This window comes from Blautia sp. DFI.9.10, from assembly GCF_024461705.1.
Taxonomy (GTDB): Bacteria; Bacillota; Clostridia; order Lachnospirales; family Lachnospiraceae; genus Blautia_A; species Blautia_A fusiformis.
Genome location: NZ_JANGAA010000016.1, coordinates 1 through 57,036 on the forward strand (window position 1 = coordinate 1; position 57,036 = coordinate 57,036).

The window sequence follows — 57,036 nt, forward strand, 5'->3', positions numbered from 1 at the left end:
GTAGAGCATGCGGCTGTTAACCGCAGTGTCGTTGGTTCGAGTCCAACAGGGGGAGCATGGTGCCATAGCCAAGTGGTAAGGCAAAGGTCTGCAACACCTCTATCCCCGGTTCAAATCCGGGTGGCACCTCTTAGAAAGCCCTGGAGAGATGAATTTCCAGGGCTTATTTTTCCTATAAAAATGTACTTGCTGAAGACAGACTTCTGGAAGATCGGACAGCATCCTTTCCTGATGCTGTCCGACAGATCAGGAATTTTTTTCCGTAAGCAGGATTCGTTTACGATTATAAACCAGATGAAGATACATGGCATCCTGAGCACGCAAAGCGTCATGCTCTGCAATGGCAGCTGCGATTTCGCGATGTGTTTCAATTGTCTCTTCGTGTAGAGCACCACTGGTTGATTCGACAAATAATGGAATAGAGCTGTTAATTACGGGAATCAGCCGCGGAACAACAACATTTTTGCTGCTCAGCGCGATCGCTGTATGAAATTCAATGTCTTTCTGGGTATGATCCACATGTTTTTTTAATAATGCTTCAACCTCATCACAAAGTGTGGTGATTTTTTTTATATCTTTTTTATTGGCACGGGTGGCAGCCATTGCTGCAATAGAGGGTTCAAGCAGAAAACGGACTTCAAGAAGGTCATGGATCAGCTTCTGCTTGTTGCCGATAAAGGTTAATCCCAGCGGATCCTCCACCATTCCCGGAGATGATGCAATATAGGTTCCGGATCCCTGACGGATCGTCACGATATTTCTGGAAGCAAGAAGCTTCATTGCCTCGCGGACAGAGCTTCTTCCGGCATTCAGACGTTCGGACAGAACCGTTTCATTAGGCAGCTTGTCTCCAGGCTGCAGATTTTCCTTTAAAATAAATGCGATGATGTCTTCCGATAATTTTTGCGGAAGACTTTTTTCTTCTGATGACGAAATCATCATATGAGTTTCTCCATTTCTATTCGTTATTTCTTTTTATATTTTCCTTATATCTATAATAATTCCTTTAAACTATAATGTCAAAACGACAAAATGTACAAAAAATAATACGATAATTTAGATAAAATTACCGTATTGCGTTTTTGCAAGAATGAATATATTATAAATACATCAGATGAATTGAAACGAAAATAAAGAAAATCAGCACAATTCAAAAGAAAAAACAACAGAAAGATCAGATGTATTTAACGAAAAGTAAAACATCGGATGAATTAAGGAGGCAAAAGCAGAAAAAATGGAAGAAACAACATTTACAGCAGATCCAATGAGATTGATGCTTGCTGCGGCAGTGGGAATTGTGATCCTGCTGGTGCTGATCATCAAATTTAAACTACATCCGGTTCTGTCAATGATGATTTCAGCGATCATCATCGGTGCAGGTGCCGGAATGCCACTGGAAATGATCGCAGACACAGTAGAAAAAGGTGTTGGAAAGACATTACAGGGAATCGCACTTCTGGTAGGACTGGGTTCCATGTTCGGCGGAATACTGGAAGTGAGCGGAGGCGCTCAGAGAATAGCGGAAACACTGATCGACAAATTCGGTCAGAAAAAAGCCGGTTGGGCACTGGGACTTACCGGACTGGTGATCGGTACAACCGTATTTTTTGAAGCAGGTGTTGTAGTACTGATCCCACTGGTATTCAGTGTTGCAAAGCAGACAAAAAAATCCACACTGTATTATGCAATCCCACTTCTTTCAGGTCTTGCCAGCGGATATGCTTTTGTACCGCCTTCTGCGGGATCTGTACTGGTTGCCAATGCACTTGGCGTAAACCTGGGAACTATGATCATGGTTGGAGTTCCAACTGCACTGATCTGTATGCTGGTTTCAGGAATTATCTGGGGAAATCTGGTTGGAAACAAAATTTTCACTGAACTTCCGGCCAATGTGGAAGAGATCAAAGATGATGGAAAAGAGTTGCCGCCATTTGGTCTGGTGCTTGGCGTGATACTGATCCCGCTTGTTCTGATCCTTCTCAGTACTGTATCTAAATACATGCCAATTCCGACAGGAATACAGAGTTTTCTCGGATTTATCGGAAAACCGTTTCTGGCACTGACTATCGCAACGCTTGCAGCAATGTATTTTCTTGGAATCCGTCGTGGCTTTACCGGTGCACAGTTAAAGAAAATACTGGATCATTCACTGAGACCGGTTGGAATGATCCTTCTGGTCATCGCCAGCGGCGGAGTGATCCGATGGATGCTTCAGGATTCCGGCCTTGGAAATATTATCGGACCGGCCCTGGAAAAAAGCGGTCTTCCGCTGATCCTGATCGCGTTTCTGATCGCAATCCTGGTAAGGGCATCTGTGGGAAGCTCCATTGTGGCAATGACCATGGCATCAGGAATCATGGCGACTATGCCGGCAGTAATGGATACAAGCATGCTTTACAGAGCTGCTATGTGCTGTGCGATCTGCGGTGGTGCAACTGCACTGAGTCATGTAAATGATGCCGGATTCTGGCTGGTAAGTACTTTCCTTGAGATTGACGAAAAAACGACATTAAAATCCTGGACGATCATGGAAACACTGATCGGTGTTACAGCACTTGTTGTAGGCTTTGTTATTTCAATTTTTGCATAGGAGGCAGAGCATAATGATAAAGATACCGGTTTATTTAAGAGACATGTATGATGCAAAGCATCTTGTACAGGCTGCATCCGGCTGCCGGAAGGATGTGGAACTGATCTGCGGAAGATATATCGTAGATGCAAAGTCCATTCTGGGAGTATTCAGCCTTCCTACATTTGATAATGTGGAAATCGGAGCAGAAGAAGAGGATGTAAAGGAACTTAGAGAAAAGCTGGAAAATCTGAATCTGATCAGAGAATAGGAAATGGAGGAAAAAATCATGAAGTTAGTAAGTCAGGAAATGAGAAAGCTTGCACCGGAGCTTGATCCGCTGCGCCTTGGAACAGGATGGAAAAAAGAAGATCTGGGAAAGGTTCAGGTCATGGTGGAAAGCACTTATGGTGACAGCCATCCGGGAAGCGGACACCTGAACATCCTTGTGGAAGAAGTTCGTAAAGGAATCGCAGAAGAAGGTGGTTTTGGTGCACGCTATAACTGTACCGATATCTGTGATGGTGAAAGCCAGGGAACAGACGGAATCAACTACAGCCTGGCAAGCCGTGAAATGATCGCAAACATGATCGAGATCCATGCAAATGCAACACCATTTGATGCCGGTGTATATCTTTCAAGCTGTGACAAGGGTGTACCTGGAAATCTGATCGGACTTGCAAGAGTAAATATCCCTTCCGTATTTGTTCCGGGCGGAACCATGAATGCGGGACCTGAGATGTTGACCCTTGAGCAGCTGGGAATGTACAGTGCAAAGTTTGAGCGTGGAGAGATCAACGAAGAGAAGCTTGACTGGGCAAAATGCAATGCTTGCCCAAGCTGTGGAGCCTGCTCCTTTATCGGAACAGCTTCAACAATGCAGATTATGGCAGAGGCACTTGGACTTACACTTCCTGGTACAGCTCTGATGCCGTCAACAAGCCCGGATCTTCTTGCTTTCGCAAGAGAGGCAGGAAGACAGGCAGTAAGGATCGCACAGATGGAAAATATGCGTCCTTCTGATATCGTAACTATGGACAGCTTTGAGAATGCGATCCTTGTACACGCTGCAATCTCCGGAAGTACAAACTGTCTGCTTCACATTCCGGCGATCGCACATGAGTTTGGCATTGAGATCACAGGTGATACCTTTGACAGACTGCACAGAAATGCAAGATATCTTCTGGATGTACGTCCTGCAGGACGCTGGCCTGCTGAGTGCTTCTATTATGCAGGTGGTGTACCGGCGATCATGGAGGAGATCAAGGAACATCTCCATCTGGATGTTATGACAGTTACAGGAAAGACTCTAGGAGAAAACCTTGAGGAGCTGAAGAACAACGGATTTTATGAGAAATGCGACAAATGGCTTCAGGAATTTAACAAACGTTACAATGTAAACCTTACAAAGGAAGATATCATCCGTCCATATGACAAGGCAATCGGAACCGACGGAAGCATCGCTGTTCTCCGTGGAAACCTTGCACCTGAGGGAGCTGTGATCAAACACACCGCATGCCCGAAGGAAATGTTTAAATCCGTTCTCCGCGCAAGACCGTTCGACAGTGAAGAGGAGTGTCTGGATGCAGTTCTGAAGCATAAGGTTCAGAAAGGTGATGCAGTATTCATCCGTTACGAGGGACCAAAGGGAAGTGGAATGCCGGAGATGTTCTACACATCTGAGGCGATCAGCAGTGATAAAGAGCTTGGAAAGAGCATCGCACTGATCACAGACGGACGTTTTTCCGGAGCATCTACAGGCCCTGTTATCGGACACTGCAGCCCTGAGGCTGTTGACGGTGGCCCAATCGCACTTGTTGAGGAAGGCGACCTTATTGAAATCGACGTTATGGAAAGAAAGCTGAACATCATCGGGATCGCGGGCGAAAGAAAGTCTATGGAAGAGATCGACCAGATCCTTGCCGAGAGACGTAAAAACTGGAAGCCAAGAGAACCAAAATACAAAAAAGGCGTGCTGAGACTTTTCAGTGAGCATGCTGCAAGCCCAATGAAGGGAGCCTATCTGGAGTATTGATCATGAAACATAAATTTATTACTCTCGGCGAGATTATGCTGCGTCTGACACCGCCGGATTATGAAAAAATCAGAACAGCAACAACCTTTGAGGCGAGATACGGGGGAAGCGAGGCGAATGTAGCCCTTTCCCTGGCAAATCTTGGAATAGATGCTTCGTTTTTTACGGTAGTTCCGGACAACAGTCTTGGAAAAAGTTCTGTACGTATGATGAGAAGCAATGATGTGAACTGTGACAGTGTGGTTTATTCCACAGCGGAAGAAACTCCGACACACCGTCTTGGAACCTATTATCTGGAGACCGGCTACGGGATCCGCCCCAGCAAGGTAGTTTACGACAGAAAACACAGCGCTTTTTCCGAGTATGATTTCAGCAAAACAGATGTGAAAAAAATGCTGGAAGGATATACATGGCTGCATCTGAGCGGAATCACACCTGCTCTTGGAACAAAATGCAGGGATCTGATCTTAAACTGCCTGAAGGAAGCAAAAGAAATGAACATGACCGTAAGCTTTGACGGAAATTTCAGAAGTACGCTGTGGACCTGGGAAGAGGCCAGAGATTTCTGTACACTTTGTCTTCCATATGTAAATGTCCTTTTCGGGATCGAGCCGTACCATATCTGGAAAAATGAAGAAGACCACAGTGCAGGGGATGTAAAGGATGGAATCCCGTTTCAGCCGGATTTTGAACAGCAGGAAAAAGTGTTCCGGGCATTTGCGGACAGATATCCGAATATAAAATGCATTGCAAGACATGTCCGTTTTGCACATAGCTGCAGTGAAAACAGTCTTATGGCATATCTCTGGTTAAACGGAAAGACTTACGAAAGCAAGCGCCTGACCTTCCACATTCTTGATCGTGTCGGTGGCGGAGATGCATTTGTAAGTGGGATCATCTATGGCCTTATGAATGAGTATACACCGGAAGATACCGTGAATTTCGGTGTTGCTGCCAGTGCTGTGAAGCATACGATCCATGGTGATGGAAACATTACCGATGATGTATCTATGATCAGACATGTGATGGAAATGAACTTTGATATAAAAAGATAAAAAGGAAGGGAAATTCAGATGAAAGAGATAGCAGAAAAATTTCAGAAATTTGGTGTGGTTCCGGTTGTAGTGCTGGAAGATACAAAAGATGCAGTACCGCTGGCAAAGGCTCTGGTTGAGGGCGGCCTTCCATGTGCAGAGGTGACATTCCGCACAGAAGCAGCAGAAGAGTCTATCCGTCTCATGGCAGAGCAGTTCCCGGAAATGCTTGTGGGAGCAGGTACCGTACTTACAACAGAACAGGTAGACGCGGCTGTTGGCGCCGGAGCAAAATTTATCGTAAGCCCGGGCTTTGATCCTAAGATCGTAGACTATTGTCTGGAAAAAGACATTCCTGTTTTCCCGGGATGTATCACACCATCTGAGGTTGCACAGGCAGTGAAAAGAGGTCTTAAGGTAGTAAAATTCTTCCCGGCAGAACCGGCAGGCGGAATTTCAATGATCAAGGCTATGGCAGCTCCTTATACAGGAATCCGGTTTATGCCTACCGGCGGGATCAATGCGAAAAACCTTGAGGACTATCTTTCCTGTGACAAAATCCTCTGCTGCGGCGGAAGCTGGATGGTAAAAGGAGATCTTGTGAAGGCAGGAGAATTTGACAAAATAAGAGAACTGACAGCAGAAGTAAAAAAGCTTGCGGATTCCATAAGAAAGTAATCAAACTTAATACACATATTCAATAAAAAAAGCAGAACCCTGCACAACCAGGCAGAGTTCTGCTTTTTTGTCAATTATTGTGAAAATAGATCAATGAAGCAGGATCGGCAGAAGCTTTTTCCGCTTCAGCTGCCAGATCAGCTGCAGGACCCGCAGAAGGTTTCCGAAGATCCATTCGGTAAAGATAAAAGATCCCACCGAAGAAACCGGGAATTAGTCCGGCGTATCCACCGGCACATAAGATCACAGTCAGCTTCACCATCAGTTCTGTCTGAAGTTCCAGACAAACAAGTAATCCTGCAAGAATTCCGGCTGCACTCCATCCAGCTGTCAAAAGTGCAAGAAAAACAGCTGGCGCAGGGGCCTTTTTTAAATTTTGATCTAAGTGATTCCACAGTACTTTATACATAATCCATCCTCCTGTTTTGCTGGAATTATACTTCTGCTGTTGTCAGCAACAGTCAGCCATAATATTGATTTCCTTTATCTGTCTGTATTATAGAAAAGAAATGTAAAATACAAATGCGCAGGAATGAAAAATCTTTGTAAAATATAAGTAGAAATTGCATTTTGAATTAAGAACCGATATACTTATAAATATAGTTATTGATAATATTCGATCATAGCCGAAAACATTTTTCTACAGCTGTGATACGTGAGTGAGAGAATTAAAAGGGGGCAGATAAAAGCCCCCTGAAATCATATAGAGAGTAAAGAGGAGGGGTGGAAATGGAGCATACGGAAGAATATGTGAAGCTGGAGAATGTATCCAAAATCTATGGCTCAAAAGAAGTGAAGATCATAGCTGTGGATGAGATCAGCTTCCGGATAAAAAAAGGAGAATTTGTGGTTGTGGTAGGACCAAGCGGTGCCGGAAAGACAACGGTGCTGAATATCCTGGGCGGAATGGATAAGGCCACATCCGGCAATGTCTGGATCGATGGAAAAAATATTGCAAAATATACAGACCGGCAGCTGACCGGATACCGGCGGGAGGATATTGGATTTGTATTCCAGTTTTATAATCTGGTGCCAAATCTGACTGCATTGGAGAATGTGGAGCTTGCGCTTCAGATCTGTAAGGATCCTCTGGATGCCAAGACAGTTCTGGAGGAAGTAGGGCTGAGGGAGAGACTGACCAATTTTCCGGCACAGTTATCCGGCGGTGAGCAGCAGAGAGTTTCCATAGCCAGAGCGCTGGCGAAGAATCCAAAGCTTCTGCTCTGTGATGAACCTACAGGAGCGTTGGATTATCAGACCGGCAAGGCAATCCTGAAGCTCCTTCAGGATACCTGCAGGGAACGGGGCATGACGGTTATTGTCATTACTCACAACTCTGCATTGACACCTATGGCCGACCGTGTGATCAAGATCAAAAACGGCAAGGTTTCCAGGATGACTGAAAATGCACATCCCACACCAGTGGAAGAGATTGAATGGTAGGTGACGGAATGAAAGCATTACACAAAGATTTCTGGATGGAGATCCGGAAAAGTAAAGCACGTTTTATCTCGATCTTTCTGATCGTGGCACTGGGTGTTGCATTTTTTTCCGGGATCCAGGCGTCTTCTCCGGATATGAGATATTCCGGAGATGCCTATTATGAAGCGGCAAAGCTGATGGATCTGAAAATCCAGGGAACGCTGGGACTGACACAGCGTGATGTAAAAGCAGTATCGGACATTGACGGTGTGGAACTGGCTGAGGGCGGTTACTCTATGGATGTTATGAGTGGAGAGGACGATGCCAGGAAGGTTCTTCATCTGGAATCTATCAGCAGCAATTTTAATCTACTTACAGCAGATGAAGGAAGGATACCGAAAAAAAGCGGTGAGATTTTTCTGGACAAGCCATTTGCAAAGAATCGGGGGTATAAAATCGGGGATACCATATCTGTCAGTGAGGATGGAGACAGTGAGCTTCTGAAAAAAACAACCTATACAGTTGTGGGAATCGGAAGCAGCCCTCTTTATATTTCATTTAACAGAGGAAATACGACTCTTGGATCCGGTGAGGTCAGCGGCTTCGGATACATTCTTCCTGAGGATTTTGAACAGGAAGCTTTTACCCAGATCTATATTATGGTCCATGAATCCGGGGATGTGATCAGCTATACCGATGCTTACGACAATCTTATCAGGAAAATACAGAAGCGTGTGGAAGGCATCGAAAAAGAACAGTGCAGCCTGCGCTACGATGAGATCGTCGCAGAAGCCAATGAAAAACTGGATGATGCCAGAAAAGAGCTTGAGGACGGAAAGAAGGAATCAGAGGAAAAACTTGGCGACGCGAAGAAAAAGCTGGATGATGGGCAGAAGAAGTATGAGGATGGAAAAAAAGAGTACGAAGATGGAAAACAGCAGCTCAGTGATGCAAAAAAGGAGCTGACCGATGGAAAACAGCAGCTTGCTGACGGAAGAAAGCAGATTGAAGATGGATGGTCTCAGCTTAACAGCGCAAAACAGCAGGTGGAAGACGGTCTGTCCCAGTTAAATGCTGCCAGATCCCAGCTTGCCGACTCCGAAGCCCAGATAAATGAGAAGCAGGCAGAGCTGACTGCCGGATATGAACAGCTGACTGCCGCAAAACAGCAGGTAAGTGACGGTGAGGCCCAGCTCCGTGAAGCGGAAAAAACACTGGAAAGCAAACAGGCTGAGCTTGACAGTGGAAGAGAACAGTTGGAAACGGGAAAGAATACGATCAAAGAAACAAAGACTGCTCTCACCGGTCAGAAAGAACAGTGTGAGGCAGGACTTGTACAGGTTTCCGAGGGCGAATCCCAGATCAGTTCCAGTGAAGAAGCCCTTTCCGGGCAGCAGGCACAGCTGGATGAATTGACCAGCCAGAAAGAGGCATTAAGCAGTCAGGCGGCGGAGCTGCAGGCGCAGTATGACGCCGGTGTGGAAGCAGGAAAAACCGAGGAAGAGCTGGCGGAGCTTTCCACGCAGATCCAGACTTTAAATGGTCAGATCAGTGCAATGGAAGAACAGATAAATGCCGGTCAGGCCCAGATCAACGGGGCGCAGGCAGAGCTTACTGCAAAAAAATCAGAGCTGGCCCAGACAAGAGCTGAACTGGAGAGCAGCCTAGGTCAGATCAATGAGGGCTTCAGCCAGATTAAAGAACAGGAAGAGACACTTTCCAGGACAGAGGCACAGCTGAACGAAGGCCAGGAAGAACTGGATAAAGGGAAAAAAGAACTGGAAACAAAGAAAGCAGAGCTTTCCGCGGCAAAAGAAGAAATTGCGGCAAACCAGGCAACTCTGGATGATGGCCAGAGCCAGCTGGATTCGGCCAGAGCCCAGCTCAGCTCAGGGCGGCAGCAGCTGGAGGAAAAACAGGCCCAGTTAAATGCCGGTCAGGCAGAGATCCAGGCCAATACAGAAAAGCTTACCAGCAGTCAGGCAGAACTGGATGCAAATGAACAGAAGCTCCTGGATGGTGAAAAAGAGATCCGGGAAAATGAACAGAAATTAAAAGACGCCAAAAAAGACCTGGAGGACGCCAAAAAGAAGCTTTCCGATGGAAAGAAAGAATATCAGGACGGCAAAAAAGAAGCCGATGACAAAATTGCGGAAGCCCAGCAGAAGATCGAGGATGCCCAGAAAGAGGTGGATGATATTGAAACACCGGAATGGATCATCTCAGACCGCAATGACCTTCCGGAATATTCGGATTTTGGTGATAACGCAGAGCGACTGAAAAACATCGGAAAGGTTTTCCCGATGATATTCTTCCTTGTAGCGGCTCTGATCAGTCTTACCACGATGACACGAATGGTGGAGGAACAGCGAACCCAGATCGGAACCATGAAAGCGCTAGGATACGGAAAAGCATCCATTGCATCAAAGTATCTCAGCTACGCATTTCTGGCTACAGTAGGCGGAAGTATCGCAGGAGTACTTTTCGGAGAAAAGGTTCTTCCGTATATCATTATCCAAGCCTATGGGATCATGTACTGGAATATTGGCGATCACATGCAGCTGGATTATGAGTTACAATATGCACTGATCGCTTCCGGAGCAGCAGTGATCTGTACTATGGGTGCCACACTTTTTTCCAGTGCAAAAACCCTGGCAGAAACACCGGCATCTCTGATGCGTCCGCCTGCACCGAAAGAAGGAAAACGGATCCTTATTGAACGGATCAGCTTTATCTGGAAGCATCTGAGCTTTTCCTGGAAATCGTCCATGCGAAATCTTTTCCGTTATAAAAAGCGTCTTTTTATGACCATTTTCGGAATTGCAGGAAGCATGGGACTGATGCTTGTAGGATTCGGACTTTATGATTCCATTATGGATATTGCAATTCTCCAATATGACCAGATCCAGCACTATGATGCCATGGTGATTAATGATGAGGATGCCACAGACAGTCAGGAAAAGGATCTTCTGAAATTTCTGGACGGAAACAGCGAGATCGATCACTATACCCGTGTGCAGCTCACCAAGATGACGGCTCCAAAAGAAAAGGGAAGTGTCAGTATCTATGTGTATGTTCCGGAAAATACGGAAAATTTTAAAGAGGATGTAACATTACGTGACAGAAAGTCCCACGAGCAGTATGAGCTTACCGATGATGGAGCGGTGATCTGTGAAAAAACGGCTTCTCTTATCGGTGTGAAAGCAGGAGACAAGATCATCCTGGAGAAAGACAACAGAAAGTATAAAGTAAAGATCACTGCTGTCACAGAGAACTATATGGGACATTACGTTTACATGACTCCATCCTGCTATGAAAAAACATTCGGGGAGAAACCGAAGTATTCAAGTACAGTATATACTATGAAAGAGGATGCGGAGAGTGATCTGGAAACTCTTGGAAATGCGATCCTGAAATATCCGGCAGCTTTAAGTATCAGCTATACAAGCAGCACAGCAGGTCAGGTAGAGCGAATGCTGGGATCCCTCGGAGCGGTGATCTGGGTCCTGATCATTTCTGCCGGAATGCTGGCATTTGTGGTACTGTATAATCTGAACAACATCAATATCACAGAGCGGCAGAGAGAGCTTGCAACATTGAAGGTCCTGGGATTTTATGATGGCGAAGTTTCCCAGTATGTATTCCGGGAAAATATCCTGCTGTCCTTCATAGGGATTCTGGCAGGCGCAGTGTTCGGAATCTTCCTCCACCGGTATGTGATCACAACCGTTGAGGTAGATGCGGTGATGTTCGGAAGAAATATCAAGCCAATAAGCTTTGTTTACAGTGGGATCATTACCTTTGGATTCTCCATGTTTGTAAATATGGTAATGCATTTTAAGCTGAAAAAGATCAATATGGTAGAGTCACTGAAGAGCGTGGAATAAAATAATGAAATGATAAGACTGTCTGCATACAGGAATTTTACATATTTCCCTGTATGCAGGCAGTTTTGTAATGAATATCCTGAAAGACTGGGATGACCATGATCTGCCTGAAGCTAATTTTGTAAGTATTTCACAATTGAAATGTAAACGTTTTCCTGTAAGATGTAACCATAGAATTCTTCCGGAGGAATTTTAAATATGGCAAATATAGATATTAAATTTATCGCGAAAAAAAGCGGGTGTTCGATCGCTACAGTTTCCCGTGTTATCAACCGTTCCAAACCAGTCAGCGAGAAGCTGCAGAAAAGAGTGGTAGATACCATCAGAAAGTACAATTATAATCCCAGCGTTCACGCACAGTATCTGGCTGGTAAGAAGTCAAAACTGTTCGGCTTTATAATGACAAACTACATTAATCAGTATCAGCTTCTGTTGTTTCGGTATCTGAATGAGTTTGCATGTAAGATGGGATATGGCTGTATTATCCGTTATTGCAATTCAGGATTTGAGGAAAAACTGGAAGCATTAAGAGAACTGGAGATCAGAGGAATCGAAGTCTGCTTTAGCCTTTTTCTGCTCTCACGGGAAGAGGAAGCGTATATAAAAGAACATTTTAGGATTAAAGTCTGTCATATGCAGTCACCGGAAATGCGTTTGAATATCATGGAAAAAAATGAAAGCTCTGTCTATGAGACCATATGCTATCTTGCCCAGCTTGGCCACAGAAGGATAGGGGGCATCTTTTGCATTGACGAAATGGACGACAGCTTCCTTATTGCAAGGAAACGGGGATTTTTAAGAGCTGTAAAGCAGATGCAGCTGGATCAAGAAGAGTCCCTGATCGGTCAGATCCATGGAGACTATGAAAAAAGCAGTCTGATTTCTGTGATAGAGAAGATATTTGTACCTCAGAAGCTGCCAACGGCATTGTTTTGTTTTAGCGATGAAGTTGCGATAGAGGTAATGTCCTGGATCATGAAGCATGGTTACAGAATTCCGGAGGACGTATCTGTAGTTTCGTTTGACGGTATTCCGTTTTCGGAACGCATAACGCCCTCACTGTCTACGATCAGTCAGCCGGTAGAATATCAGGCAAAAAGTATCATAAACGGCATGCTGTATCTACAGGATGGAGTCGAGAGACCATGTGATGAAAAGGAAAATGAATATCTGCTGCAGATCCGTGACAGTGTGGGGATTCCTGGTCATTATGAAAAATAGGAGGAAAAATATGAAAGCGAAAAAATTAATTGCCGCTGGTATTGCGGCATCAATGTCACTGCTGACTCTTGCAGGATGCGGAACAGCCGGAAATACTGGCAATTCCGGAGGAGACACCGCCAAAGAAGATACCGTCAAGGAAGATACAGCCAAAAAAGATACAGACGAAGAAGATACAGGCTCTGTATATTTCCTGAATTTTAAATCTGAGCTTTCCGCTGAATGGGAAGAAGTAGCAGGAAGCTTTACAAAAGAAACCGGAATCAATATGAAAGTAGTTACGGCAGGAAGCGGAACCTATGAGCAGACATTAAAATCCGAGCTTTCCAAAAAAGAAATGCCGACACTTTTCAATGTTAACGGACCGATCGGCTATCAGACCTGGAAAGATTACTGTGCTGATCTGAAGGATTCCCAGATTTATGAATGGCTGACTGACAAAGATATGGCGATCACAGACGGAGATGGCGTATATGCTATACCGTATGCGGTAGAAGGATATGGAATCATCTACAATGATGCAATTATGAAGAAGTATTTTGCACTTCCGGATAAAGCCGTTGATATTTCAGATACAAAAGAGATCAAAAATTTCGACACACTTAAAACTGTAGTAGAGGATATGACAAAGCATAAAGATGATCTTGGAATCCAGGGAGTTTTCGGATCTACTTCATTTGCTCCTGGAGAAGACTGGCGCTGGCAGACACATCTTATGAATCTTCCGATCTACTATGAGTATAAAGATGATGACGTAGATAATCTGGATGAGATCAAATTTACATACAATAAGAATTTCAAAAATATTTTTGATCTTTATCTGAACAATTCATGTACAGAGCCAACTATGGTCGGTGCTAAAAATGTTGAGGAATCCATGGCAGAATTTGCAATGGGCGATGTGGCTATGATCCAGAATGGAAACTGGGGATGGGCAATGATCTATGACCTGGATGGAAACGTAGTCAAAGAGGATGATATTAAGTTCCTTCCAATCTACACAGGAGTAGAGGGAGAAGAAAAACAGGGACTCTGTGTTGGAACAGAAAACTATATCTGTGTAAACAGCAAGGCTAATGAAGCTGACCAGAAAGCTTCTCAGAAGTTCCTTGAGTGGCTGTTCAACAGTGACAGCGGAAAAGCATACTGTAATGGAATCCTTGGAATGATTCCTCCGTTTACCACATTTGGAGAGGATGAAAGACCGGATAACCCGCTTGTACAGGATATGCTGACTTATATGAACGATGATTCTTTATACACGGTCAACTGGGATTTTGCAACATTCCCGAGCCAGGAATTTAAAAACCAGCTTGGAAGCTATCTTCTTGAGTATGCACAGGGAAGTATGGAATGGGATGATGTAGTGAAGAAGACAATCGACTGCTGGGCATCGGAGAAAGCTCTGATCGCACAATAGTAGAAGAGCATGGGCAGAGACAGAAATGTTTCTGCCCTGTGTAATAAAAGAGAGGGTTTGTAAAAGATGGAAAAAGCTTTTAAAAAGAGATTTGTGATATTGGTACTGCCAACACTGATCGCATTTACAGTTGCATTTATTATTCCATTTATACTGGGAATTTATCTTTCATTTACTAAATTTACGACTGTGGCAGATGCACAGTGGGTTGGACTGAGCAATTATATAGTTGCATTCCAGGATAAGGATTTCCTGGCTTCTCTCTGGTTTACCGTTAAATTTGTGCTTGTAAATCTTGTGACTATCAATCTGATCGCTTTTGCACTGGCCTATGTGCTGTCGAGAAAGCTCCGTGGAACAAATATTTTTCGAACAGTTATATTTATGCCAAATCTCCTGGGCGGAATCGTACTTGGTTATATCTGGCAGCTGATCATCAATGGTGTTCTTGCTTTTTTCAAAACAACGCTTACTGTGAAGGCCTCATATGGATTCTGGGGAATGGTGATCGCCATGAACTGGCAGATGATCGGATATATGATGGTTATTTACATTGCGGCTATCCAGAATATTTCAGAGGATGTAAAGGAAGCGGCTCTTATCGATGGAGTAAACCGGAGACAGATGGTTACAAAGATCATCCTGCCTCTGATCATGCCTGCAATTACGATCTGTCTGTTTATGACAACGACAAATGCATTTAAAATGTTCGACTTAAACCTTGCTCTGACAGCAGGACTTCCGGGAAAATCAACTTCGCTGGTTGCACTGGACATCTATAATTCATTCTACAACAGGATGGGATATGAGGGAATAGGACAGGCAAAAGCGGTGCTGTTCTTGCTGATCGTAGCTGCAATCTCAGTAACGCAGCTTGTTGTCACACGGCGTAAGGAGGTTGAAAGCTGATGAAAAACAAGAAAAGCGAAATAGCAATGATCGTAATTCTTACAGTGATCTCGGTTTTATTTATTGCCCCGATCATTATTGTATTTATGAATTCCTTTAAGAGCAAGCTGTATATCAACAGTACACCGTTTGCACTTCCTAATGCTGACTCCTTTGTAAAAATGGCGAATTATGGAGAGGGTCTGATCAAGACTGGTTTTATACAGGCATTTTTTATTACTTTATTTATAACTGTAGCATCTGTGGTCCTTATTGTTCTGCTGACTTCGATGACAGCATGGTATCTGGTACGTGTAAAAAGTCATTTTACAAAGGTACTGTATTATCTGTTCGCTTTTGCAATGATCGTACCGTTCCAGATGGTTATGTTTACTCTTGTTAAAGTGTCAAATATGTTTAAGCTGGACAATCTGATCGGCATTGTGTTTATCTATGTAGGATTTGGCGCCGGCTTGTCAGTGTTTATGTTTACAGGTTTTATCAAATCAATCCCGGTTTCTTTGGAAGAAGCGGCAATGATCGATGGTTGTTCTATTATGAAAATCTACTTTAATGTCGTGCTTCCTGTGATACGTCCTACCGTCATGACAGTTGCGATCCTGAATGCCATGTGGATCTGGAACGACTATCTGCTTCCATATCTTGTAATTGGCTCTGAATACAAAACGATCTCTGTAGCGATCCAGTATCTTAGAGGAGGATATGGCTCTATCGATCTGGGACTTATGATGGCTATGCTGGTGTTGGCGATCATACCAATCGTTATTTTCTATATGGTCTGCCAGAAATGGATCATACAGGGAGTAATTGCCGGAGCGGTAAAAGGATAAGGAGGAGACGAGCATGAAAAAAGTATTATACGAGGAATTACTTCCGGAAGAATGTGTACAGAGGATAAAGGAGATGCCGGTTGCCTATCTGCCACTTGGCACACTGGAATGGCATGGTCCGCATATGCCTCTTGGAGCTGACGGGATCCAGTCAAAAGAACTGTTTGTCCGGGTGGCGGAAAAGGTCGGTGGTGTAGTGCTTCCGATGCTGTTCATGGGACCTGACCGTTTATTTGATGATCGGGGAACTGTATTTTATGGAATGGATATCAATACAGAGGGCGCACTGAATACTTATTGTGCCCAGCAGATGAAAGGCAGTGCTTACTGGATGGAAAAGGGACTGTTTCAGGATCTGCTGCGCAGTATTTTTGCACAGCTTTCCAGAGCAGGAGTCCGCATCGTTGTGGGACATGGACACGGTCCGTCAACAAATGCATTTCAGGAAATGAAGGAAGAGGCAGAAGAAAAATACGGACTGTGCATTATGACAGCATGGACCTATGCGGATGATGAGAGACTGAAATATCAGAATGATCATGCCGGAGCAAATGAGACCTCTATTGTAATGGCTGTTCGGCCGGAACTGGTTGACTTTGGACAGGTAAAAGAAGATGAGAGTAATCTGATCGGTATTGCAGGACGTCATCCGGTCCGAGAATCATCGGAAGCATTCGGAAATGAAATTCTGGAATATACAATGAAAACACTGATCGCAGGCATTGAGAAGGAGTACAAAACAATAAAAGAAAGATAGATAAAAAAATATCTCCATTGGAAAAAATAACCGGTGGAGATATTCTTTTTTATTTTGATTTTTACTTTTGAAATAAGGTCTCTGTCTTGACAAAAAAAGAAAATTTCATTATAGTAGGAACATGGCAAAGGCGTTGAATAAGAGGAGTATGCAGATCTACGCTGACAGAGAGAAATGCACAGACGCAAGAGAAGCGCAGGCTGAAAGGCATTTTCAGATGGAGGACTGCAGAAGGTAGCTTAGGAGCCGGGAAACTGAAAGCAGAAATGCAGAACAGATGCAGATGCTGCTGTGTAGGTTTTCACGTACCCCGCGTTAAGGGACAAGAGATAGACGGGAATAACAGATGTTTTTTCCGGATAATGAAGGTGGTACCGCGAGAATGATCGCCCTTCGCACATTAGTTATTGGCTTTTGTGTGGAGGGCGTGTTTTTTCTTGCAGAGAACAGGAGCATTTTAAGGTTCCTATAATCAGAAAGATTCAGGAGGAAAACATGAGTAAAGAACTTGCAAAGACTTATGATCCCAAGGGTATTGAGGATCGTCTGTACAAAAAATGGATGGATAACGGATACTTCCATGCAAAAGTTAATCCGGACAAAAAACCTTTTACAATTGTAATGCCGCCGCCCAATGTAACCGGACAGCTGCATATGGGACATGCACTGGATGAGACCATGCAGGATATCCTGATCCGTTTCAAAAGAATGCAGGGCTATGAGGCTCTCTGGCAGCCGGGAACTGACCATGCAGCCATCGCTACAGAGGTTAAGGTAACAGAGAAACTTCGTAAGGAAGGGATTGATAAGAACGAGATCGGCCGTGACGAATTTATGAAACATGCCTGGGCATGGAAAGAGGAGTACGGCGGAAAGATCATCAACCAGCTGAAAAAGCTGGGAGCATCTGCAGACTGGGAGCGTGAGCGCTTTACCATGGATGAGGGCTGCTCCAAGGCTGTTCAGGAAGTATTTATCCGCCTTTATGAGAAAGGCTATATCTACAAAGGCTCCAGGATCATCAACTGGTGTCCGGTATGCCAGACCTCTATTTCTGATGCAGAGGTTGTACATGAGGACCAGGACGGATTTTTCTGGCACATCAATTATCCCATCGTAGGTGAGGAAGGACGTTTTGTTGAGATCGCGACCACTCGTCCGGAGACACTTCTCGGCGATACAGCAGTTGCTGTAAACCCGGAGGATGAAAGATATAAAGACCTTGTAGGAAAGATGCTGAAGCTTCCTCTTACAGACAGAGAGATCCCGGTTATTGCCGATGAGTATGTTGACAAGGAATTCGGAACAGGCTGCGTTAAGATCACACCGGCACACGACCCCAACGACTTTGAGGTTGGACGCCGTCATAACCTTGAGGAGATCAACATCTTAAATGATGATGCCACCATCAACAGTCTTGGCGGAAAATATGCAGGTATGGACCGTTACGAGGCACGTAAGGCCATGGTAGAGGACCTGAAGGAGCAGGGACTTCTTGTAAAGGTTGTTCCGCACAGCCACAGTGTTGGTACCCATGACCGCTGCGGTACAACGGTAGAGCCGATGATCAAACCACAGTGGTTTGTAAAAATGGACGAAATGGCAAAAGCTGCTATCAAAACTCTGGACGACGGAAACCTTCAGTTTGTTCCGGCACGTTTTGACAAGACTTACCTGCACTGGCTGGAGAATATCCGTGACTGGTGTATTTCCCGTCAGCTTTGGTGGGGACACAGGATCCCGGCTTATTACTGCGATGAGTGCGGTGAGATGGTGGTTGGAAGAGAGATGCCGGAGAAATGCCCGAAATGCGGATGCACACATATGCATCAGGATGAGGACACTCTGGATACCTGGTTCAGTTCCGCACTGTGGCCGTTCTCCACACTTGGATGGCCGGATAAGACACCGGAGCTTGAGTATTTCTATCCTACAGATGTTCTGGTAACCGGATATGATATCATCTTCTTCTGGGTTATCCGTATGGTATTTTCCGCACTGGAGCAGACCGGTGAGACTCCGTTCCACCATGTACTGATCCACGGCCTGGTACGTGACTCCCAAGGACGTAAGATGAGTAAATCCCTTGGAAACGGTATCGATCCGCTGGAAGTTATCGATAAATACGGTGCAGATGCCCTTCGTCTGACTCTGATGACAGGTAATGCACCTGGAAATGACATGCGTTTCTACTGGGAGCGTGTAGAGTCCAGCCGTAACTTTGCAAACAAGATCTGGAATGCATCCCGTTTCATTATGATGAACCTGGAAGGAAAGACCGTAACAGAGCCGGAAGACCTGAACGCTCTTTGCAACGAGGATAAATGGATCCTTTCCAGACTGAACATCGTGATCCGCGATGTTACCGAGAACATGGATAAATATGAGCTTGGAATCGCTGTACAGAAAGTTTATGACTTCCTGTGGGATGAGCTCTGTGACTGGTATATCGAGATGGCCAAAGTAAGACTGTGGAAAGCAGAGGAGAACCCGGCAGCAGCAAACGATGCACTGTGGACACTTCGCACTGCACTGACACAGGGACTGAAGCTTCTTCATCCGTTCATGCCGTTTATCACAGAGGAGATCTACTGCACACTGCTTCCTGAGGAAGAGTCCATTATGATCTCTGACTGGCCGGTATACAAAGATGAGATGAACTTTGCAGATGCTGAGAAAGCAGTTGCAAGCTTCCAGGAAGTTGTACGTGGAATCCGTAACACCAGAAACGAGATGAACGTACCGCAGAACAGAAAGACCAATATCTACATCGTAGGCAAGGATGCAGAGTGCTGTGCACGTTTTGAGTCCTGCAAGAAATCCTTTACAAACCTTGCGTTTGCAAAAGAGATCCACGTACAGCAGGATAAGAACGGAATCGGTGAGGATGCGGTATCCATCGTTGTGGCAGACGGTGTGGTTTATCTGCCGCTGGAGGATCTGATCGACCGTGAAAAAGAGATCGAACGTCTCACAAAAGAGCAGGAGCGACTTACAAAGGAGATCGCACGTTGCGAGGGAATGCTGAACAATCCGAATTTTGTGAACAAGGCACCTGCAGCCAAGGTAGAGGCAGAGAAGGAGAAACTTGAGAAATACAAAGAGATGAAAGAGAAAGTGAACCTGCAGTTAACACAGATGGTGAAATAACGAAGGAGTGTTTTAATGAAGTGGTGTAACTTTTTCAATAAGATTTCGCTGATACTTCAGGCTCTGGGCTGTGCAGTCCTGTACTTTGTGATCGAGGCCATATGCAGGCACTCGTTCACAGAGGCGTGGACCTACATGACCACAAGGCCGCTTGTATTTGCTTATAATGCAGCGTTTATCTTTACGACGATGCTGATTGTTTATCTCTTCCGAAAGAGAATTTTCTGGCGTATCTTTGTGGGCAGCTTATGGCTGTTTCTGGGAATCGTAAACGGTGTGCTTCTTCTCAACCGTGTCACACCGTTTACAGGACCGGATGTGAAGAATCTGACAGATGGTCTCAGTATTGCAAAAAAATATCTGACCCATACCCAGATGACCATAGGTGCAGTTCTTCTGGGAATTGCGGTTCTGATCCTTCTGATCATCCTGATAAGGTCGCCGAAGTACAGAGGCAAGCTGAAATACAAGGTGAATATTCCGCTGGTCCTGGTCGGGGTCCTTGCCTTTGGAGGAATTACACAGCTTGCTCTGGAAAAAAGAGTTCTTTCCAATTATTTTGGAAACATTGCCATAGCTTATGAGGATTACGGATATCCTTACTGTCTGGCAACGACGATCTTTAATACCGGAATCAGTGCCCCGAGAGACTATTCCAAAAGCGAGATCAAAAGGATCGAGAAGTCGGAAGAAAATCTTCCGGAAACGAAAGAAGGCAGTCATCCGAATATTCTGTTTTTACAGCTGGAGTCCTTTTTTGATCCTACGCTGGTAAATTATCTGGAGCTGTCAGAAGATCCTATCCCGAATTTCAGAAAGCTGATGAAGGAGTATTCCTCCGGATATTATAAGGTACCTTCCGTAGGAGCCGGAACCGCAAATACTGAGTTTGAATCCATTACCGGAATGAGCCTTCATTATTTTGGACCGGGAGAGTATCCTTACAAGAGTATCCTTAAGGAAACTACCTGTGAGAGCGCACCGTATGTTCTGAAGAATCTGGGCTATACTGCTCATGCAGTACATAATAATGAGGCGAATTTCTACGGAAGAAGAAGTATTTTTCCGAATCTGGGATTTGATACCTTCACTTCGGCAGAGTATATGAAGGATGAAAACCAGAAGAACCCGTTGGGCTGGACCAAGGACAGTGTCCTCACCGATGAGATCGTCAAGTGTCTGGATTCTACAGAAGGGCCTGATTATGTATATACTATTTCCGTACAGGGACATGGAGATTATCCTTCAGAACCGGTACTGGAAAATCCGGAGATCACAGTTTCCGGGGCACCTACTGACGAGCTGAATAATAAGTGGGAGTATTATGTAAATCAGATCCATGAGATGGATAATTTTGTCAAAGAGCTGACTGACAGGCTGGCAGATTACCCGGAGGATGTGGTACTGGTCATGTATGGTGATCATCTGCCGACCATGGGACTGACCGTGGAGGATGTGGAGAATAAATATCTGTTCCAGACAGAGTATGTGATGTGGGATAATTTCGGACTTAAGAAAAAGAAAGAAAATCTTGCGGCATACCAGATGGCAGCAGAGGTTATGGACCGTGTAGGTATCCATGAGGGAAATGTTTTCAAGTATCATCAGGCAAGAAGAAACACCAAAAATTATCAGGTGGATCTGGAGACCCTGCAGTACGATCTTCTCTACGGAAAGCAGTATACATATGACGGAGCGAATCTTTTTGAGCGGACAAAGATGCGTATGGGAATCTATGATACCACGCTGGATTCCATTCAGGTTGTGTCTGAGACGGATCACACCTATTATATCCAGGGAACAAACTTTACGCCGTCCAGCCAGGTGAAGATCAACGGAGAATGGTATGATACGGTTTACGTGAATCCTACCAAGCTGATCATTACCGGAAAGGAACTGGATGATTTTGACCGGCTCTCGGTAGTGCAGCGAAGTAACAGTTCCACAAGAAAGGCCATGACAAAGAGCCATGACCGGGCGGTTTATGCGCTGCTCGCTGACAGCAAGTGGAAGCTTGACAGTGAAAAGAGCAGTTCTGATACAGGGTCAATGGAGGAAACGGATACAGCGTCAGAAACGGAATCCACAGAAGATTCCGGTGAAGAAAACAGTACAGACAACCAGTAAATGGCATAGAAAAGATACTCCGATACAAAAAATGTCGGATAAAATATTACGATTAGGACTGGACATCTTCCACCACTATTATATAATGGTATCGTAACGAACAGGAGGGGAGAAGCTTTTCTCCCCAAAAGTTCTTTACGAATACATTATAGATAAGTGATGGTTTTTTTTATGAATTACGAAGAAGCAGTTGCGTATATTGAAGATATACCGAGATTTACTACTAAGAACAGCCTGGACCATACCAGAGAATGCTTAAGAAGACTTGGAGATCCGCAGAGGAAATTCCGTGTGATCCATGTGGCAGGAACCAACGGAAAGGGAAGTACCTGTGCTTTTATCACATCGGTCCTTCGGGAAGCAGGATATTCCTGCGGACTTTTTACATCTCCTCATCTGGTTGAGATCAACGAGCGTTTTCAGATCAACGAGGAAGTGATCGATGACGATACCTTCCTTCGTGCTTTTGAAAAAGTTAAAAAGCTTTCCGATGAGCTGGTTGCAGAGGGAAGCTATCATCCCACCTATTTTGAGACACTCCTTCTAATGGGAATGGTGATCTTTGCAGAAGCCGGCGTGGATTATGTAACACTGGAGACCGGTCTTGGCGGACGTCTGGATGCAACCACTGCTGTGGAGGATCCGGCAGCCTGTGTGATCACATCCATCAGCCTCGATCATATGCAGTATCTTGGAAATACAGTTTCCGAGATCGCAGGAGAGAAGGCAGGGATCATGGTGCCGGGTGTTCCGGTGATCTACGATGGAAATGATCCGGATGCGGCCGGAGTGATGCGTGAGCATGCAGAGAAGCTGGGATGTCCATATTATGAGCTGAAACGGGAAGACACAGAGATCCATAAGATCACAAAGGACGGAATCCGGTTTTCTCTTAAGGACGAGACATATGGCGATACCGTATTTGATATACCGTTTATCGCCCGTTATCAGGTTATGAATGCAGCGCTTGCGGTGAAAACCATTCAGGTACTGGAAGATCAGATTCCGGTATCTCTGGAGGCTCTGAAGGCTGGTATGGCAAAAACACGCTGGCAGGGAAGGATGGAAACGGTTCTTCCGGGGGTGATCGTGGATGGCGCACATAACGAAGACGGTGTTGAGAAGTTTGTAGAGACAGCAGAACATTTCCAGAAGGAATTTCCTCTGACTCTGCTGTTTTCCGCAGTGGATGACAAGGACTATACGGATATGATCCGCACGATCTGTAGCAGGATCCGTTTTCGACATGTGATCGTCACACAGGTAGGCGGATACCGTAAAGTTCCGGTAGAAGAGCTTGCGGAGATCTTCCGTGAAGACGGAGTACCGGAAGTGGAAGCAATAGAGGATGTTCCAGCAGCTTTTGAACGGGCAGTAAAGGAAAAAGGTGAGGATGGAATGCTGTTCTGTGTAGGATCCCTTTATCTGGTCGGTGAGATCAAGGCTGTGATCAGGAGGAAAAAATTATGATCGATTACGAAGAGGAACTAAAGAAATTTGAACCATGTCTGGATGTGGCAGATGTAGAAGGTGTCATTTATGACCGGGAGATCACAGATATCATGGATGTACTCCAGGAGATGCTGCGTGAGGTCAAGAGCAACAGACGTGTAAGATAAGGAGAAGTGGATGAACTGCATAAACTGTGGAGCGTTCCTGACGGATACAGATCTGGATTATTGTCCGCACTGTGGAGCCAATGTACTGATCCAGAAGAAGGTGGATTATCTTTCCAAGCTTTATTATAATCAGGGGCTGGAAAAAGCCAGCATCCGGGATCTGTCCGGGGCGATCAGCTGTCTGAAGCAAAGTCTTGCTTATGACAAACGGAATATCCGTGCAAGAAATCTTCTTGGTCTTGTATATTTTGAGACCGGTGAGGTGGTTGCCGCACTGAGTGAGTGGGTCATCAGCAAGAATATCCAGAAGAACCGAAATCTGGCTTCAGAATATATTGCCAGGCTTCAGGCAAACCAGAACAAACTGGAAACAATCAACGAAAGCATCAAGAAATATAACAATGCCCTTGCCATGTGCAGGGAAGGCCATGAGGATATGGCGGCCATCCGCCTGAAAAAGATCCTGTCCCAGAATCCCAAGCTGATCAAGGGGTATCATCTTCTTGCTCTGATCCAGATGAAGAATCAGGAGTGGAATAAGGCGAGAAGAACCCTGAAAAAAGCAGCCAGGATCGACAAGACCAATACCACCACACTTCGTTTCCTGCGTGAAGTTGACGAGCAGACGGGTGTTACCACAAAGATGGAAAAACGGCGTAAGGGCTTGTTTGGAAATGAAAAAAATGAGAATGATAATATTTCAGGAGAAATCGTTGTAAGGCCGTCGTCTTATAAAGAAAGATCAAAGATATCACTTTTCTTTACCACGGTACTTGGATTTGCGGCAGGGGCGGCAGCATTCTGGCTCCTTGTACTGCCGGCTGTGAAACAGGATATTTACAGGCAGGCCAATCAGCAGATCATACAGTACAGTGATTCTCTTTCCAGCCAGAGCGTGGAGCTTACCAAAGCTCAGGGAGAAGCTGCCCAGTCCAGTGATACGGCAGATGCAGTTGCCAAGCAGGCAGAGGAAGAGCAGAAACGCAGTCAGAGCTATGAGGCTTTGTTTAATGCATATACTGCCATGCAGCAGGAGGATCTGGATACAGCGGCGCTGGAACTACAGAAGGTATATGTGGATACACTGTCAGATTCTGCAAAGGGGATTTACAGTACTATCAGCGGAAAGACCGGTGTAAGCGGGATCGGGAGCGGAGCTTCTGACGGAACGTCCAGTGCTGACAGCAGTACAGATGGAACAGCTGAAGCTGGAGCGGATGCCGCAGCTTCGGATGGAGAAGATACACAGAGCTCTGACGGAGATTCCGGAGAAGACAGCAGCTACAGTGACGGAGGATATGAGGATTCCTCTTACGATGGAGGTTATACAGAATAAAAAATATCATAATTCATACAGAGGAGAAACCTCGGATAAGGGGAATGTGCGTTGGCGCATTCCTCTTTTTTTACCCTTTGGTCATGAGAAATGGAATAAAAAATCAAAAATGGGGGAATGATAGAATGACATCAGGTTTTGAAAAATCCGGAACCGTGCTGACTGTACATCTTCCGGCGGAACTGGATCATCCGGCTTCTGATGAGATCCGGAGAGATTCAGACCGGATTATTGGACATAACTATATAAAAAATATGATTTTTGATTTCTCAGAGACCGTTTTTATGGACAGTTCCGGGATCGGTCTGCTGATGGGTAGGTACCGGGCACTTGGCATGAGGGGGAAATGTGTGCAGGTTGTCAATGTGAACAGTCATATTGCAAAGCTTTTACGGCTATCCGGAGTGGGAAAATATATTGAAATCTGTGGAATTAAAAAATCGGCAGGTGAACAGGAGGGTGTTTATGATGGAAAACACAAATGAAATGACGATCATTTTTGACAGCAGACCGGTAAATGAAGCACTGGCAAGAGTTGCTGTGGCTTCATTCTGCACACAGCTGAATCCTACGCTAGAGGAAATTTCGGATCTGAAGACCGCAGTATCGGAGGCAGTGACCAACTGCATCATACACGGGTATGAAGGGGAGATACATAAGATCCGGGTAGAATGTCGTCTCCGGGGGCAGGAGCTTCAGGTAGATGTGACAGATCACGGAGCCGGGATCCCGGATATCAAAAAAGCCATGGAGCCTCTGTTTACCACAAAGGCTGATAAAGACCGCTCCGGTATGGGGTTTACATTCATGGAGGCGTTTATGGATGAGCTTCAGGTGGAATCGGAGGTTGGCCGTGGAACTACAGTGCACATGAAAAAGATCATCAGGAGGTAACTATGGATCGTACTCTTGTCCTCATCGGGCGTGCACACCAGGGGGATAAAGCGGCAAGAGATCTTTTGTTTGAGGAAAATACAGGACTGATATACAGTGTGGCAAAGCGTTTTCTGGGACGAGGGGTGGAGATGGAGGATCTGTTCCAGATCGGCAGCATCGGACTTCTGAAAGCTGTGGATAAGTTTGACATGTCCTACGATGTGAAATTTTCCACCTATGCCGTTCCCATGATCATCGGAGAGATCAAACGTTATCTCAGGGACGACGGGATACTGAAGGTAAGCCGTTCTCTGAAGGAAAACCACTACAGGATCTATCAGGTGAGAGAAGCACTGACACGCCGGCTGGAGCGGGAACCTACGACGGGAGAAATGGCAGAGGAAATGGGAATTTCCATAGAAGAACTGGTAATGACCATGGAATCCGGTGCAGAGGTGGAATCTCTTCACAAAACAATCTATCAGGGTGAGGGAACGGAGATTTCTCTGATGGACAAGCTTCCGGAAAAAGAAAACCGGCAGGAAAAAGTACTGGACAGGATTTTTCTGGAAGAGATACTGGGGACTCTGGAGGCAAAGGAGCGGAGGTTGATCTATATGCGGTATTTTCAGAACATGACCCAGATGGAGATCGCCCATGAGCTTGGCGTATCCCAGGTACAGGTATCCAGAATGGAAAAGAGGATCCTGCGCAGTCTGCAGGAATCCGCAGAGAAAAAATAAAAGAGAGCCATGAGAAATGCTGCTGTTTTCTCATGGCTCCTTTTTGTGGGCAGCAGATTTAGTCAGACTGCTGCTTTTTTATGAAAAAGTACATTTTTGTATTTGGAAAGTGCTCCAAGAAGGATCATACCGATCACACCGGCTGAGATAAATTCGCCGGCTCCTACTGTGAGCATCATAAACGGGATAGGAAGGTTAATGCCATATCCGTAACGAAGCACAAGAGGAACGATCACAATGTTGGAAACGATCGGCGGGATCGGGGCTGTCCATTTGCCTGTATTGCGAAGCTTGTAGGTAAAGAATGCACCGATAAGTGTGGCAATGCTTCCGAAAATGATGTCAACTGGAATCGCACCGCCAAGAAGATTGGCAATGATACATCCCACGAACAGTCCCGGGATGGCAGCCGGTGTGAAGAACGGAAGCACGGTCAGCGCCTCGGAAAACCGGATCTGAACTTCACCGAAGCTAAGTGGCGCGAATACCAGTGTCAGGACAACATATACAGCTGCAATGGCAGCTCCCTGTACCAGAAAATGAGTACCTTTGTTTTTCATGTTTTTTATTCTCCTTTAGTTTTGTTTTACGAGTGGAAGGTCACGAACACTCGGCACATTTATAGGCGGTGACCGCCTTGTAAGCCCTGTACGACCTTGGTTTTTGCGGGCTTTTGCAGCGAAACTGAGTATAGCATAAGGGGCGTGGAAATGCAAGGTACGATCCTGACTATTTGATAACCCTGGCCTGTGTGGACAGACCCTGGCTCTGAAACAGCTTTTTGTAAGAGGAAAGTCTGCTTGCCGGAACCTTTACAGTCAGTTTTTTGTAATTATTCTGACCTGCTCTTGTGAAGATATATTTACCTGAGCTTTTGGAAGTAAGACGTCCTGTCTGTATGGTGACAGAGGTAAGGGCCTTACAGTCACAGAAAGCTTTTGTGCCGATCGCAGAAACTCGGGAACCGATTTTTACAGTACGAAGACTTATGCATCCCTGGAAGGCTCCGGCACCTATGCTTGTGATATTTCCTGAAATCGTTACCTGTTTCAGGTTTTTACAGTTTTTGAAGGCATTGGCTGCAATGGCTGTGACTTTGTAGGTTTTTCCGTTAGCTTTGACAGTGGCCGGAATCTTTGCAGTGACAGTATTGCGTGAACGTGGTCCCTTTAGTGCTACGGAAGTCCCGGTGGTATTGACTGTGTAGACATTATAAGCATCCCGGAATGTTTTTGCAGTCTGTGGCTTTGGTGTGGCTGCAGGAGTGATCTGGAAATTTAAGGTGATGGTTCCGTAGAAATGGTTATCACCGATGATCTTCAGGGTAGCAGTTCCTGCTTTTTTATTGTTCTGGTATGTCACATGATAATCATTGATGCCAGAAAGCTTTGCTTTTCCAAGAGTTACGGTTGGAACGGGCTTTATGTCAGAGCCTGTATAGGTATATGTTTTTTTGATCCCTGTTACAGCTGCATCGGAAATATTGCATGCATAGCTGATATTGTTTTTCTTGGCATATGTAACTGCGTAAGAGCCGTACGGAGCATGGATCTTGCAAAAATATGCATGAGAGTTGACATACCCGTAGCCGCCCCACACAGCATCCGTTCCAATGCTTTTAACAGTATCAGGTATGTTGATCCTGGATAGCTTGTCACAGTAGGCGAAAGCTTCTTTTCCGATCTTTGTGACCCCTTTCTGGATGTCCACTTCTTTCAGCTCAGGAAGAGAAACAAAGGCCCTTTCGGAAATACTTGTGATCCCGGGCTTTATTATTACCTTTCTGATCTGGTTTTTGATAGCTTTCCAGGAGGAATCGTTGGAGAAGGAAAACCAGCCTTTTGTTGAAGAGACCGGGTATCGGTGGTTTTCCTCTGTGGAAATAGAAAGTGGTCCGTAGCCGGAAATCGTAAGGATACCGTTTTTGAAATTCCAGGTTGCGTTGTCACCTGCGATATGGTAAGTTTTTTTGTCAGCTTTTCCGTTGTCGGAATTAATGGAATAAAAGTTCAAGGTGTTGGAGTTTGAAGCATAATAAACGACCTTGGAATCCTTTACCACAGGCTGACAGTCAGAAATCGGAGCAGCTGTTGTAAACTCTTTGCTGAGACTCTTTCCCTTTCCGTCCACAAAAAGATAATGAAGGGTGCTGGAAGAGAGCGGATCGTTAGCGGAAGAGTTTTTCTTGTTATCGTCGGAGACGTATTCTTCCCAGGAAATCATAAAACGGTTGTCATTTATTTTGGTGATCTTTACGCCCGCAAAGCTTTTTCCTCCGCCTGTAAAGTTGGTAAGCTTCCTGGTAGTGGTTGCTTTTTCGGAAAAGTCAGACATTGGTGTGACGGACAGATAAAGGTTATGAGGCGTGTTTTCAGATACCTTATCATATTTGGACTGATCGATGGAAGTGCCAACGCATAATACACTGTCAGAGGAAACAGCCATGCCATCAACGCTTGCGTAGCAGGCCAGTGCCCACACAGAAGTATGTGAGCCTCCGTATGGCAAAAGCTCTATGGTGGTGCAGGCAAGTGTAGTGCTGTCGTATCTGGAAAGAATTGTACATCGTGAACCCTCACTCTGCTCCAGTACGTAGAGATAAGAACCTTGTGATTTGATATACTGTGCAAAGGAATGCCACAGATCGCAGGAAACGATCTTTCCTTTCATGGTTGCCTGGTCGATCTCGACCATAAGGAAGCCCTGATGTCCCTGACCGACAGAGGGATCCACATATCCTTCGTGACCGGTAACAACATAGAGTTTGCCGTTGCTTTCTGTCATTTCCACACAGCCATAGTCAAAGGGCGTGCGGACCTCACCGCCAAAAAGCTCCGGGTTACTGGTAATTGCTGCTGCACCGTTCCGGTTCCAGCTTGTATCGTAGCGGATAACGCGGATGACCTCAGCGGAATCGTTTTCTTTGTTGTTTGTCTGGCCTTCTACCAGATAATATCCGTCAGATCCGGCATAAAAGCCACCCCACAGTGGAAGCTCCATGTTGATCTTGCGCTTGCTTCTGATCTTCAGATCATTATCGTAATATTCAACGCCGACAGAATTTTTCTGGTGGAAGACCCTCATGTATCCGCCGGAAACAGGAATAAGATCAGAGGTACGGCGTAACCTGACATTGAGATTGTCCTGTGCGGTTGGCGTAAGAGAGCCTGCCCGGGCTGTCTGTGGAAACAGGATCAGACAGAAGCAAAGACAGCAGAACAGAAATAGCAGAGATGTTAATTTTTTTAGCTTTTTCATAAGTTTCTCCTTTGTATGTGTTTTTAGATGATCTCCTGTTTAGATTATAATTCATGGGACAGAATTTACAATACAAAATCGGGAGTTATGGAACTCCCGATCCTCAGGATTTCTGTAAATTCTGTTCACAAAAACATCTTGAGGAAATACTGCTGGTGGGCAGTAACATCAGCAGCAGGAACCTTATGGAAACAGGGGCTTTTTTCTTGACAGTTTTTTGTGATATTGATAAAATATATTACAGTATATAGGTTAAAGGGGCATTGGTTTTGATCTAAATCAATGTCTCTTTATTTTATATATCACACATATTACACCAGGGAGGTAGAAAGATGTTAAAAGTATGGATCGCAGGTGCCAACGGACAGATCGGACGGGCACTGAATGATGTTCTGGATCCAATGCAGATCGAGACTCTGAACACAGATCTTGATGAGCTGAATATCACAGACACAGATGAAGTGATCAACTTCGGTTCCATTAACCGTCCGGATGTGATCATCAACTGCACCGGTATCACAGATACCGATGAGTGTGAGAAGAATCCGGAACATGCATACCGTGTCAACGCACTGGGAGCAAGAAACTTAAGCATCGTGGCAAGAAAATGCGGGGCAAAGATCGTCCAGCTTTCCACAGATGATGTTTTCGACGGAAAGAGCAAAAAACCGTATACAGAGTTTGACGATACCAATCCGCTGACTGTTTACGGCCGTTCCAAGAGAGCCGGAGAGAACTATGTAAAAGAGTTTACACACAAACATTTCATTATCCGAAGCAACTGGGTATACGGAAAAGGCGGAAACAATTTTGTAAACCGTGTGCTGGAGACAGCAGAAAAAGGCCAGGCGCTTTCCGTTGCTTCGGATCAGTTCGGATCACCGACTAGCGCCAAGGATCTGGCAAGAATGATCCTGTATCTTATCGATACCAACGAATATGGAACTTATCACGTAACCTGCAGCGGTGTATGCAACCGTTATGAGTTTGCAACCGAGATCCTTCGCCTTGCAGGAAAGGAGATCGAACTGAGATCCGTGCCGACAGAGCAGTCAGATCTTTCTTCTGTCAGACCGCCATATGCCGTCCTTGATAATTTTATCCTCCGTATTATTGAAGTGTATGACATGCCGGACTGGAAAGCATCGCTGAAAGAATATATGGATGAAAGAGCGGAGGACTAGAATGAAAGAGAAAAATATAAAAGAGAAAACACAGCAGAAAAAGAAAATGGGCCTTACCACGAAGATCTTTGTGGCGCTGATCGCAGGTGCGATACTGGGAATCATTCTCTGTTACCTGGTTCCTGACAGCAGCTTCAAGAAAGATGTGATCGTGGAGGGAATCCTTTATGTGATCGGACAGGGATTTATCCGTCTGATGAAAATGCTGGTTGTACCGTTGGTATTCTGTTCCCTTGTCTGCGGAAGTATGTCCATCGGTGATACCAAGAAGCTTGGAACCGTAGGTGTGAGAACACTGGTATTTTATCTGGCGACTACAGCTCTGGCTGTTTCGGTTGCTCTGACGGTAGGTAATCTGATCAATCCGGGTGTGGGACTCGATATGAGCTCTATTCAGTCCTCCGCTTCCTCTGTGGAGACTATGGAGGCGACCTCTCTTACGGATACCATCCTGAATATCATTCCGGACAATCCGATCAATTCCCTGGCAAGCGGAACCATGCTTCAGGTTATCGTATTTGCCCTGATCGTGGGTGTGATTCTTGCGAAAATGGGAGAGCGCGCAGAGACAGTAGCGAACTTTTTCAGCCAGTTCAATGACATCATGATGGAGATGACCATGATGATCATGGCACTTGCACCGATCGGTGTATTCTGCCTTATCAGCAGAACCTTTGCAAACATCGGTTTCAGCGCATTTATCCCGCTGGCAAAATATATGATCGGTGTTCTCCTTGCACTGGCGATCCAGTGCTTCGGCGTATACCAGATCCTGCTGAAGATCTTCACAGGACTGAATCCGATAAAATTCATCAAGAAATTTTTCCCGGTTATGGCATTTGCATTCTCAACAGCTACATCCAATGCCACGATCCCGATGTCCATTGATACCCTGTCCAAAAAAGTGGGTGTTTCCAAGAAGATTTCTTCATTCACCATTCCTCTTGGAGCTACCATCAACATGGACGGTACCTCTATCATGCAGGGGGTTGCCGTAGTATTTGCGGCACAGGCTTTTGGTATCCACTTAAGTCCGATGGATTATGTGACAGTTATCGGAACTGCAACCCTTGCTTCCGTAGGAACTGCCGGTGTACCAAGTGTTGGTCTTGTTACCCTGACCATGGTATTTAACTCTGTAGGACTTCCGGTTGAGGCAATTGGTCTGATCATGGGTATTGACCGTATCCTGGATATGACCAGAACAGCGGTTAACATTACCGGTGATGCAGTCTGCACAACCATCGTTGCACACCAGAACGGTGCACTGGATAAAAACGTGTTCAACGAATCAAACTAAATATCCGGTTCAAAAAAAGATCCGACCCTGTCGGGTGAGAAAAAACGAAAAACGGCTGTACATATCGTAAGAGCGATATGTGCGGCCGTTTTTTTTACTGGATCAGGTAAGTCCCCTGCTTATTCCTGTTCCAGAACACCCATGACAGAGGGTAGTTCCAGCTGCTGATAGGTGTGAAGGATCTTTTCCAGCTCAAAGATAGCAGGGGTAAGAAACTTATTCTTGTGATAGACCAGCTTGAATTTCCGGTTCCATTCCCCTGCTTCGTTGCAGAAGACCCGGACTGAACGGTGACGGATCTCATGATGCATAAGACGGATGGACATAACAGAGAGCATCTGGTTATACAGCACTGCGTTCAGCAGTGCCCGCGGACTGTTGGCTTCCCAGGCAGTTCGGATCTTCAGATCATGGCGAAGGGTGTAATCCTCAAAAAGCTGTCTGGTACCGCTTCCATATTCCCGGACTGCAAATTTCTGGTTGTTCAGCTCCTGGACATGGATGCGTCCTCTGCGGTAAAACGGATGCTTTTTTCCGGCGGCAAGGACCAGACAGTCGTCGATGATGGGAAGAACGACAAGGTCCGGGGAATGGATCTCACCTTCTACCACAGCAGCGTCCAGCTCAGAACGCAGAAGCTTCTGTTCGATATTTTGCGTGTTGGTGACAAAGGAGTAAACGTCAAGGTCCGGGATTTTTTTCTGCAGATCCAGGATAATGGATGGGGTCAGGCAGGTTCCCACAGTGAGGGTGGAGCCAAGCTTCAGGGTGGAAGACTGTCCCTGGTTCTGCATCAGCTCTTCCAGCTGCTGAAACTGGCGGATCATTTCACGGGCATGGGGAAGAAGAAGCTTTCCCCGTTCTGTGAGATAAAGCTTTTTTCCAAGACGTTCAAAGAGAAGGCCGTTATAATGAGCTTCCAGCTCACGGACGGCCTGACTGACTGTTGGCTGGGAAAGATAAAGATGTTTGGCAGCAGCACTCATGGAGCCCTGTTCCGCAACGGCCGCAAAAACAGTGAGATGGCGGATGGTCATATGGAATCTCCTTTTATTGTAAATTGGTATATAGGTAAAACCTATCATTTTTATAAAATAATATCATTTCTCAAATACATCTTCAAGTGGTATAGTAGGAAGTACGTGAAAACGATTTCAACATTGCAAAATACAGGGCAACGATACCGTGGGAAAGTATCGGAATGCCGGTGAGACCAGGAGGAGGAAATATGTCAGCATTAACTGTAAGCAAAGAGGAAGAGAAAAGACTGAAGGGGCAGGGTTTTTTAAATAACCGGGGAACCGATGAATTTTCTGCACGGGTGATCACTGTAAACGGAAAGGTGACAGCGGCACAGCACAGATGTATGGCGGAAGCAGCAGAGAAATTCGGCAACGGAAATCTTACCTACACGACCAGGCTTTCCGTGGAGATCCAGGGAATCCCCTACGAAAAGATCGAAGAGTTTCAGGAATTTATTGCGAAGGAAGGTCTGGAGACAGGAGGAACAGGAGCAAAGGTCCGACCGGTAGTATCCTGCAAGGGAACCACCTGTCAGTATGGACTTCTGGATTCCTATGCAATTTCAGAAGAGATTTTCCGGAGATTCTATAAAGGCTACCGTCAGGTTGCACTGCCGCATAAATTTAAGATCGCAGTAGGCGGATGCCCGAATAACTGTGTGAAACCAAATCTGAATGATGTGGGGATCATCGGACAGAGGATCCCGCACTTTGACAGCGAGGCATGCAAGGGCTGCAAAAAATGTGCCATTGAAGCTGCATGTCCAAACAAAGTGGCGAAAGTCGTTGACGGGAAACTGCACATTGATGAGGAGCTTTGCAGACACTGCGGAAGGTGTGTGGGAAAATGTCCATTCCATTCCATCCCGGACGGTACCTACGGATTCAAGATCTATATCGGTGGACGCTGGGGAAAGAAAATTTCTCATGGAAAGGCCCTGAACCGGATCTTTACGTCAGAGGAAGAGGCACTGGATGTTATTGAGAAGGCAATCCTGCTTTTTAAGGACCAGGGATTAAAGGGAGAACGTTTTGCCGAGACTATAGAACGAATTGGATTCGAAAATGCAGAAAAACAATTATTGGAAAAAAATCTTCTGGAAAGAAAAATGGAAATTTTGTCCAAATAGAGATATAAAAAACTTCCTATTATATAATCTGTCTGAAACTGAAAAAATGCGAGCAATAATATAAAAAATTTTTATCCCATTTATATAAATTTTTATTATATCACAATATTAACAAAAAACTAAGTGAAAATTCTATTTGAAATATGCAAAATAATGTGATAAAGTATTAACAATACATGAACGGAGGTAAAAAGAGTGGAAAACTACATGTATTTGGTGCCGGTGGCAGCAGTACTGGCACTTCTGTTCGCAGCATACCTTGCAGCGAAGGTCAGCAAGCAGGATGCAGGAACAGACAGAATGAAGGAGATCGCAGGTGCGATCGCAGAAGGTGCCCGCGCCTTCTTAACAGCAGAGTACAAGATCCTGGTTATTTTTGTAGCCGTACTTTTTGTACTGATCGGAATCGGAGTTGGAAGCTGGGTAACAGCAATCTGCTTCGTAGTAGGTGCTCTGTTTTCAACAATCGCAGGATACTGCGGTATGACCGTTGCAACAAAGGCTAATGTAAGAACAGCAAATGCAGCAAAAGAGGGAGGAATGAACAAGGCTCTTTCCATTGCATTCTCCGGCGGTGCTGTTATGGGTATGTGTGTTGCAGGTCTTGGTGCACTGGGTGTCAGCGTTGTGTATATCATCACAAAGAACGTTGACGTACTTTCTGGATTCAGCCTTGGTGCTTCTTCCATCGCACTGTTTGCACGTGTTGGTGGTGGAATCTATACAAAGGCAGCTGACGTAGGAGCTGACCTTGTAGGTAAGGTTGAGGCAGGAATCCCGGAGGATGACCCTCGTAATCCGGCTGTTATCGCGGATAACGTAGGTGATAACGTAGGTGATGTTGCCGGTATGGGTGCAGACCTTTTTGAGTCCTATGTAGGATCTCTGGTATCTGCCCTTACACTTGGTGCGGTAGCCGGAGCAGTTTCCGGTGTTCTCTATCCGCTGGCTATTGCAGGCTGTGGACTGATCGCATCCATCATTGCAACATTCTTTGTAAAAGGTGATGATAATTCCAATCCGCAGAAAGCCCTCACAAGAGGAAGCTATGTATCTGCAGCACTTGTTATCATCGTGTCCCTGATCCTCAGCAAGACTCTCTTCGGAGACATGAAGGCAGCCATTGCTGTGATCGCAGGTCTTGTTGTCGGTGTCATCATCGGAAACATTACAGAGTATTACACATCTGCAGATTACAAACCGGTTCAGGGAATCGGCGAGCAGTCTGAGACAGGTGCAGCTACAACTATCATCAGTGGTATCGCAGTAGGTATGAAATCTACAGCATTCCCGATCCTGCTGATCTGTGTTGGTATTTTTGTAGCATACGGTGTGGATGGATTATACGGAATCGCTCTTGCAGCAGTTGGTATGCTTTCCACAACAGGAATCACAGTTGCCGTTGACGCGTATGGACCCATCGCTGACAATGCCGGTGGTATTGCAGAGATGTCAGGTCTGGATGAGTCAGTTCGTGAGATCACAGATAAGCTTGATTCTGTAGGTAACACAACAGCAGCTATGGGTAAAGGCTTCGCGATTGGTTCCGCAGCTCTTACAGCGCTTGCTCTGTTTGTATCTTATGCGAATGCAGTAAATCTGGATGCGATCAATATCCTTGCTCCTCGTGTTACGATCGGTATCTTTATCGGTGGTATGCTTACATTCCTCTTCTCGGCCTTCACAATGGAATCCGTTTCCAAGGCTGCTTACAAGATGATCGAGGAAGTAAGACGCCAGTTCCGTGAGAAACCGGGTATCATGAAGGGAACTGAGAAACCGGATTACAAATCATGCGTTGCGATCTCCACAACAGCAGCTCTTCACGAGATGATGCTTCCTGGAATCATGGCGGTCGTTGTTCCGGTTATCGTAGGTGTTGTTCTTGGCGTTGAGGCTCTTGGAGGACTTCTTTCCGGTGCTCTTGTAACAGGTGTACTGATGGCGATCTTCATGTCCAACGCAGGTGGTGCATGGGATAATGCAAAAAAATACATCGAGACAGGTCATCATGGCGGAAAAGGCAGCGAGGCGCACAAAGCAGCCGTTGTCGGCGATACAGTCGGCGATCCGTTCAAAGATACATCAGGGCCTTCCATTAACATCCTGATCAAGCTTATGACTATTGTATCACTGGTATTTGCTCCTCTGTTCTTATCCATCGGAGGACTTCTGTAAATATCATTTCAGAAAAAAAGTAAACCCATATTATATAAAAAAAGCTCTTTGCAGAGAAATCTGCAGGGAGCTTTTTTTGTGCGACAGGCGGCGGAATTGTACGGATATGAGAGTGTGCTCTGGTTATGATTCAGTTTCTGGATTTTCTGTCCGTGCAGCCTGTTCAATCAGTGTCCGGTTTACATCATCCTCATAGGTCCGCATCTGCACCTGCATAGGTGTGGGATCATCGCTTAGCTTCAGATGCCCGAAATGATTAAAGAAGATCAGTACGCCGAGGCCGATCCCGATGGAGTAGGAAATCTCCAGGATGGTAAAGCCGGAGGAACTTTTTCCCGTAACAAGAGCGTAAAACTGGCTAAAAAGGCTGCCCATATCTACGTCATTATTAAAGGTCATAATGGAAAAAGCGGCGCCGAAAAAGGAAACCAGGCATACAAAAAGGATTTTCACATACCGGAAAATTTTCCCTGTGGCAGAGCTGATGCGGTAGGTGATGATAAAATCCGTTTCCCCGATGGGAGAAATATCAATGGAGGGTTCCCGCTTCTGGATCTTTTTCAGAAGATCCGAGACAGACATCACATAGCGTCCGGGCTTTTTCGCATCCAGAACGATCACAGGCATGACCCGCAGACGATTGAGAATTTTGGGGTCACTCATGGAAAGTGCAGCGATATCCTGAAGATATACATGTGGGTTGGTGACTTCAATGTTCTGATCCAGCTGCAGATAAAGAGTATCACTCATGAGAAAAAACTCCTTTCCCGGAATATTATTTTTTCATTTTTGGACGGAAGAAGAGACTGGCCAGATAAGAGAAGATCAGGGCGGAGGAAACTCCGGCAGCACAGGCAGTGAAGCCTCCTGTAAAAAGCCCAAGGATGCCGTCTTCTTCAATGGCTTTTTTCATACCCTCCCATAATACATGTCCGAAACCGATCAGCGGGACGGAGGCCCCGGCACCTGCAAAATCCACCAGCGGCCGGTAGACGCCAACGGCACTTAACAGGGCGCCGCTACATACCAGAAGTACCATCACACGGCCAGGCATCAGCTTTGTCTTGTCCAGAAGAATCTGGATCAGGGCACAGACAAGGCCGCCGAACCAGAATGCGTTAAAGTAATCCATGCTCATACCTCCATATGCTCGATGACAATTCCGTGGGCAATACCCGGAATACTGTCACCTTCATTAAAACTTACTTTGGAAAGAAGCGCTCCTGTTGGTACAAAAAGGATCCGCTTCCATTCTCCGGATACAATCTTCGGAAGGATGTAGGAGGCAAGGACTACAGCAGAACAGCCGCAGCCGCTTCCTCCTGCGTGGGTGTCCTGAGAAGGATCGTCATAGATCAGGATACCGCAGTCTTTATGAATGGGAGAAAGCCGGATATTTTGTTCCTCCAGAAGATCCAGGAGAATTTTCTGCCCGATGATTCCCAGATCCCCGGTAAAGACGGCATCATAATCCGAAGGCGTCCGCCCGAAATCCGAAAAGCTTCGTGCAATGGTATCGCAGGCTGCAGGAGCCATACAGCCTCCCATGTTCATGGAATCCCTGAGACCGTAATCCATCACACGGCCGGCAGTAAGGCCAGTGATAGCAGCACAGCCTTTGCCGGAGCGCAGAGGAGCTTTTTCTCCGGGAGGAGATGTACTTAGGATACAGGCACCGCTTCCGGTTACTGTCCAGGTGGCAGAAAACGGCCGCTGGTTTCCGTATCCCAGAGGAAAACGAAATTCTTTTTCCGCACTTGCGAAATGGCTGGAGGTGGCACATAAGACCCGTGTGCCGAATCCGGCGGTCAGAGCAAGGGAACCGAGAGAAAGTGCTTCCCCTATGGTGGAGCAGGCGCCGTAAAGACCGTAAAAGGGAATTCCAAGTCCAGCGGAGCCGAAACAGGTGGCTGATGTCTGAGCGAGAAGATCTCCGGCGAACATCAGATGGATATCTTCGGAGCTCAGTCCGGCTTTGCTTATGGCCTGAGTGGCAGTTTCTTTCTGCAGTGTGCTTTCCGCAGATTCCCAGGTGTCACAGCCAAACATGGGATCTTCACAGACCAGGTCAAAAAGATCTCCAAGAGGACCGTCCGCCTCTTTCTGACTGACGATGGAGGCGGCGCTTTCGATATACAAAGGCTGTGAAAATGCAATGCTGGCTGCGCCAAGTCTGAGATTTTTGCTCATGATATCACCTCCAGGATCTTCAGGATATAATAGATCACACCCAGTCCCCAGGCGCTTAAGATGCCGTAGAGGATCACAGGACCTGCAATAGTAAAGATCTTGCACCCTATGCCGAAAACCTGTCCTTCTGCCCGGAACTCAATGGCGGATGCAGCCACTGAGTTGGCGAATCCGGTAATGGGAACAAGACTTCCTGCACCGCCGAATTTGCCGATTTTGGGATAAATACCAAAGCCTGTGAGAAGGACGCTTAAGAGAATGAGAAGGACAGAACACCAGGTTCTGGAATCGGAAGCATCTGCACCGAGAGCCTGTGCTGTGTTTAAGATAACCTGTCCAAGAAGACAGATCAGTCCGCCTGTGAGAAAAGCTTTTGCCATATTCAGCGGCAGACTGTGGGTGGGAGTAAGCTGCTTGACGTATTGTTCATATTTTTTTTCGTTGATATTTTGCATATGGAAAATCCTTTCGTGAGATGGTAGAGTGACAGTAAGAATTACATCCAGCTCATGGCATAATAAAACAGGGAGCCCAGGGCTTTTCCAGCAGCAATGGAAATTATTACCGGAGAAAGCCCCTGAGAGAGCTTCAGCCGTCTGGCAAAGACGGGAAAGACTTTTGCGATCTCTGCCAGTGCAAGGATCCAGCCGCCCAGGAAAATTCCGAAAAATACTCCGCAGACAGCCAGGAAAAAAGGTCCCAGCGGAATTCTGATCGGAAACAGGGTGACGACGGTTCCGGCAACTGTTCCCAGAAGTGTCAGATCTTCATAAAGAAAAATCTGGTCAGCTGTATGCGTGATACCTGCATAGCGGGGAACAATGGAAAGGCCGATCAGCAGTCCGGAGACACCTCCTGCAACGATGATCCCGGCACAGAAACCGATAAAGCACAGAATCAGCTGTTGAAGCATGGACAGAACCTCCTTGTGGGATTGTATGGGAATAGTATGAGAAAATATAAATTTTTTATGCGAAAATCTTAAAAAACAAGAATATCTGTACATTTACGGACAGAGATAGTATAATAAAAAAGAATATGGACAGCGGCGGACAGGCGCTGTCTTTCTCAATCAAAAGAAAAAACAGTGTCAGGAGGACGGATATGCAGGATGCTTTTTCACGTATGGAATTGCTCGTTGGAAATACAGGTGTAAAAAAACTCAGCAGGGCGAAAATTGCAGTATTCGGTCTTGGCGGAGCCGGATCACAGGTGGCAGAGTCACTTGCGCGCTGCGGTGTAGGGAGTCTGACACTGATCGATCATGAAAAGATCACATTGACGAATATCGGAAGCCAGGTGCTGGCACTTCATTCTACTCTGGGAATGAGCAAGGTAGAGGCGGCCAAGAAGAGAATCCGGGATATTGATGAGAATATTTTGGTGCATACCTACGAAACCTTTTATAATGAGGAGACTGCGGGAATGTTTGAATTACGTTCCTTTGATTATATTGTGGATACAATGGGAACACTGTCGTCAAAACTGCTTCTGATCAGCAGAGCAAGGGAGGGACGTGTGCCTGTGATCTCCTGCCTGGACATCGGGGACAAGATAGACCCGTCTAGACTTGAGGTTGCGGATATCAGCAGGACCACAGTATGCCCGGCGGCCAGGATCATAAAAAAAGAACTGCGTAAACAGGGAATACGTAAACTCAAAGTACTGTATTCCAGAGAACAACCGGCAAAAGAAAAGCTTTTCAGACGGAGAAGAACTATGGTGAAGAAGCCTGCCGAAGGAAATATTTCCTTTGTGACAGGGACTGCGGGATATCTGCTGGCGGGAGAAGTTGTGCGGGATATACTGTCAGCCGGAAACGCTTCACACAGCTGACAGCAAATGAGAAATTGAGCGCAGATCACGGACAGATCCAGTTCATGAGCATGAGTCAAGGCGGAACAGTAATGTCTGCTTTACAGAAATAAAACAGAAAGACTGAGGAAATAAAAAGTGAATTCAGAAATCATAAAAAAGTTCTGCGATCTTCTTGGAGAAGAACGTGTTTTTACAGGCGAAGCAATGAGCCGTCATACAACTTTTAAGATCGGAGGTCCGGCGGATTATTTTCTGATGCCGGATAAAGACACAGATGTGGGTCGTATCGTAAAAATCTGTAAAGAAAGTGCGATCCCTTATTTTATCCTCGGAAACGGAAGCAATCTTCTGGTAGGAGACGGCGGTTACCGTGGCGCGGTTATCCAGATCTACAAAAATATGTCTGCCGTTACCGTAGAAGGAACAGAGATCACCGTACAGGCAGGTGCGCTGCTTTCATCGGTGGCAGCAGCAGCAAAAAATGCAGCTCTTACAGGCTTTGAGTTTGCAGGCGGGATCCCGGGAACTATGGGCGGTGCGGTTGTGATGAATGCAGGTGCCTATGGCGGCGAGATGAAGGATGTTCTCACAGAGGTAACTGTGATGGATGAGGAGGGAGAGATCGTTACCCTTCCGGCAGATAAACTGGAATTGGGATATCGTACCAGCATCATCAAAACCGCAGGTTATATCGTGCTGGAAGCAAAGCTACAGCTGAAGGAGGGAAATCCGGAAGTGATCCGTGAGACCATGAAAGATCTGACGATCCGTCGTACCACCAAACAGCCGTTGGAGTATCCCAGTGCTGGAAGTACCTTTAAGAGACCGGAGGGATATTTTGCAGGTAAGCTGATCATGGACAGCGGTCTTGCTGGATATCAGGTAGGTGGTGCACAGGTTTCTGAGAAACACTGTGGCTTTGTGATCAATGCAGGCGGTGCAACTGCCAGGGATGTCCGCACGCTGATGGATAATGTCAGGGATATCGTTTATAAGAAATATGGAGTTACGCTGGAACCGGAGGTGAAGTTCCTGGGTGATTTTGAAGCCTGATGACCATTTCTGGTACATCGTTTTCAAAATAATTATACCACTTACTTGTCTGTGGATCCGATCGCACAGACCTAAAAGGCTCAGCGTAGTCCGGCTTTCAGGTACCCAGGATATGAAACAGAGGGAACAGGAATGCGTATGTACGCTTTGCAGATAACGGAAGAAGAAATGGAAAGGAAGAGAGACTATGCGTTTTGTGATCGTTACAGGAGTGTCAGGAGCAGGAAAAACAGCTGCACTTAAAATGTTGGAGGATATGGGATATTTCTGCGTGGATAATCTTCCAATCCAGCTTCTGGAAAAATTTGCTTCCCTTCTTCCTGAGATGCAGAGCGAAAATGTTAGAAATGTGGCTCTGGGGATCGATGCCAGAAGCGGAAGTGCCCTTGATGAACTGGAAGTAGTTCTGGACCGTATGAAGCAGACCGGGTATGATTACGAGATCCTGTTTATGGATGCAGAGGATTCTGTCCTTGTAAAACGCTATAAAGAATCCAGAAGAAGCCACCCGCTGGCAAGAGCAGGGAGAGTGGATGAGGGAATCCGCCTGGAACGTGAGAAAACAAAATTTCTCCGGAAACGTGCGGATTATATCATTGATACCAGCCATCTGCTTACCAGGGAGCTTCGCCAGGAAATCGAAAAGATCTTTGTGGATGACAGAGAGTTCAGCAATATCATGATCTCTGTGCTTTCCTTCGGCTTTAAGTATGGAATCCCGGCAGATGCAGATCTTGTGTTTGATGTGCGATTTCTTCCCAATCCCTATTATGTGGATGAACTGCGTCCTCTGACAGGCCTTGACGATGAAGTGTTCAATTATGTGATGGCCAGTGATACGGCGAAAGCCTTCGCGGACAAACTGGAGGATATGATCCGTTTTCTGATCCCTAACTACATTAAAGAAGGGAAAACAAGCCTTGTGATCGGTATCGGATGTACAGGGGGAAAACATCGTTCTGTTACTATTGCCAGAGAACTTTTTTCCAGGCTTTCCAAATCGGATGAATACGGCATCCGCCTGGAGCACAGGGATGCGGAGAAGGACAGACTTCTGAAAAAATAACTGCCGCGATGAAAAGGGTGGCAGGGAAACAGTAAAAGAGGGTTCGGGATGTCATTTTCAGGAAAAGTCAAAGAAGAACTTGCAGGACAGCTTAGTCTGGCCAGGCATTGTCAGGTGGCAGAACTGGCGGCACTGCTCTGCGGCTGCGGCCGTGTGGAAAAAATGTCGGATGGAAACAGAAAACTATGGATCCAGACAGAAAATGAAGCAGTTGCAAGAAAAAGCTTTACATTATTGCGAAAAACCTTTAATATAGAGACAGCGATTGTTATCCGGGAAGGGTCTCATCTCAAACGGGGTAAGGTATATCTTGTTGAGGTTACGGATCCTGCCAGAACAGAGGAAGTACTGCAGGGGACAAAGCTTTCTGTGGATAACGAAACCGGTTTACTTGAAATGGATAATTCGCTTGTGGTTCAGATGAACTGTTGCAAGCGGGCATTTATTCGCGGTACTTTTTTGTCGTCCGGTTCGATCAGTGATCCAGAGAAAGGGTATCATTTTGAGATCGTGTGTCCGGACAGCAGGAAAGCGGAACAATTACAGGGGATTATCCGCAGTTTTCACGTAGAAGCTAAAATTGTGGTGCGCAAGAAATCATATGTGGTCTATGTGAAGGAAGGCGCGCAGATCGTTGACATGCTGGCAGTCATGGAGGCGAACGTAGCCCTTATGGATCTGGAGAACATCCGGATACTTAAGGAAATGCGTAACACGGTAAACCGTAAGGTGAACTGTGAGGCTGCGAATATCAATAAAACGGTAAATGCGGCAGTGAGACAGGTGGAAGATATACAGCTGATCAGCAGAACTATCGGCTTTGAGAGCTTAAGCGATGGACTGGCACAGATAGCCAGGCTGAGACTGCAGTATCCGGATGCCACACTGAAAGAATTAGGTATGATGTTGAATCCGCAGGTGGGCAAATCAGGTGTGAATCACCGGCTTCGCAAGCTGAGTGAGATCGCAGATGAGCTGCGGGAGAACAAGGAGGAGCTATTATGATTAAAAAACCAATCACTATCAACTTATCCACTGGACTGGAGGCAAGACCTGTAGCACAGCTTGTTCAGGTGGCAAGCCAGTTTAACAGTGAAATTTATGTTGAGATTGGCAAAAAAAGAGTCAATGCAAAGAGCATTATGGGAATGATGACCCTGGGACTTGACGCTGGAGAAGAGATTACACTGTCTGCCAACGGTGATGATGAGAATGCAGCGATGGAGAGCATTGAACAGTATTTAAGCAACCAGTAATCAGTTGGGACAGAGCAGTCCGCGGAAAAGGGTAGATTCCTGCGGATGTGGAATATAAAGGGATACAGACGGAAAGGAAGACCGATTCCCGCTGTATCCCTTTACGCTTCAAAGTACCTACAAATATGAAAGAGGAAGATTACCTATGTCAAAAGTATTGAAATTTATCGTACATTTTGTTGTGATATGCACACTGATCTGTGTACTGGGACTTGTTCTTCCGCCGTTCTTCGGGGTGAGAACAGTGATCGTGGATAAATCCGATAAGGCAACGAACCTCCCAGTCGGATCTGTTACATATGCGATCCCGGAGAAGAGTTCTGCGATCAGCGCAGGTACTCCGATCCTTGTACAGAAAGATTCCGAGACATATAAATATACGATCACCAATCTCGATGCCTCCAAGGGAACCGGAACAGTAACAGATCAGTCCGTTTCCGGAGGAAAGACTTTTACCATTAAGGTTGGAGATTATGTTCCAAAAGTTGTAGTTACCATTGGCTATGTGGGATATCTTATGGTGGCTACAGAAAGTATTGAAGGCCTGATCATTCTTGGTCTGGTCGTATTGTTCCTGATCATCCTGTATGTGATCGCAGAACTCTGGAAGAAAGAGCCGGATGATATTGAGGAAGATGTGAACGATCCGGAACCGGGTTATGGGAAGTCCAGGAAAGAACTGAAGCAGGAAGAAAAAGCACGTGCCAGAAGAATGAAGGAAGAAGAAAAAGAGATCATTCAGGAAGAAAAGGCACGAAAACACAAAAATAAAAAAGCAGATAAGCGTAAGGTCCGTACGGGCGGTTTCGTAGATGAGATTGACGAGGAGGATGTTACAGGCTATTCGGAGAATAAAAAGAAGGTTGCCATACAGCAGACTGCACAGACTGCCGCAAGTGAAGCTCATGCGGAACTTAAGAAAGAGATTGCAGCAGCCACTTCAGAAGAAGCAGATATGCTTTCCAGACTGGAAATGGCAGAACGTACGGTTGAAGAAAACAGAAAGCCGCATCCGGCCGGAAAGGTCGAAGAGGTTCCGGAAGAGGAGCCGGTTACCATTGGAAGCCTTGCGATGCCGTCTTATTCCGCAGCGCAGCTTGCAAGCCGCGTAAAGAAGGCCGGTGATGCACCGGATATCGTTAAGGATGACATCACGAAGGTTACACTGTTTGATTACTCGGATATCATCAGTGGTGATGTGGACGATATGGAAGAATAAAATAAGTACCTATTATATAAGAAGAAAATGGTTCAGAAATGAGCCATTTTCTTCTTTTTTAAAAAAAATCAAAAAAATTTAAAAAAAGGCTTGCATTCTGAAGAATCATCGTATATACTAATCCTTGCTGTGACATTGATAGCTATGAAGCGCGAGGTTGCTGCCACACTGGCAGGTTTTCCGTGGAGCGAATGTCAAGTTAGGAAACTGACGACAAGTCACTGTACAAAGTTCAATAACCATCTTGGGATGGGACGTGTGTGCAAATATACCATGACACACACGGAGATGTGTACAGTCGCCGCTTGTCGTACTGCTATATAAGTACGAATAGGAGGAGACTTTTTTTATGGCAAATCAGGTAATGAGAATCACATTAAAGGCATATGATCATCAGCTCGTTGATGCATCTGCAGCAAAGATCATCGAGACAGTAAAGAAGAACGGAGCAATGGTAAGTGGACCGGTTCCGCTTCCTACTAAGAAAGAGGTTGTTACAATCTTAAGAGCTGTTCATAAATACAAAGATTCCAGAGAGCAGTTTGAGCAGAGAACACATAAGAGACTTATCGATATCCTGACACCAACTCAGAAAACAGTAGATGCACTTTCCAGACTGGAAATGCCGGCTGGTGTTCACATCGATATCAAGATGAAAAACCGCTAATAATGTCATTTGACATTAACTATATGATTACCGAATGGTAATCCGCTATAAGGAGGAAGAAAGAAATGAAGAAAGCTATTTTAGCTACTAAAGTCGGAATGACTCAGATCTTCAATGAAGATGGAATGTTAATTCCGGTAACTGTTTTACAGGCAGGTCCTTGCGTTGTAACTCAGGTTAAAACTGAGGAGAACGATGGATACACATCAGTTCAGGTTGGCTTCGGCGAGATCAGAGAGAAACTGGTCAACAAACCGGAGAAAGGCCACTTTGACAAAGCTGGTGTAGCTGTAAAGAGATTTGTAAAAGAGTTCAGATTTGACAATGCCGGCGAGTATGAGGTTGGACAGGAGATCAAGGCTGATATCTTTGCAGCAGGAGATCATATCGATGCTACTGCAGTTTCCAAAGGTAAAGGCTTCCAGGGCGCCATCAAGAGACATGGCCAGTCCAGAGGACCTATGGCTCACGGTTCTAAATATCATCGTCATGCAGGTTCCAACGGCGCTTGCTCCGATCCGAGCAAGGTTTTCAAAGGAAAACATATGCCAGGTCACATGGGACATGTTCAGGTAACTGTTCAGAATCTTGAGATCGTACGTGTAGATACAGAAAATAACTTACTGTTAGTTAAGGGTGCTGTTCCAGGACCTAAGAAATCTTTGGTTACAATCAAAGAGACAGTAAAGTCCTTATAATAGGAAAGGAGGAGCATCAGAATGGCTAATGTAACTGTTTATAATATGGAAGGCAATGAAGTTGGCACAATGGAGCTGAATGACGCAGTATTCGGCGTTGAGATCAACGAGCATCTCGTTCATCTTGCAGTTGTTCGTCAGCTTGCAAATAACCGTCAGGGAACTCAGAAAGCGAAAACTCGTTCTGAAGTAAGAGGCGGCGGAAGAAAACCGTGGAGACAGAAAGGAACAGGTCATGCAAGACAGGGTTCCATCCGTGCACCACAGTGGACAGGCGGCGGTGTTGTATTCGCTCCGGTTCCGAGAGATTATGAAGTAAAAATGAACAAGAAGGAAAGAAGAGCAGCTCTTAAATCCGCTCTGACATCCAAGGTTCAGGATAATAAACTTGTTGTTGTTGACAGCCTTGCACTTGCTGAGGTTAAGACAAAAGAGATGCAGAAGGTTCTTACAAACCTGAAAGCAGAGAAAGCTCTTGTAATCACAGCTGACAACGATCAGAACGTAGTTCTTTCCGCAAGAAACATCGCTGACGTGGAAACTGCAACACCGGCTACAATCAACACATACGATGTTATGAAACACAACACCGTAGTTGTTACAAAGGATGCCGTTGCATCTATCGAGGAGGTATACGCATAATGGCAAGTATTCAGTACTATGACGTAATCATCCGTCCGGTTATCACAGAGAAATCCATGGCAGACATGGGTGAGAAGAAATATACATTCCTTGTACATCCGGAAGCTAACAAGACTCAGATCAAAGAGGCTGTTGAGAAGATGTTCGAGGGAACAAAAGTTAAGAGCGTAAACACCATCAACAGTGATGGAAAGAAAAAACGCCGTGGAATGGTAGTTGGAAAAACTGCTAAGACTAAAAAAGCTATCGTAGCTCTTACAGAAGAGAGCAAAGATATCGAGATTTTTGAGGGACTTTAATTAACAGATAAGTCCGAATATGTGCACGAAAGCACGAGAACAAATTCGAAAGGAGAAACATCATGGGAATCAAAAGCTATAACCCATATACACCGTCAAGAAGACATATGACTGGTTCCGACTTCTCTGAGATTACAGCTGCAAAACCAGAGAAATCCCTCGTTACTTCCCTTAAGAAGAACGCTGGACGTAACAATCAGGGTAAGATCACTGTAAGACATCAGGGTGGCGGAAGCAGAAGAAAATACAGAATCATCGACTTCAAGAGAAGAAAAGATGGAATCCCTGCAACAGTTAAAACAATCGAGTACGATCCGAACAGAACAGCTAACATCGCTCTGATCTGCTACGCAGATGGCGAGAAAGCTTACATCCTCGCTCCAGAGGGACTTAAAGTAGGCCAGAAGGTTTACAATGGTCCGGAAGCAGAGGTTCGTGTTGGAAACTGCCTCCCACTGGAGCTTATCCCGGTTGGTACTATGGTTCACAACATTGAGCTTCATCCTGGAAAAGGCGGACAGATGGTTCGTTCTGCAGGAAACGGCGCACAGCTCATGGCTAAAGAAGGAAAGTACGCAACACTTCGTCTTCCTTCCGGTGAGATGAGAATGGTTCCGATCGTATGCCGCGCAACTGTTGGTGTAATCGGAAACGGAGATCACAACCTTATTAACATCGGTAAAGCCGGACGTAAACGTAACATGGGTATCAGACCTACAGTTCGTGGTTCCGTAATGAACCCGAATGACCATCCACATGGTGGTGGTGAAGGTAAGACCGGTATCGGACGCCCAGGTCCTTGCACACCGTGGGGCAAACCTGCTCTCGGCCTGAAGACCAGAAAGAAAAACAAACAGTCCAACAAGTACATCGTAAGAAGACGCGATGGAAAAGCATTATCGAAATAATAAGGAGGAGAAAGCATGTCTCGTTCACTGAAAAAAGGACCTTTTGCAGACCAGAGCTTACTTAAAAAAGTAGACGCTCTTAACGCTGCAAATGATAAATCCGTAATCAAAACTTGGTCTCGCCGTTCCACAATCTTCCCGTCTTTCGTAGGACACACAATCGCTGTTCATGACGGAAGAAAACATGTGCCGGTATATATCACAGAGGATATGGTAGGACACAAACTTGGTGAGTTCGTTGCAACAAGAACTTACAGAGGACACGGAAAAGACGAGAAGAAGTCCGGAGTACGCTAGTCATCAGATTTATAACTGCCCGCTGTCAATTTAAGACAGCTGGCAGATAACTTAGATATCGAATTTAAGAAAGGAGGCACTTTAAGATGGCAAAAGGACATAGAAGCCAGATAAAGAGAGCCAGAAATGAGAATAATAGAGAGACAAGGCCGTCTGCAAAGTTATCTTATGCAAGAATTTCTGTTCAGAAAGCCTGCTACGTATTAGATGCGATCCGTGGCAAAGATGTACAGACAGCACTTGGTATCCTGACATACAATCCGAGATACGCTTCCAGCGTGATCAAAAAACTGCTTGAGTCAGCAGTAGCAAACGCTGAGAACAACAACGGAATGAACGCAGACAACCTTTATGTTGCAGCATGCTATGCAGATAAGGGACCTACAATGAAGAGAATTCAGCCGAGAGCACAGGGTAGAGCTTACAGAATCGAGAAGAGAACTAGCCATATCACAGTTGTGCTTGATGAAAGGTAAGGAGGAAAAGCATGGGACAGAAAGTTAATCCGCATGGCCTTAGAGTCGGAGTTATCAAGGATTGGGATTCCAGATGGTATGCAGAAGACAAGTTTGCTGACTACCTGGTAGAAGACTACAACATCAGAACATTCCTTAAAAAGAAATTATACAGCGCAGGTGTTTCCAAAATCGAGATCGAGAGAGCATCTGACAGAGTTAAGATCATCATCTACACAGCAAAACCTGGTATCGTAATCGGTAAGGGCGGCGCAGAGATCGAGAAAGTTAAAGCTGAGCTTCAGAAATACACAGACAAGAAGCTTATCGTTGACATCAAAGAAGTTAAGAGACCGGACAAAGATGCACAGCTGGTTGCTGAGAACATTGCTCTTCAGCTTGAGAACCGTATTTCCTTCAGACGTGCTATGAAGTCCACAATGCAGAGAACAATGAAGGCTGGCGCTAAGGGAATCAAGACTTCCGTATCCGGACGTCTCGGCGGAGCTGATATGGCTCGTACAGAGTTCTACAGCGAGGGAACAATCCCGCTTCAGACACTTCGTGCAGATATCGACTATGGCTTTGCGGAAGCAGACACCACATACGGTAAAGTTGGTGTTAAGGCATGGATCTACAATGGTGAGATTCTTCCGACAAAAGGAACTAAGGAAGGGAGCGATAAATAATGTTAATGCCAAAAAGAGTAAAACGTCGTAAACAATTCCGTGGCTCCATGAGAGGAAAAGCCCTTAGAGGCAATGTTATCAACTATGGTGATTTCGGTCTTGTTGCTACTGAGCCATGTTGGATCAGATCTAATCAGATCGAGGCAGCCCGTGTTGCTATGACCCGTTACATCAAACGTGGCGGTAAAGTTTGGATTAAGATTTTCCCGGATAAACCGGTAACAGCTAAACCAGCTGAGACTCGAATGGGTTCCGGAAAAGGCGCTCTGGAGTACTGGGTAGCAGTAGTAAAACCAGGTCGTGTTATGTTTGAGATTGCAGGCGTGTCCGAAGAGGTTGCCCGTGAAGCATTACGTCTTGCAATGCACAAGTTACCATGTAAATGTAAAATCGTTTCTCGTGCAGACTTAGAAGGCGGTGATAACAGTGAAAATTAATAAGTTCGTGGAAGATTTAAAAGCAAAGTCAGTTGCAGAACTGAATGAAGAATTAGTAGCTGCTAAAAAAGAGCTTTTCAATCTGAGATTTCAGAATGCAACAAACCAGTTAGACAATACAGGACGAATCAAAGAGGTTCGTAAAAATATTGCCAGAATCCAGACAGTAATCACTGAGCAGGCAAACGCTTCCAAATAGGACAGGAGGACATAATCGTGGAAAGAAATCTGAGAAAAACCCGCGTGGGTAAGGTTATCAGCGACAAAATGGATAAGACCATCGTAGTTGCAATTGAAGACCATGTAAAACATCCTCTTTACAAAAAAATCGTGAAGAGAACATATAAATTAAAAGCTCATGACGAGAACAATGAGTGCAACATCGGAGATACCGTTAAGGTAATGGAGACCAGACCGCTGTCCAAGGACAAGAGATGGAGACTGGTTGAGATCGTAGAGAAAGCTAAATAAGGAGGAAACCAGTATGATTCAGCAGGAAACTAGACTGAAAGTTGCCGACAACACTGGTGCAAAAGAAATCCTTTGTATTCGTGTTATGGGCGGCTCTACAAGAAGATATGCAAACATCGGTGACACAATCGTTGCTACGGTTAAAGATGCAACACCAGGCGGCGTTGTTAAAAAAGGTGACGTTGTTAAAGCTGTAGTTGTTAGAACTAAAAAAGGCGCTCGTCGTAAAGACGGATCTTACATCCGTTTCGATGAAAATGCTGCCGTAATTATCAAGGATGACTTAACTCCGAGAGGAACACGTATCTTTGGACCAGTTGCCAGAGAGCTTCGTGAGAAGAAATTCATGAAGATCGTTTCCTTAGCTCCGGAAGTATTATAGGAGGGTGCCGAATGTCAGCTATGAAAATTAAAAAAGGTGATACTGTAAAGGTAATCACTGGAAAAGATAAAGGTAAGGACGGAAAGGTCCTTGCAGTTAACGTAAAAGACAACACAGTAGTTGTTGAGAACGTAAACATGGTTACAAAGCACGCTAAACCGTCCGCAGCTAATCAGAACGGTGGAATCGTGACAAAAGAAGCTCCGCTTCATATCTCCAACGTAATGCTCGTTGTAGACGGAAAAGCTACAAGAGTTGGATTCAAGATGGATGGAGACAAAAAAGTTCGTGTTGCCAAAGCAACAGGAAAGACAATCGATTAATTAAGAGAGGAGGCATATAAAGGTGAGTAGATTAAAAGATCTTTACAAGAACGAGATCATGGATGCCATGACCAAGAAATTCGGATACAAAAACGTAATGGAAGTGCCAAAACTCGAGAAAATCGTTGTTAACATGGGTGTTGGCGAGGCAAAAGAGAACGCTAAACTTCTTGACGCTGCAATCGCAGATATGGAACTTGTTACAGGACAGAAAGCAATCGCTACAAAAGCTAAAAAATCTGTCGCTAACTTCAAAATCAGAGAGGGTATGCCGATCGGATGTAAAGTTACCTTAAGAGGCGAGAAGATGTATGAGTTCGCTGATCGTCTTATCAACCTTGCTCTTCCACGTGTACGTGACTTCCGTGGTGTTAACCCGAACGCATTCGACGGCAGAGGAAACTATGCTCTTGGTATCAAAGAGCAGCTGATCTTCCCAGAGGTTGAGTACGATAAGGTTGATAAAGTAAGAGGAATGGACGTTATCTTCGTTACAACTGCTAAAACAGATGAAGAGGCACGCGAATTACTGACATTATTCAACATGCCATTTGCTAAATAGGAGGAAAAGATTCATGGCTAAGACAGCAATGAAAATTAAACAGCAGCGTAAAGCTAAATTCTCCACAAGAGAGTATACTCGCTGCAGAATCTGTGGCCGTCCACATGCATACCTGAGAAAATACGGAATTTGCAGAATCTGCTTCCGTGAGCTGGCATACAAAGGTCAGATCCCGGGTGTTAAGAAAGCTTCCTGGTAGGCCGAGGCGAAAGCAACTTTTTAATCATTTAAATAATATTCACACGACATGTAAAGTCTGAAGAAAGAGGAGGAAACTTACATGACAATGAGCGATCCGATCGCAGATATGCTTACAAGAATCCGTAACGCAAATACTGCAAAACATGACACTGTAGACGTACCGGCATCCAAGATGAAAATTGCTATCGCAAACATCCTTGTAGATGAGGGATACATCGCAAAATATGATCTGGTTGAGGATGGAGTTGTTAAAACTCTTCACATCACACTGAAATATGGTGAGGACAAAAACCAGAAGATCATCACAGGACTTAAGAGAATCTCCAAACCAGGTCTTCGTGTATACGCAGGCAAGGATGAGCTTCCGAAGGTTCTTGGTGGACTTGGTATCGCAATCCTTTCCACAAACAAAGGCGTTATCACTGACAAAGAGGCTCGTAAGCTTCAGGTTGGTGGCGAGGTACTTGCATTCGTTTGGTAGGCCAAAGCCGCTTAACGAAGCAGTCATATAGCTTTTAAACTGAAAACAGAGAGGGCATGGGCCCTCTCCGACAATCTAAGTAAGGAGGACAAATTTATGTCACGAATCGGAAGACTTCCGGTTGCAATTCCAGCTGGCGTTGAGGTTACAGTCGCAGATGGAAACGTTGTAACAGTAAAAGGACCTAAGGGAACACTTGAGAGAGCACTCCCGACAGAGTTAGAGATCAAAGTTGAAGACGGTCATGTAGTTGTAACAAGACCGAACGACTTAAAGAGAATCAAAGCCCTTCACGGCTTAACAAGAAGCCTTATCCACAACATGGTTGTTGGTGTAAGCGAAGGATACAAAAAAGAGCTTGAGGTTAACGGTGTTGGTTACAGAGCTGCTAAGCAGGGCAAGAAACTTGTACTTAACCTCGGATATTCTCACCCGGTAGAGATGGAAGATCCAGAAGGTCTTGAGTCCACAGTTGACGGAAACAAGATCATCGTATCTGGTATCAGCAAAGAAAAAGTTGGCCAGTACGCAGCTGAGATCAGAGACAAGAGAAGACCTGAGCCATACAAGGGCAAGGGAATCAAGTACGTTGACGAAGTTATCAGACGTAAAGTCGGTAAGACCGGTAAGAAATAATTAAGGAGAGTGAGAATATGATTAACAAAGCATCCAGAAGCGAAATTCGCGAAAAGAAGCATAGAAGATTACGTCATCATTTAAACGGAACTGCAACTACTCCTCGTCTGGCAGTATTTCGTTCCAACAAGCACATCTATGCACAGATTATTGATGACACAGTTGGTAAAACTTTAGTATCCGCTTCTACTCTCCAGACGGACGTAAAAGCAGAGCTTGAGAACACTGATGATGTACAGGCTGCAGCAAAAGTTGGAACAGTGATCGGTAAAAAAGCTGTTGAGGCTGGTATCGAGAGCGTTGTTTTCGACAGAGGTGGATATATCTACCACGGAAAAGTTAAAGCACTGGCAGATGCAGCAAGAGAAGCTGGACTGAAATTCTAAGAGGAGGAAAAGAACACATGAAACGTAATCTTATTGATGCTAGTCAGTTAGAGTTAGAAGATAAAGTAGTATCAATCAAGCGTGTTACCAAGGTTGTTAAAGGTGGTCGTAACTTCCGTTTCACAGCTTTAGTTGTTGTAGGTGACGGCAATGGACACGTTGGTGCAGGTTTAGGAAAAGCAGCAGAAATTCCGGAGGCGATCCGCAAAGGTAAAGAGGACGCTATGAAGAAGCTTGTTACTGTTGCAAGAGACGAGAACAATTCCATTACACATGACTTCATCGGAAAATTCGGAAGCGCTGAGATGCTTCTGAAGAGAGCTCCGGAAGGTACTGGAGTTATCGCCGGTGGCCCGGCACGTGCCGTAATCGAGCTTGCAGGTATCAAAAACATCCGTACAAAATGTATGGGTTCCAGAAATAAACAGAACGTAGTTCTGGCAACAATCGCAGGCCTGAGCCAGTTAAAGACTCCGGAAGAGGTTGCAAAGCTCCGCGGAAAATCTGTAGATGAGATTCTGGGTTAAGGAGGATATGGAAATGGCAGATACAATCAAGGTTACACTGGTAAAATCTCCAATCGGTGCAGTACCGAAACACAAAAAAACTGTAAAAGCTATGGGTCTTACAAAGATGCATAAAACAGTTGAGATGCCAGACAACGCTGCAACCAGAGGAATGATTCAGCAGGTGCAGCACCTGGTAAAAGTAGAAGATTAAGGAGGTGCCAGAATGGAATTATCAAACTTAAGACCCGCAGAGGGTTCCAAGCATAGCGATAACTTCAGAAGAGGCCGTGGACATGGTTCAGGAAACGGCAAAACTGCTGGTAAAGGACATAAAGGACAGCTTGCTCGTTCCGGACACAAGAAACCGGGATTCGAGGGAGGTCAGATGCCTTTATACAGACGTCTTCCTAAGAGAGGTTTCACTAACAGAAACTCTAAAGAAATTATCGCAATCAATGTAGACGTTCTCAATCGTTTTGAGGATGGCGCAGAGGTTACAGTTGACAGCTTACTTGCAAGCGGTGCAATCTCCAAGATCGGTGATGGTGTTAAGATCCTTGGAAACGGCGAGCTTACAAAAAAACTTAATGTTAAAGTAAACGCTGTCAGCGAGACTGCAAAAACAAAAATTGAAGCTGCTGGTGGTACAGTAGAGGTGATCTAATGTTTGAGACTCTTAAGAGTGTTTTCAAAGTAAAGGAAATGAGAAGAAAGCTTCTCTATCTGATCTGGATGATATTCGTGATCAGAATCGGATCCCAGCTTCCTGTACCGGGAGTCGACAGTGACTTCTTTAAGCAGTGGTTTGAATCTAATACCGGTGACGCATTCAATTTCTTTGATGCGTTCACCGGCGGTTCCTTTACTCAGATGTCAATTTTCGCATTGAACATCACACCTTACATTACTTCTTCCATTATCATTCAGCTTCTTACCATTGCCATTCCGGCACTGGAAGAGATGCAACGTGACGGAGAAGAAGGAAGAAAAAAGCTTACAGCAATCACACGTTATGTAACGGTTGGTCTTGCTCTGTTTGAGTCTGTTGCCATGGCAATCGGATTTGGACGTCAGGGTATGATCCCGAACATGAGCTTCCTTAAAGGAATCGTAGTTGTTGCAAGTTTAACAGCGGGTTCCGCAATGCTTATGTGGCTGGGCGAGCGTATTACAGAGAAGGGCATTGGAAATGGTATTTCCATCGTCCTGACTATCAATATCGTGTCCAGGATCCCGAGTGATATGTCCCTTCTTTATGAGAACTTCGTCAAGGGCAAAACAATTGCAAAAGGAATGCTTGCAGCCTGCATCATTGCTGTGATTATTCTGTTTGTTGTAGTGCTCGTACTTATCCTCAACGGAGCAGAGAGAAGAATTCCGGTTCAGTATTCCAGAAAGATGGTTGGACGTAAAATGATGGGCGGTCAGTCCACAAACATCCCGCTCAAGGTAAATACTGCCGGCGTTATCCCGGTTATTTTTGCTTCCTCTATCATGTCTTTCCCGTCGATCATTGCTCAGTTCGCTGGCAAAGGAAACGGAACGGGCATCGGAAGTGAGATCTTAAGAGGACTTTCCTCCAATAACTGGTGTAATCCAAGTCAGATCCAGTACAGCTGGGGTCTGATCGTGTATGTGGTACTTTGCGTATTCTTCGCATACTTCTATACATCAATTACCTTTAATCCGTTGGAAGTAGCCGATAATATCAAAAAGCAGGGCGGTTTTATCCCAGGCATCCGTCCGGGAAAACCGACTTCAGATTATTTGACTAAAATCCTGAATTATATTATATTTATAGGTGCAGTAGGTCTTGTTATCGTGGCCGTTATACCGTTCTTCTTCAACGGTGTGTTCGGTGCGGATGTTTCCTTCGGCGGTACATCTATCATCATCATCGTAGGTGTTATCCTGGAGACCGTTAAGCAGGTGGAATCTCAGCTGCTTGTACGTAATTACAAAGGCTTCCTGAACTAATTGAAAATGAAGGTTGCGGTGCGAAAGTGTCGCAGCCTTGATTTGTAAACAGGACTGTCTGAAAATCAGGCAGAAAACAGGAAAATGGAGGGTATGCTATGAGAATTATTATGTTGGGTGCACCGGGGGCAGGTAAAGGTACTCAGGCTAAGAAAATTGCGGCGAAATATGGGATTCCGCACATCTCCACAGGAGATATTTTCCGTGCTAACATCAAAAACGGTACCGAGCTTGGAAACAAAGCAAAAACTTACATGGATCAGGGACTTCTTGTTCCGGATGAACTGACCTGCGACCTTGTTGTTGACAGAATCCAGCAGGATGACGCAAGGGAAGGGTATGTTCTGGATGGTTTCCCGAGAACAATTCCGCAGGCAGAATGTCTGACAGAGGCTCTGAACAAACTTGGAAGCAAAATTGACTATGCGATCGATGTGGATGTGCCGGATGATAACATCGTGAAACGTATGGGCGGACGCCGTGCATGTGTGAAATGCGGTGCAACTTATCACGTTGTATTTGCAGCACCGAAGACAGAGGGGGTCTGCGATACCTGTGGTGACAAGCTTGTACTCCGTGATGATGACAAGCCGGAAACAGTCCAGAAGCGTCTGAATGTTTATCATGAGCAGACACAGCCATTGATTGACTATTACACCACACAGGGTGTTTTGAAGACGGTAGACGGAACCAGGGATCTGAATGAGGTATTCCAGGAGATCGTTGACA

63 protein-coding genes and 1 tRNA gene (1 of these 64 only partly in view) are annotated in these 57,036 nt (G+C 45.4%); 54 read left to right on the forward strand and 10 right to left on the reverse strand.

The features are described from left to right. The first annotated feature begins 58 nt into the window (after positions 1–58). A tRNA-Cys gene (locus NE671_RS10440) sits at positions 59–129 on the forward strand. Between the two features lie 117 nt (positions 130–246). Here NE671_RS10440 and NE671_RS10445 read toward each other — a convergent pair. Then, a complete protein-coding gene (locus NE671_RS10445) occupies positions 247–939 on the reverse strand; it encodes a FadR/GntR family transcriptional regulator (protein WP_334297695.1) in 693 nt (230 codons plus the stop codon). Between the two features lie 295 nt (positions 940–1,234). On the opposite strand from NE671_RS10445, the gene NE671_RS10450 reads away from it, so the two are divergent. From NE671_RS10450 to NE671_RS10470, 5 genes are read left to right on the forward strand one after another with little or no spacing between them, the layout of a single operon-like run. Next, the gene (locus NE671_RS10450; RefSeq protein WP_173740445.1) at positions 1,235–2,590 is read left to right on the forward strand and encodes a GntP family permease; all 1,356 of its coding nucleotides are present in this window, start codon (positions 1,235–1,237) and stop codon (positions 2,588–2,590) included. A gap of 13 nt (positions 2,591–2,603) precedes the next feature. Then, a complete protein-coding gene (locus tag NE671_RS10455) occupies positions 2,604–2,840 on the forward strand; it encodes an HPr family phosphocarrier protein (RefSeq protein ID WP_173740444.1) in 237 nt (78 codons plus the stop codon). Between the two features lie 18 nt (positions 2,841–2,858). After that, entirely contained in the window at positions 2,859–4,604 is a 1,746-nt protein-coding gene (ilvD, locus tag NE671_RS10460; RefSeq protein ID WP_173740443.1) for a dihydroxy-acid dehydratase, read from the forward strand. A 2-nt stretch (positions 4,605–4,606) separates the two neighbouring features. Beyond that, positions 4,607–5,659, forward strand: a complete 1,053-nt coding sequence (locus NE671_RS10465) for a sugar kinase (protein WP_173740442.1) — start codon at positions 4,607–4,609, stop codon at positions 5,657–5,659. Between the two features lie 18 nt (positions 5,660–5,677). Beyond that, positions 5,678–6,316, forward strand: a complete 639-nt coding sequence (locus NE671_RS10470) for a bifunctional 4-hydroxy-2-oxoglutarate aldolase/2-dehydro-3-deoxy-phosphogluconate aldolase (protein ID WP_173740441.1) — start codon at positions 5,678–5,680, stop codon at positions 6,314–6,316. A gap of 70 nt (positions 6,317–6,386) precedes the next feature. On the opposite strand, the gene NE671_RS10475 is transcribed toward NE671_RS10470, so the two are convergent. Continuing rightward, positions 6,387–6,725, reverse strand: a complete 339-nt coding sequence (locus NE671_RS10475) for a hypothetical protein (RefSeq protein WP_118752602.1) — start codon at positions 6,723–6,725, stop codon at positions 6,387–6,389. Positions 6,726–7,045: 320 nt separating this feature from the next. Here NE671_RS10475 and NE671_RS10480 point away from each other — a divergent pair, with 320 nt between their 5' ends. From NE671_RS10480 to NE671_RS10550, 15 genes are all read left to right on the forward strand, one after another. Further along, entirely contained in the window at positions 7,046–7,759 is a 714-nt protein-coding gene (locus NE671_RS10480) for an ABC transporter ATP-binding protein (protein ID WP_256163963.1), read from the forward strand. A gap of 8 nt (positions 7,760–7,767) precedes the next feature. Next, complete coding sequence (locus NE671_RS10485; protein ID WP_256163964.1) at positions 7,768–11,625, forward strand: FtsX-like permease family protein; 3,858 nt, start codon at positions 7,768–7,770, stop codon at positions 11,623–11,625. 198 nt (positions 11,626–11,823) lie between these two features. Further along, complete coding sequence (locus tag NE671_RS10490) at positions 11,824–12,846, forward strand: LacI family DNA-binding transcriptional regulator (RefSeq protein WP_059085320.1); 1,023 nt, start codon at positions 11,824–11,826, stop codon at positions 12,844–12,846. A gap of 10 nt (positions 12,847–12,856) precedes the next feature. Further along, entirely contained in the window at positions 12,857–14,266 is a 1,410-nt protein-coding gene (locus tag NE671_RS10495) for an ABC transporter substrate-binding protein (protein WP_059085321.1), read from the forward strand. A 66-nt stretch (positions 14,267–14,332) separates the two neighbouring features. After that, the gene (locus NE671_RS10500) at positions 14,333–15,175 is read left to right on the forward strand and encodes a carbohydrate ABC transporter permease (protein ID WP_059085322.1); all 843 of its coding nucleotides are present in this window, start codon (positions 14,333–14,335) and stop codon (positions 15,173–15,175) included. After that, positions 15,175–16,005 (forward strand): carbohydrate ABC transporter permease, encoded by an 831-nt coding sequence (locus NE671_RS10505; protein ID WP_059085323.1) that lies wholly within the window; start codon positions 15,175–15,177, stop codon positions 16,003–16,005. The genes NE671_RS10500 and NE671_RS10505 overlap by 1 nt, the downstream gene beginning before the upstream one ends. Before the next feature lie 13 nt (positions 16,006–16,018). Then, positions 16,019–16,762 (forward strand): creatininase family protein, encoded by a 744-nt coding sequence (locus tag NE671_RS10510; protein ID WP_059085324.1) that lies wholly within the window; start codon positions 16,019–16,021, stop codon positions 16,760–16,762. A 495-nt stretch (positions 16,763–17,257) separates the two neighbouring features. Beyond that, positions 17,258–19,912, forward strand: a complete 2,655-nt coding sequence (locus NE671_RS10515; protein WP_173740439.1) for a valine--tRNA ligase — start codon at positions 17,258–17,260, stop codon at positions 19,910–19,912. 15 nt (positions 19,913–19,927) lie between these two features. Beyond that, entirely contained in the window at positions 19,928–22,039 is a 2,112-nt protein-coding gene (locus NE671_RS10520; protein WP_021650740.1) for an LTA synthase family protein, read from the forward strand. Positions 22,040–22,210: 171 nt separating this feature from the next. Continuing rightward, complete coding sequence (locus NE671_RS10525; RefSeq protein ID WP_044961009.1) at positions 22,211–23,509, forward strand: bifunctional folylpolyglutamate synthase/dihydrofolate synthase; 1,299 nt, start codon at positions 22,211–22,213, stop codon at positions 23,507–23,509. Next, the gene (locus NE671_RS10530; protein ID WP_015526890.1) at positions 23,506–23,658 is read left to right on the forward strand and encodes a hypothetical protein; all 153 of its coding nucleotides are present in this window, start codon (positions 23,506–23,508) and stop codon (positions 23,656–23,658) included. Before NE671_RS10525 ends, NE671_RS10530 begins: the two co-directional genes overlap by 4 nt. A gap of 10 nt (positions 23,659–23,668) precedes the next feature. Further along, on the forward strand, positions 23,669–24,994 hold the full coding sequence (locus tag NE671_RS10535; RefSeq protein ID WP_021650743.1) for a tetratricopeptide repeat protein: 1,326 nt from the start codon (positions 23,669–23,671) through the stop codon (positions 24,992–24,994). Between the two features lie 125 nt (positions 24,995–25,119). After that, complete coding sequence (locus NE671_RS10540) at positions 25,120–25,479, forward strand: anti-sigma factor antagonist (RefSeq protein ID WP_044961012.1); 360 nt, start codon at positions 25,120–25,122, stop codon at positions 25,477–25,479. After that, entirely contained in the window at positions 25,463–25,888 is a 426-nt protein-coding gene (gene spoIIAB, locus NE671_RS10545) for an anti-sigma F factor (RefSeq protein ID WP_015526893.1), read from the forward strand. Before NE671_RS10540 ends, spoIIAB begins: the two co-directional genes overlap by 17 nt. A 2-nt stretch (positions 25,889–25,890) precedes the next feature. After that, on the forward strand, positions 25,891–26,613 hold the full coding sequence (locus tag NE671_RS10550; RefSeq protein WP_021650746.1) for a SigF/SigG family RNA polymerase sporulation sigma factor: 723 nt from the start codon (positions 25,891–25,893) through the stop codon (positions 26,611–26,613). 62 nt (positions 26,614–26,675) lie between these two features. On the opposite strand, the gene NE671_RS10555 is transcribed toward NE671_RS10550, so the two are convergent. Together NE671_RS10555 and NE671_RS10560 are read right to left on the reverse strand one after the other, a co-directional pair. Continuing rightward, the gene (locus NE671_RS10555; protein WP_015526895.1) at positions 26,676–27,173 is read right to left on the reverse strand and encodes a QueT transporter family protein; all 498 of its coding nucleotides are present in this window, start codon (positions 27,171–27,173) and stop codon (positions 26,676–26,678) included. Positions 27,174–27,342: 169 nt separating this feature from the next. Further along, entirely contained in the window at positions 27,343–29,871 is a 2,529-nt protein-coding gene (locus tag NE671_RS10560; protein WP_256163965.1) for a leucine-rich repeat domain-containing protein, read from the reverse strand. Positions 29,872–30,203: 332 nt separating this feature from the next. Here NE671_RS10560 and rfbD point away from each other — a divergent pair, with 332 nt between their 5' ends. Both rfbD and NE671_RS10570 read left to right on the forward strand, forming a co-directional pair. Further along, positions 30,204–31,055 carry a dTDP-4-dehydrorhamnose reductase gene (gene rfbD, locus NE671_RS10565; RefSeq protein WP_173740437.1) on the forward strand — a complete coding sequence of 284 codons (852 nt, stop codon included), beginning with the start codon at positions 30,204–30,206 and terminating at the stop codon, positions 31,053–31,055. A gap of 1 nt (position 31,056) precedes the next feature. After that, entirely contained in the window at positions 31,057–32,355 is a 1,299-nt protein-coding gene (locus tag NE671_RS10570; protein ID WP_015526900.1) for a dicarboxylate/amino acid:cation symporter, read from the forward strand. 119 nt (positions 32,356–32,474) lie between these two features. Here the strand turns inward: NE671_RS10570 and NE671_RS10575 are convergent, their stop codons facing one another. Next, positions 32,475–33,392 (reverse strand): LysR family transcriptional regulator, encoded by a 918-nt coding sequence (locus NE671_RS10575; RefSeq protein WP_015526901.1) that lies wholly within the window; start codon positions 33,390–33,392, stop codon positions 32,475–32,477. A gap of 191 nt (positions 33,393–33,583) precedes the next feature. On the opposite strand from NE671_RS10575, the gene NE671_RS10580 reads away from it, so the two are divergent. Both NE671_RS10580 and NE671_RS10585 read left to right on the forward strand, forming a co-directional pair. Then, positions 33,584–34,507: a 4Fe-4S binding protein gene (locus NE671_RS10580; RefSeq protein ID WP_021977051.1), complete on the forward strand. Its 924-nt coding sequence runs from the start codon at positions 33,584–33,586 to the stop codon at positions 34,505–34,507. 195 nt (positions 34,508–34,702) lie between these two features. Then, complete coding sequence (locus NE671_RS10585; protein ID WP_044961021.1) at positions 34,703–36,685, forward strand: sodium-translocating pyrophosphatase; 1,983 nt, start codon at positions 34,703–34,705, stop codon at positions 36,683–36,685. A gap of 123 nt (positions 36,686–36,808) precedes the next feature. Here the strand turns inward: NE671_RS10585 and NE671_RS10590 are convergent, their stop codons facing one another. From NE671_RS10590 to NE671_RS10610, 5 genes are read right to left on the reverse strand one after another with little or no spacing between them, the layout of a single operon-like run. Then, a complete protein-coding gene (locus NE671_RS10590; protein ID WP_256163966.1) occupies positions 36,809–37,435 on the reverse strand; it encodes a stage V sporulation protein AA in 627 nt (208 codons plus the stop codon). Between the two features lie 25 nt (positions 37,436–37,460). Continuing rightward, on the reverse strand, positions 37,461–37,817 hold the full coding sequence (locus NE671_RS10595; protein WP_059085334.1) for a SpoVA/SpoVAEb family sporulation membrane protein: 357 nt from the start codon (positions 37,815–37,817) through the stop codon (positions 37,461–37,463). A 2-nt stretch (positions 37,818–37,819) separates the two neighbouring features. Beyond that, the gene (locus NE671_RS10600) at positions 37,820–38,875 is read right to left on the reverse strand and encodes a stage V sporulation protein AD (protein WP_256163967.1); all 1,056 of its coding nucleotides are present in this window, start codon (positions 38,873–38,875) and stop codon (positions 37,820–37,822) included. Then, positions 38,872–39,330: a SpoVA/SpoVAEb family sporulation membrane protein gene (locus NE671_RS10605; protein ID WP_059085336.1), complete on the reverse strand. Its 459-nt coding sequence runs from the start codon at positions 39,328–39,330 to the stop codon at positions 38,872–38,874. Before NE671_RS10605 ends, NE671_RS10600 begins: the two co-directional genes overlap by 4 nt. Before the next feature lie 41 nt (positions 39,331–39,371). Continuing rightward, positions 39,372–39,788, reverse strand: a complete 417-nt coding sequence (locus NE671_RS10610; protein ID WP_015526908.1) for a stage V sporulation protein AB — start codon at positions 39,786–39,788, stop codon at positions 39,372–39,374. 191 nt (positions 39,789–39,979) lie between these two features. Between NE671_RS10610 and NE671_RS10615 the strand changes: the two genes are divergently transcribed. From NE671_RS10615 to NE671_RS10755, 29 genes are all read left to right on the forward strand, one after another. Next, positions 39,980–40,711, forward strand: a complete 732-nt coding sequence (locus NE671_RS10615; RefSeq protein WP_110103643.1) for a tRNA threonylcarbamoyladenosine dehydratase — start codon at positions 39,980–39,982, stop codon at positions 40,709–40,711. A gap of 117 nt (positions 40,712–40,828) precedes the next feature. Beyond that, entirely contained in the window at positions 40,829–41,746 is a 918-nt protein-coding gene (gene murB / locus NE671_RS10620) for a UDP-N-acetylmuramate dehydrogenase (protein WP_021650759.1), read from the forward strand. 187 nt (positions 41,747–41,933) lie between these two features. After that, a complete protein-coding gene (gene rapZ / locus NE671_RS10625) occupies positions 41,934–42,812 on the forward strand; it encodes an RNase adapter RapZ (RefSeq protein ID WP_015526911.1) in 879 nt (292 codons plus the stop codon). A gap of 48 nt (positions 42,813–42,860) precedes the next feature. Continuing rightward, positions 42,861–43,817, forward strand: coding sequence for a DNA-binding protein WhiA (whiA, locus tag NE671_RS10630; protein WP_015526912.1), 957 nt, complete (start codon positions 42,861–42,863; stop codon positions 43,815–43,817). Next, positions 43,814–44,068, forward strand: coding sequence for an HPr family phosphocarrier protein (locus NE671_RS10635; protein ID WP_015526913.1), 255 nt, complete (start codon positions 43,814–43,816; stop codon positions 44,066–44,068). Before whiA ends, NE671_RS10635 begins: the two co-directional genes overlap by 4 nt. 145 nt (positions 44,069–44,213) lie before the next feature. Continuing rightward, positions 44,214–45,287 carry a hypothetical protein gene (locus NE671_RS10640; RefSeq protein ID WP_173740434.1) on the forward strand — a complete coding sequence of 358 codons (1,074 nt, stop codon included), beginning with the start codon at positions 44,214–44,216 and terminating at the stop codon, positions 45,285–45,287. Between the two features lie 349 nt (positions 45,288–45,636). Beyond that, the gene (rpsJ, locus tag NE671_RS10645) at positions 45,637–45,954 is read left to right on the forward strand and encodes a 30S ribosomal protein S10 (RefSeq protein ID WP_015526916.1); all 318 of its coding nucleotides are present in this window, start codon (positions 45,637–45,639) and stop codon (positions 45,952–45,954) included. A gap of 65 nt (positions 45,955–46,019) precedes the next feature. Continuing rightward, positions 46,020–46,652: a 50S ribosomal protein L3 gene (rplC, locus tag NE671_RS10650; RefSeq protein ID WP_015526917.1), complete on the forward strand. Its 633-nt coding sequence runs from the start codon at positions 46,020–46,022 to the stop codon at positions 46,650–46,652. A gap of 21 nt (positions 46,653–46,673) precedes the next feature. Further along, complete coding sequence (gene rplD, locus NE671_RS10655) at positions 46,674–47,294, forward strand: 50S ribosomal protein L4 (RefSeq protein ID WP_015526918.1); 621 nt, start codon at positions 46,674–46,676, stop codon at positions 47,292–47,294. Next, entirely contained in the window at positions 47,294–47,593 is a 300-nt protein-coding gene (gene rplW, locus NE671_RS10660) for a 50S ribosomal protein L23 (RefSeq protein ID WP_015526919.1), read from the forward strand. The genes rplD and rplW overlap by 1 nt, the downstream gene beginning before the upstream one ends. A gap of 62 nt (positions 47,594–47,655) precedes the next feature. After that, a complete protein-coding gene (gene rplB / locus NE671_RS10665; RefSeq protein ID WP_015526920.1) occupies positions 47,656–48,501 on the forward strand; it encodes a 50S ribosomal protein L2 in 846 nt (281 codons plus the stop codon). Positions 48,502–48,516: 15 nt separating this feature from the next. Next, positions 48,517–48,798: a 30S ribosomal protein S19 gene (gene rpsS, locus NE671_RS10670; RefSeq protein ID WP_015526921.1), complete on the forward strand. Its 282-nt coding sequence runs from the start codon at positions 48,517–48,519 to the stop codon at positions 48,796–48,798. Positions 48,799–48,884: 86 nt separating this feature from the next. Then, a complete protein-coding gene (gene rplV / locus NE671_RS10675) occupies positions 48,885–49,274 on the forward strand; it encodes a 50S ribosomal protein L22 (protein ID WP_015526922.1) in 390 nt (129 codons plus the stop codon). 11 nt (positions 49,275–49,285) lie between these two features. Beyond that, complete coding sequence (gene rpsC / locus NE671_RS10680; protein WP_015526923.1) at positions 49,286–49,942, forward strand: 30S ribosomal protein S3; 657 nt, start codon at positions 49,286–49,288, stop codon at positions 49,940–49,942. Beyond that, the gene (gene rplP / locus NE671_RS10685) at positions 49,942–50,379 is read left to right on the forward strand and encodes a 50S ribosomal protein L16 (protein WP_015526924.1); all 438 of its coding nucleotides are present in this window, start codon (positions 49,942–49,944) and stop codon (positions 50,377–50,379) included. Before rpsC ends, rplP begins: the two co-directional genes overlap by 1 nt. After that, entirely contained in the window at positions 50,369–50,578 is a 210-nt protein-coding gene (rpmC, locus tag NE671_RS10690; RefSeq protein WP_021650762.1) for a 50S ribosomal protein L29, read from the forward strand. The genes rplP and rpmC overlap by 11 nt, the downstream gene beginning before the upstream one ends. A gap of 17 nt (positions 50,579–50,595) precedes the next feature. After that, positions 50,596–50,850, forward strand: coding sequence for a 30S ribosomal protein S17 (gene rpsQ / locus NE671_RS10695; RefSeq protein ID WP_021650763.1), 255 nt, complete (start codon positions 50,596–50,598; stop codon positions 50,848–50,850). A 13-nt stretch (positions 50,851–50,863) separates the two neighbouring features. Continuing rightward, positions 50,864–51,232 (forward strand): 50S ribosomal protein L14, encoded by a 369-nt coding sequence (rplN, locus tag NE671_RS10700; protein ID WP_019162495.1) that lies wholly within the window; start codon positions 50,864–50,866, stop codon positions 51,230–51,232. 11 nt (positions 51,233–51,243) lie between these two features. Beyond that, positions 51,244–51,555, forward strand: coding sequence for a 50S ribosomal protein L24 (gene rplX, locus NE671_RS10705; RefSeq protein ID WP_015526926.1), 312 nt, complete (start codon positions 51,244–51,246; stop codon positions 51,553–51,555). Positions 51,556–51,577: 22 nt separating this feature from the next. Next, the gene (gene rplE, locus NE671_RS10710) at positions 51,578–52,117 is read left to right on the forward strand and encodes a 50S ribosomal protein L5 (RefSeq protein ID WP_021650765.1); all 540 of its coding nucleotides are present in this window, start codon (positions 51,578–51,580) and stop codon (positions 52,115–52,117) included. Positions 52,118–52,130: 13 nt separating this feature from the next. Beyond that, entirely contained in the window at positions 52,131–52,316 is a 186-nt protein-coding gene (locus NE671_RS10715) for a type Z 30S ribosomal protein S14 (RefSeq protein ID WP_015526927.1), read from the forward strand. Between the two features lie 81 nt (positions 52,317–52,397). After that, positions 52,398–52,799 (forward strand): 30S ribosomal protein S8, encoded by a 402-nt coding sequence (gene rpsH, locus NE671_RS10720; protein WP_015526928.1) that lies wholly within the window; start codon positions 52,398–52,400, stop codon positions 52,797–52,799. A 96-nt stretch (positions 52,800–52,895) separates the two neighbouring features. Beyond that, on the forward strand, positions 52,896–53,435 hold the full coding sequence (gene rplF, locus NE671_RS10725) for a 50S ribosomal protein L6 (protein WP_015526929.1): 540 nt from the start codon (positions 52,896–52,898) through the stop codon (positions 53,433–53,435). Between the two features lie 17 nt (positions 53,436–53,452). Next, positions 53,453–53,821, forward strand: a complete 369-nt coding sequence (rplR, locus tag NE671_RS10730; RefSeq protein ID WP_256163968.1) for a 50S ribosomal protein L18 — start codon at positions 53,453–53,455, stop codon at positions 53,819–53,821. Between the two features lie 17 nt (positions 53,822–53,838). Further along, positions 53,839–54,348, forward strand: a complete 510-nt coding sequence (rpsE, locus tag NE671_RS10735; protein ID WP_015526931.1) for a 30S ribosomal protein S5 — start codon at positions 53,839–53,841, stop codon at positions 54,346–54,348. Positions 54,349–54,361: 13 nt separating this feature from the next. Then, positions 54,362–54,541: a 50S ribosomal protein L30 gene (rpmD, locus tag NE671_RS10740; RefSeq protein ID WP_015526932.1), complete on the forward strand. Its 180-nt coding sequence runs from the start codon at positions 54,362–54,364 to the stop codon at positions 54,539–54,541. Positions 54,542–54,553: 12 nt separating this feature from the next. Continuing rightward, the gene (gene rplO / locus NE671_RS10745) at positions 54,554–54,994 is read left to right on the forward strand and encodes a 50S ribosomal protein L15 (protein WP_015526933.1); all 441 of its coding nucleotides are present in this window, start codon (positions 54,554–54,556) and stop codon (positions 54,992–54,994) included. After that, on the forward strand, positions 54,994–56,307 hold the full coding sequence (gene secY / locus NE671_RS10750) for a preprotein translocase subunit SecY (protein WP_015526934.1): 1,314 nt from the start codon (positions 54,994–54,996) through the stop codon (positions 56,305–56,307). The genes rplO and secY overlap by 1 nt, the downstream gene beginning before the upstream one ends. Before the next feature lie 98 nt (positions 56,308–56,405). Further along, positions 56,406–57,036, forward strand: partial view of an adenylate kinase gene (locus NE671_RS10755; RefSeq protein ID WP_015526935.1) — the 5' portion only. It continues 14 nt past the right edge of the window; only the first 631 of its 645 coding nucleotides appear in the window; it begins with the start codon at positions 56,406–56,408; its stop codon lies beyond the right edge, outside the window.

Bases quoted from the DNA above. Each gene is read 5' to 3' on its own strand.
- rpsJ (WP_015526916.1), top strand. From the start codon at position 45,637: ATGGCAAATCAGGTAATGAGAATCACATTAAAGGCATATGATCATCAG.
- rpsC (WP_015526923.1), top strand. From the start codon at position 49,286: ATGGGACAGAAAGTTAATCCGCATGGCCTTAGAGTCGGAGTTATCAAG.
- rplD (WP_015526918.1), top strand. From the start codon at position 46,674: ATGGCTAATGTAACTGTTTATAATATGGAAGGCAATGAAGTTGGCACA.
- NE671_RS10605 (WP_059085336.1), bottom strand. From the start codon at position 39,330: ATGCAAAATATCAACGAAAAAAAATATGAACAATACGTCAAGCAGCTT.
- rpsS (WP_015526921.1), top strand. From the start codon at position 48,517: ATGTCTCGTTCACTGAAAAAAGGACCTTTTGCAGACCAGAGCTTACTT.
- rplF (WP_015526929.1), top strand. From the start codon at position 52,896: ATGTCACGAATCGGAAGACTTCCGGTTGCAATTCCAGCTGGCGTTGAG.
- NE671_RS10485 (WP_256163964.1), top strand. From the start codon at position 7,768: ATGAAAGCATTACACAAAGATTTCTGGATGGAGATCCGGAAAAGTAAA.
- rplW (WP_015526919.1), top strand. From the start codon at position 47,294: ATGGCAAGTATTCAGTACTATGACGTAATCATCCGTCCGGTTATCACA.
- NE671_RS10530 (WP_015526890.1), top strand. From the start codon at position 23,506: ATGATCGATTACGAAGAGGAACTAAAGAAATTTGAACCATGTCTGGAT.
- NE671_RS10495 (WP_059085321.1), top strand. From the start codon at position 12,857: ATGAAAGCGAAAAAATTAATTGCCGCTGGTATTGCGGCATCAATGTCA.
- NE671_RS10500 (WP_059085322.1), top strand. From the start codon at position 14,333: ATGGAAAAAGCTTTTAAAAAGAGATTTGTGATATTGGTACTGCCAACA.
- NE671_RS10575 (WP_015526901.1), bottom strand. From the start codon at position 33,392: ATGACCATCCGCCATCTCACTGTTTTTGCGGCCGTTGCGGAACAGGGC.
- NE671_RS10580 (WP_021977051.1), top strand. From the start codon at position 33,584: ATGTCAGCATTAACTGTAAGCAAAGAGGAAGAGAAAAGACTGAAGGGG.
- secY (WP_015526934.1), top strand. From the start codon at position 54,994: ATGTTTGAGACTCTTAAGAGTGTTTTCAAAGTAAAGGAAATGAGAAGA.
- rplX (WP_015526926.1), top strand. From the start codon at position 51,244: ATGTCAGCTATGAAAATTAAAAAAGGTGATACTGTAAAGGTAATCACT.
- rplO (WP_015526933.1), top strand. From the start codon at position 54,554: ATGGAATTATCAAACTTAAGACCCGCAGAGGGTTCCAAGCATAGCGAT.
- NE671_RS10455 (WP_173740444.1), top strand. From the start codon at position 2,604: ATGATAAAGATACCGGTTTATTTAAGAGACATGTATGATGCAAAGCAT.
- rplB (WP_015526920.1), top strand. From the start codon at position 47,656: ATGGGAATCAAAAGCTATAACCCATATACACCGTCAAGAAGACATATG.
- NE671_RS10470 (WP_173740441.1), top strand. From the start codon at position 5,678: ATGAAAGAGATAGCAGAAAAATTTCAGAAATTTGGTGTGGTTCCGGTT.
- NE671_RS10520 (WP_021650740.1), top strand. From the start codon at position 19,928: ATGAAGTGGTGTAACTTTTTCAATAAGATTTCGCTGATACTTCAGGCT.
- NE671_RS10525 (WP_044961009.1), top strand. From the start codon at position 22,211: ATGAATTACGAAGAAGCAGTTGCGTATATTGAAGATATACCGAGATTT.
- rplN (WP_019162495.1), top strand. From the start codon at position 50,864: ATGATTCAGCAGGAAACTAGACTGAAAGTTGCCGACAACACTGGTGCA.
- NE671_RS10555 (WP_015526895.1), bottom strand. From the start codon at position 27,173: ATGAAAAACAAAGGTACTCATTTTCTGGTACAGGGAGCTGCCATTGCA.
- rpmD (WP_015526932.1), top strand. From the start codon at position 54,362: ATGGCAGATACAATCAAGGTTACACTGGTAAAATCTCCAATCGGTGCA.
- NE671_RS10590 (WP_256163966.1), bottom strand. From the start codon at position 37,435: ATGAGTGATACTCTTTATCTGCAGCTGGATCAGAACATTGAAGTCACC.
- NE671_RS10515 (WP_173740439.1), top strand. From the start codon at position 17,258: ATGAGTAAAGAACTTGCAAAGACTTATGATCCCAAGGGTATTGAGGAT.
- spoIIAB (WP_015526893.1), top strand. From the start codon at position 25,463: ATGGAAAACACAAATGAAATGACGATCATTTTTGACAGCAGACCGGTA.
- rapZ (WP_015526911.1), top strand. From the start codon at position 41,934: ATGCGTTTTGTGATCGTTACAGGAGTGTCAGGAGCAGGAAAAACAGCT.
- NE671_RS10475 (WP_118752602.1), bottom strand. From the start codon at position 6,725: ATGTATAAAGTACTGTGGAATCACTTAGATCAAAATTTAAAAAAGGCC.
- NE671_RS10600 (WP_256163967.1), bottom strand. From the start codon at position 38,875: ATGAGCAAAAATCTCAGACTTGGCGCAGCCAGCATTGCATTTTCACAG.
- NE671_RS10550 (WP_021650746.1), top strand. From the start codon at position 25,891: ATGGATCGTACTCTTGTCCTCATCGGGCGTGCACACCAGGGGGATAAA.
- NE671_RS10535 (WP_021650743.1), top strand. From the start codon at position 23,669: ATGAACTGCATAAACTGTGGAGCGTTCCTGACGGATACAGATCTGGAT.
- rpsH (WP_015526928.1), top strand. From the start codon at position 52,398: ATGACAATGAGCGATCCGATCGCAGATATGCTTACAAGAATCCGTAAC.
- NE671_RS10445 (WP_334297695.1), bottom strand. From the start codon at position 939: ATGATTTCGTCATCAGAAGAAAAAAGTCTTCCGCAAAAATTATCGGAA.
- NE671_RS10610 (WP_015526908.1), bottom strand. From the start codon at position 39,788: ATGCTTCAACAGCTGATTCTGTGCTTTATCGGTTTCTGTGCCGGGATC.
- NE671_RS10465 (WP_173740442.1), top strand. From the start codon at position 4,607: ATGAAACATAAATTTATTACTCTCGGCGAGATTATGCTGCGTCTGACA.
- rpsE (WP_015526931.1), top strand. From the start codon at position 53,839: ATGAAACGTAATCTTATTGATGCTAGTCAGTTAGAGTTAGAAGATAAA.
- rfbD (WP_173740437.1), top strand. From the start codon at position 30,204: ATGTTAAAAGTATGGATCGCAGGTGCCAACGGACAGATCGGACGGGCA.
- rplV (WP_015526922.1), top strand. From the start codon at position 48,885: ATGGCAAAAGGACATAGAAGCCAGATAAAGAGAGCCAGAAATGAGAAT.
- NE671_RS10595 (WP_059085334.1), bottom strand. From the start codon at position 37,817: ATGGATTACTTTAACGCATTCTGGTTCGGCGGCCTTGTCTGTGCCCTG.
- NE671_RS10615 (WP_110103643.1), top strand. From the start codon at position 39,980: ATGCAGGATGCTTTTTCACGTATGGAATTGCTCGTTGGAAATACAGGT.
- NE671_RS10560 (WP_256163965.1), bottom strand. From the start codon at position 29,871: ATGAAAAAGCTAAAAAAATTAACATCTCTGCTATTTCTGTTCTGCTGT.
- rplR (WP_256163968.1), top strand. From the start codon at position 53,453: ATGATTAACAAAGCATCCAGAAGCGAAATTCGCGAAAAGAAGCATAGA.
- NE671_RS10640 (WP_173740434.1), top strand. From the start codon at position 44,214: ATGTCAAAAGTATTGAAATTTATCGTACATTTTGTTGTGATATGCACA.
- whiA (WP_015526912.1), top strand. From the start codon at position 42,861: ATGTCATTTTCAGGAAAAGTCAAAGAAGAACTTGCAGGACAGCTTAGT.
- NE671_RS10505 (WP_059085323.1), top strand. From the start codon at position 15,175: ATGAAAAACAAGAAAAGCGAAATAGCAATGATCGTAATTCTTACAGTG.
- ilvD (WP_173740443.1), top strand. From the start codon at position 2,859: ATGAAGTTAGTAAGTCAGGAAATGAGAAAGCTTGCACCGGAGCTTGAT.
- NE671_RS10570 (WP_015526900.1), top strand. From the start codon at position 31,057: ATGAAAGAGAAAAATATAAAAGAGAAAACACAGCAGAAAAAGAAAATG.
- NE671_RS10715 (WP_015526927.1), top strand. From the start codon at position 52,131: ATGGCTAAGACAGCAATGAAAATTAAACAGCAGCGTAAAGCTAAATTC.
- NE671_RS10540 (WP_044961012.1), top strand. From the start codon at position 25,120: ATGACATCAGGTTTTGAAAAATCCGGAACCGTGCTGACTGTACATCTT.
- NE671_RS10490 (WP_059085320.1), top strand. From the start codon at position 11,824: ATGGCAAATATAGATATTAAATTTATCGCGAAAAAAAGCGGGTGTTCG.
- rplP (WP_015526924.1), top strand. From the start codon at position 49,942: ATGTTAATGCCAAAAAGAGTAAAACGTCGTAAACAATTCCGTGGCTCC.
- NE671_RS10480 (WP_256163963.1), top strand. From the start codon at position 7,046: ATGGAGCATACGGAAGAATATGTGAAGCTGGAGAATGTATCCAAAATC.
- NE671_RS10450 (WP_173740445.1), top strand. From the start codon at position 1,235: ATGGAAGAAACAACATTTACAGCAGATCCAATGAGATTGATGCTTGCT.
- rplC (WP_015526917.1), top strand. From the start codon at position 46,020: ATGAAGAAAGCTATTTTAGCTACTAAAGTCGGAATGACTCAGATCTTC.
- NE671_RS10635 (WP_015526913.1), top strand. From the start codon at position 43,814: ATGATTAAAAAACCAATCACTATCAACTTATCCACTGGACTGGAGGCA.
- NE671_RS10510 (WP_059085324.1), top strand. From the start codon at position 16,019: ATGAAAAAAGTATTATACGAGGAATTACTTCCGGAAGAATGTGTACAG.